Source organism: Streptomyces sp. NPDC015345, assembly GCF_043078805.1.
Taxonomy (GTDB): Bacteria; Actinomycetota; Actinomycetes; order Streptomycetales; family Streptomycetaceae; genus Streptomyces.
The window spans coordinates 57,672-112,248 of record NZ_JBIBTX010000014.1; the positions used below are offsets into that span (position 1 = coordinate 57,672).

Sequence of the window (54,577 nt, forward strand, 5' to 3'; positions counted from 1 at the left end):
TGCAGACATTCCGCAGCCACTTCAAAGAAAAGAAGCAGTACGTTGTCGAGTCCGAAGGTGTTGTTTTCATTTGGGAAGGACTAACTCCCACGCTGGTGGCGGACGGGCCCGCAAGGGCCAAGGTGACAGCCTTCCGGGAATCTGGCGAGAATCTTTGGCAGAAAACTTCCGGCATTGTAGACGAATCTCATTTCAGTGACGCAGCGATCCTGCATGCCATCGAAGCGGCGAGGCTTGATCACGTAGAAACCTATGGCCTGCCTGCCAGCGAAGCAAAACTGATAACCACAGTCAGTGACGATTTGCTGGGAAAGTGCATATACGTTGCGCGTCGACTTAAATAACAGGCAAACTCTCGACGATCGGCCCTGAACTCCCTTGATGGGGGTACGATCCATGGTGTTCGTTCGTCTAGGTGTATGGCACCTGCTGAAACATTGAATCAGGCGAGGTGCGAGTCCATACAAAACGGAGGAATCGTGACGACTGATGCCACGCGAGAGTGTCGAGACTGGACCGTGGGCGAGCTGCGTGCAGCTCTGACCGATGTGGAGGATGACCTTCCCCTGCAAGTCCTTATCACGGACAAGAGTGGTACCGGCGACGGATTCCAGGTTGGCAGAATAGTATCGATAGAACTCGATGCGGCCCAAGAATCATCCGGCAAGATCACCCAGGACGAAGCCCTGCTCATTCTGGCAGATTACAGCGAAATCTCCGAATAAGGCTTGTCACGTAAGCGATCTTGCGCCGCCCCGCCACAGAACACCCCGAAGGCCACATCGTCCTCACCTGCGACCCCGCCCTCTACCAGGGCCTGGGCGTGACCGCTGTCAGCGCTGCTCAACTCGTTCGCGAGCCACCTGCCCGACGACCTGGCCAGCCATCAGCCCGGGGCGGGCACGCCCGCGCACCGCGCGACGGAGATCGCAGTATCCAGTCAGAGGCAGCTTCGCGGGCGGCGGGCGCGTGGAGAAGACCTGTGGCACGTAACCGGTAGAGCTGTAGGCCATCGTGGGCACGGCATCGCGTGCATGCACAACCAATCTTCGCGGATACGCGAGCGGGCCCTGGACCGTCGATGGTCCGGGGCCCGCTGTCTTCGGGGCCGGTGGCTACAGCTCGAACTCGAGGTGCTCCACGTCCGTGAACCGCACCTCCTCCAAACTGCCGGCGCAGCGCCGGGCACACGATCGTGCCCGTACGGATCGACCTGGCCCGCTCGGCCGGCACCGGCCGCCGTCCTGGAAGTAGACCTCCTTGAGCGCTTCGGCGGCGATCTCCTGGAGCTGGGCGTCGCTGGCCCCTGCTCCTGGGCGTCGAAGAGGCGGGCGGCGTAGACGGGCGGCAGGGGACGGTCAGGTGCCGGATGCGGTCCTGGTCCGTCGACCCGATCGGCGCGGTGTAGCCCATGCGGGCGTGGTGTCGATGACGATGCCGCCCGTGGACGCTGCCTTGGCCTTGGCCCTGATCTGCCTGCGCCGGTCGGGCTCGCGCGAGGGTGGTGGGTGACCGGGGCCGGTGCCTTTGTGCCGCATCTTGGGCGGCCGGGTCGGGTCCCGTGAGGGCGGTGGTCGTCATGACCGAGGTGAAGGTCCGGGTCGGGAACGTCACCCGGCAGCGTTACGAGCAGCTCGTGGCACAGGCCAAGGACCTGATCGCGCAGGTCTCCCGCGCTCAGTTCGCCCTGGGTGACATGGCGCTGGAGATCGAGCCGATGCGCCCGGTGGGCGGGTCGATGCCCCACGGCACGGAGGATCTGTTCACCGTCGCGGAGTCGTTGCAGATCTTCGCGGACGACATTGGCGGCAGCGGCACCCTGGCTTTGTTCACGAGAGCCGACAGCACCTGTGCAGGGGTTTGGGCAGCACTCGAAGCTCTGCAGAAATCGAACAGTTCATGACGTTGGGCAGCAGGGACCCGTGCAGTGCGTCGACCAGCCGCAGAACCGTGCTGCGGCTGACTGACTCCCCGAGAAAACCGGTCAGGCGGGCGCCAGCCCGGCCCGCGAGCGCGAGACCGATCGCGGCCAGCACCGACCGCAACCGTTCGGTTCGCTGACCGTGCCGGCGGGTCAGCCCAGGTATCTGCTCCACGAAGGTCCGCCGCCCGCACACGGCCTTCGGGCAGGTGAACCGCCGGACCCGCAGCCGCAGTACGACATTTCGACCGGCGCTGGGCACATCAGCGGGAAACCGCAGGTAGGAGCCGTGAACACGGCTCGACCACGTCCCGCACTCCGGGCGCTCGGCACCCGCCGCAGTGCAGCACAGATCGACGTTCACCATCGTGATATTCACGTCCACCGACCGCACCACGACGTCACCGACGGACGGCAGCAGCAGCTCCTTCACACGGAGCACGAGTTCATCCATGGCCCCGGACTGTCAGCCACACAGCACCGGCCCCTGCTCGTTTTCAGGCAACTTTCCGAGCCGCCCATACGACCTCAGCTGTAACTCAGCGTGCACGCACCAGAAAACCTGAGCCAGGACCCGTTCTCATAGACAAAGCCACCGACAGCGAGTTCGGCGAGCTGTCCTTCGACGTAGATCTCTTCGTTTTGCAGCTTCACTTTTCGTTTGGTCTTTCGTTTTGCGGAGTGACCTTTCGTCGCGGGTTCGGGTTAGCAGGTCATGGCACGTGCGTTAGGGGTGGTGCTCGGCGGTGCCACTGGGCCGCCAGCGGAGGGACTCGAGGTCGCGTACGCCGATCGGGACGGGTCTGAGTTCCGTCGCTCGCTGGTGGATACCCGGGCCGTGAGGTTCGAGGACGTCGCTCCGGTATGCGCGTTCACGAATGGCTGCTGGCCGGGTGGCAGGCGCGGCCACACGATGCTCTGCGAGACCCGTTCCGACCGAGAAGGCTTGACGGGGCCGCTGGGCCGGGCTCATTAACTGGCCATCCACCCGGGTCAACGTCACCGACATCGTGGATGCGGTCGGGACCCAATGCGGAGACACGTACTCTCTCCAAACGGAGACAGCTATTACCAAGTTGGTCGGTGACGATCGAGTGCAAGGGGCAGGAGAGCGGCCATCTCACCACTCTTGGCAGCAACGGGCGTGATTGGATCCGTGGCATGACGGATTGGCCGCAACTCAGCCACGCTTACGGCTCCGCCGAAGACATACCCGCCCTGCTGGCGCGCATCGCGTCCGAGCCCGAGTCAGGGCTCTGGAACGACCTATGGTCTGCGCTCTGCCATCAAGGCAGCGTCTACTCGGCCAGCTTCGCAGCGCTCCCCTGGCTGGCCGACATGGCCGAGAACCAAGACCGGGGACAAGCGGTGAACGCTCTGGGCCTGGCGGGCGCCATCATGGCAGGCACCGAGCAGCCGCATGGAGCAGGCGATGTCCGCACGGAACACTCGGCGGAAATCGCGATCCTGCTGGCATCAGTGAACCGTCATCTCCGGACCGCAACCGACCGCGCCGAGTACGTCGACCTCCTGGAATCCATGCTCGGCTTCGAGGGCGTCGCGGGATGGAGCGAGGATCTGGCTTGGGGACTCGGGAACGAGGAATACGAAGTCTCCTGCCCCGGATGCGAAACCAACCTGTTCATCGTCCTTGGTGAACGCGGGTTCTTCTGCACCAGCGAGGACTACGCCCTGTCGGACGACACCCTCGAGACCCGTCCCCTCCGCGCGACGAACCCCTCAAACCTCGAAGGCATCGGCTCGCGTCTCCACAACCTCGCACTCACCGACGGCCAACACGAAGTCGCCCACGTGCTGACCTACGTCTTCGGGGACGCGACCTGCCCGGACTGCGAAACCGACTTCTCAGTCGCCGACCGAGTCATCGCCGGCTAGGCGAGCACCCGGCATGGGCACTTGGGATGTCGGGCCTTTCGACAACGACACCGCAGCGGACTTCAGCTACACCCTCGACGAGGACGCCGCAGACGCACGCGCGGGCATCATCCACGGCACCCTCACACGCGTGATCGACACCGCCGGCTACCTCGAAGCATCCGAATCCGAGGAAGCCGTCGCCGCAACCGTTCTCATCGCCGCACAGTGCCCTGAGGGTGAGCCGACCGATCCCGTCTACGGCCCTGAACAGCCGCTTCCCGACCTCACCAGCCTGCGCGACCTCGCCCTCCAGGCCCTCGACCGCGTCATGACCGAGCAGTCCGAGCTGTTGGACCTCTGGGATGAATCGGATGGCGGTCCCTGGCGCGCGCACATCCGCAACCTACGGGACGTGCTCACGCCACAGCCTTCCGGCGAACAGCTCAGCCTGATCTGAACCACCGCACCCTCTACGAGTTATCCCCGAAAGGTCACCATGAGCTGGGATGTGCTCCTCCTCCGCCTGCCCGATGACGTCACCTCGGTGCAGCAGATCCCCGACGACTACATCCCCGCCCCGCTCGGCAGCCAGCACGACGTCCTCGCAGCCATCACCCAGGCCATCCCCGACACCGACCTCTCCGACCCCACTTGGGGCGAACTCCTCGGGCCCACCTGGTCCATGGAACTCAACATCGGCACAGAAGACCCGGTCGACTCGATCATGTTCCACATCCGCGGAGGCGGCGACGACGTCCTCACCCCTGTCTTTCGCCTCGCAGGCGCCCTACGTTGCAAGGTTCTGGACTGCGCCGAAGGAGACTCATCACTCCACTGGAAACCTCCGGATGGCACCGCTTCCAGCAGTACCGCGACCGCATGCTCCGCTCCCATCACTAGAGGCTGGGGCGCGAGGAGTCACTCTCCGTGACGGCGGAGACGATCAACGCCACTAGGTTGTCGGTCCAGCAGTCAGACTCCTTGGTCGCGACGTCGACACCGCAGCCGCTGCACACAAGGTTGGGGCCGTCCTGGCCGGCGAGTCCGCAGCAGCCAACGAGACGCCGAGAATCGGGGTGCAGTGCAGTCCCCGGAAGGTCATCCGGGTGAAAGATCAGCAGACTGGCGTCGAAATTGACCTTGAAGGTCCCCGGGGCCATCCGAGGCGAGACGACCTCATGGCCCACCGGCCGCTCCGGCGCCCTCAGTGGTTCTCCCGGAGCCACCTCCCTTGTCAGGAGCTGCTGACAGCTGACGCAGTGAAAGATGGTCATAGCGTCTTCCTCCTTGCCTCACGAGGAGAAGCGTGGGCCTCTATGGCAGTCACGCAGCTGCCGTGGCCTGCCACACGGCGGTGACACACCCTTCTTCCCAGTGCCACCACCCCTTGGCCTCTCCATGTGCCAAGAGCTTCCGAATCCGCGGCAGGTCCGCATCCGGTGGCACATCGAGCGCCACCATCCGGAACTGCTCGATCCCCTCGCCGGTCGTGCCGAGCCGGTGAAAGGTCTCCAGCACGGTCTGCCGAGCGGCAGCTGAGCCGCCGTCCTTCATGACGATCAACCGGATGGTGCAGTTCTCTGAAGCCCGCACCGTCTCTCCAGCCCAGCGGACACCTTCGTGGTCGACCTCCACCCGAATGATGTCGTCGGTGGCGACTCCGCGTACGAACCAGGGAGTGTTGTCCAACCGCACGGTTCCGTCGCCGAGGTCCACCGCCCACAAACTCTCCACGCTCGCCGGCGGCCAGCCGTCCTCGTCTACCTCCAGGCGGAAGTGGAGCTTCACGTGGTTGTCCCTGATGCTCGTCACCGCACCATCATCCACAGCCACCGTCCTCGGGAAACGATGGGGATCCTGGTAGGACTGATTCATTCCTCAGGAACGCTCAGCTGTGAAGTGCCTTCAGAGCTGCGGTGCTCGGGTTTCAGGCGACGGACAATCTGTGCCACCAGTGACTGCAGCCGTCGGAGCAGAAGCGCTCACGGCGTCGGGCATCGGCAATCGTGAGCACCGCGATCAGCAGCCTGAACGCCTTACGGCGTTCGTCGAGGGGGGTGAGACCGGCAATCTTCCCCAGCTGCTCGTCGATCCGGCCTCGCGAGATCAGCACTGCGGGCGTATGGGTCAGGCGCAGCCCGGCACGGCGGATGGCCTCCTGCGTGTCCTCGGCGACAGCGCGCGCCTGGACGCAGTGATGGCGCAGGAACAGCAGCACCTCGGATTGCTCCTCCTGGCCGAGGCTGTCGAACCAATCGATGCCCTGGGACACCGGGCGCAGCCCCTGCGCGAGCTCGTTGAGCAGGACGTCGCGCTCTTTCATGACTGCCTCCCATGGGATGGAAGCGTACGGCTACTTGCAGGGTCTGAGTGCTCCCGCCAGCCGAGCTGCTGCACTGTCCGAGCCGGAACGTAGATTCACCGTATGGGAATCTACGTATGCAGCGTCGATGCGGACGACTGGTCGGACGAGGACATTCTCTGGCCCACTGCTCAGGCCCTCGACGCCGAACTCTCCAAGCGTGGCTATGCGTCCTGCAACCCGCCGGCCGCCGTGGAGTTCGTCCCGCGGTCCGGAATGTCATTCGAAGAGAAGATGTACCGGCCGGTACAGACCTTCGAGGATCTTTGTCGGGCTCATCCAGACGGGCAGGACTCCTACGACGCGCTGCTCGGATGGGACCTGCTGGTACCCGTCGACTTCGAGGGCTCCCTGACCCTTCCTGTGCCGGCTCCCTACAGCGAGAACACGACCGTCCTCAGCGCCCATCGCGCGCTCAGGGCAGCGCAGCGTCTCGCCGTCCAGCTCGCTCTGCCACCGCACGTTCCTCGCCGTTGCGACAACCTCGACCTCGGCAACTGGTTCGACGGTCCGGCCACGGCCGAGGCCGCCGTCAGCCACCCCGGCCCCTGGGCCGAGGACCTGGACGCTGCGTACTACACGGCGCTTTACCTCCGTGCTGCCGAACACTCGCTCCGGCGGCAATGCCCCATCAGTTACGTGTGATCAGCCATTTCAGGCAGGCTGCCCACCTGCCGGGAAGCGATCTACGGCCAGCCGGGAAACGATCTTCAGGAGCTATGGCTCCTCGCTGGCCAGACACACTCGTGAACACCCCAACCCCGTCGTCGCTGAGTCCCTCCTGGACCGGCTCATCAACACCAGCCACCAGGTAATCATGAACGGGCCCAGCTACCGCCCGAACAAGCGGCCCAGGAACCCCACCGACAAGACCAAGTAGGAAAACCGGTGGACGTCGTCGGGATACTGCCGTCATGGCCGTCACTCAGCAACTCGCCCGCATCCCGGCGGAGTATCTCGCCTCCTGCCGCCAGGCAGCCGAGGCATCGAAGGATGGAGATCCTCTCTGGGATCCACCGTCGGCGGATGTCCTGGACCTGGACTGGGCGCCGTTCCTGCTCGAACGGGTCTGCGAGCTGGGAGGTCTCAATGACGTCCATCGGAGTGCTCTCCGACAGGCTCTCGACGGCGACACTGCCATCGACCTCGCCTTCCTCAACACCCATCCCCATGCCATCGGCCCCTTCGGGCAGCCCCCACTGCCCTCTCTGCAGGTCAAGTGGCTCGCGCTGCGGAACTGCTCGGGCAGATCGACTTTCCGGCCCTCCTGGCCGCCCTGCCGACAGACGAAGCAGAGGCCGCCTCCTTGATCGGCAACGGCGCAGACAAGATCGTCGGTGGCCCGAAGAAGTACGTGCTGGGGCACTTCAACGCCCTGCGTGAGTTCTACCGTGCTGCATCCCAACGGCAGCTTCTCGTCGTTCTCTGGTGGGACTGACACGGACCGCCTCATCGTCGGCTCACGTCAGCAGCTGGGGAATTACGTGAGCGTCCACAACAAGGTCAAGCCCGTCGTGGACAAGGTCAACGGCTGACCTCACAGCCACCGGTCCGGCCTCGGGGAACATCGGCACAGCGATCAACGCCAAGGTGATGATCTCGGTCAGGTCGACGCCCCGAGGCCGGTGACGCGGTTCTCGTACTCACGTCGAGCCTTGCGCTGGGCAGGGACGACAGGGGCGCCATGGCCCCCGTCGAGCGGCTGGCAGCGGGCGAGGAGCCCGAGGTGCACGGCCGGGACGGCGGTGACGCGCAGGGTGTAGCCCTGGCCGCGCCGTACGGTGACCCCCTGGGCGAGCGCGGCTCGCCGGGGTCCAGCTCGGCGGAGCGGAGGAAGTCGGCGACCTTGCCCGGCATGTCGAGGGTGATCGGCAGTTCCGGCGCCGGGCCTGTCGACGCGATTACCGACCTCCTCCCCCCAGGAGGAATCCCTCGTGCTGGTCCAGTGCCTGGGCTTCTGCGACTGCGGGACACGCCCCCTCTCAAAGGCATGTCCGAAGCCTTTACAGCACGCCTAACGGAGAACGAGGATCAGCATAGTCAGCGCAACCATCAGCACGATCCCGCCTACCACACGCATCATCACGTAACCAGCAGGAGAAGGCTCGGTGGATTTGTAATCCTTGACGAAGGGCTCCTGAAGGGGCCGATTCATCTTCCACAGCAGCTGTGGCTTTATGGTCTGAACCAGCCCAGCGGCTATGAAAAGACATAAGAATGCGATAGTCAGCAGGCCCTTCATGGATAATCTCCGCTTCTGGCAGCGTCGTACGGTTCTGCCACGCTGCCGGCCTTCGGCAAGGTGATCGAACAGCGAAGGGTGCACTGCCGTGTGGCAGTGCACCCTTTCACTCATTTCCTGCGGTGGCGCACTAGTTTTGTTGCCATGGCGACACAGAGAATCACGAAGACGACGAGGACGATAATTTGACCCCATACGGGGAATTCAGACCCTCCGCCACGCGCTGCATATAGCGTCACCATTTTATCTTTATCCTTTTCTACCAGGTGTATTGGGCTTTCGCAGAGCATCCAGGACTCGAGAATTGAGTGCCGAGGCTGGCCGTCGTATCGCCCTCGTGGCTCACTGACGCCTTGTAAGGCCCTGCCGAGCATTCAGCGTTAGCGGACGCGCCAGGGGCGACGTCACTGCCACTGGCCTCGACACCAAGGCTGGCTCCTGGGGTTCCCACGCCTGCCGAGAGGCTGGGGTGCACGGATCCGTCGTCATTGACGGAGACGCTTCCTCCAAGGCAACCGCCGAAGGCGCATACTTCGCCGCTGATACCTATGGAGGCCAGGCCGCTAGGGTCGATGCGGTTGACGGGGTCGCCCTCGGCGTAGAGGTAGGGGTTCTGTTCCTGGCCGGAAGGGTCGGGATTGTTGAAGCGGCCGATGTTGGGGTCGTAGTAGCGGGCCGAGAAGTGGTACAGGCCGGTGGGGTCCTGGTAGCCGCCGGCGAACCGGTAGGGCTGGCTGATCTTCTCCGAGGTCGTCGACCGCTCCACGCCTCGCGGGCTGTAGCTGTAAGTGTTGACCTTGGTACCGGACTCGTCCGCAACCGCCACGACGGAGCCGATCGCGTCGGTGAGGTAGAAGTACGTCTTCCCGTCCCGGGCCATGGAGTTGAGTGTGCCCCCGGGTTCGCGGTTGAAGCCGGTGTCGATGCCGCCGGTGGAGGTGGCGGAGAGGCCGAGGGGGCCGTTGTGGAAGTAGGTGTCGCCGAGCTTGACGCGCTCGCTCTGGTCGGTCGAGCCGTACTGGCCCGCATACGTCTTGCCCGCGACGGTCAGCGAGGTGAGCTGGCTGTGGTCCGACCACTTCTCGCCGGTCCGGGTGCCCTCCGGGGTGGAGGCGCCTGCCGTCTCGTTGCCTTCGAGGTCGTAGGACCAGTTCGTCGAGGAGCCGTTCTTCGCGGTGATCTGCTGGGCGTCGTTGACGCTGTACGTCGTCCCCCGGGGGCAGCCCTCGGCCGTGCCTTGACTGGTCAGGTTCCCAGCGAGGTCGTAGCAGTACTGCCAGGACGAGTTGAGGGTGGAGCCCTTGTTCTCGGCGGCGTAGGAGAAGCGGCCCGCGCCGTCGTAGGTGTAGCTGGTCTTCATCCCCGCGACGGCGTCGGTCTTGGTGCGGATCTTGCTGCCGTCGGTCTTGGCGTCGGTGCCGTAGCCGTAGGTGTAGGCGAGGTCGACCAGGGTGCCCTTGGCGGACTTGGCCATGATCCTCTCGGGGCGGCTGGAGTTGTCGACGTCGACGGTCTGCACGGTGCCGCCGGGGTAGGCGGTCTCGGTGCGGACGTCGTTGTTGTTGTACTTGTACGTGGTGACCTTGCCCGCCGGGTCCCTCAGCTCCTTGAGCTTGTTGACCTCATTCCAGGTGTAGTCGATCTTCCCGGCCGGGTCCTGGTAGTAGTCGACGTTGCCCGCGGGCGTGTAGGCCAGCAGCGTCTGCGAGCCGTCCTGGAGCGTGCGGATGGTCTCGCGTTGCAGTGGGTCGAACCGGTAGGTGATGGTGCCGGTGGAGTCGTCGCGCTGGCGCAGGTTGCCGTCGCCGTCGTACCAGTAGCGGACTGTGCCGTTGGTGGTGGAGACGGTCTTGATCCGGTCGAGGTTGTCGTAGGTGAAGACCTTCTTGATGCCCCGGCCGTCGGTGAGGGTCTCGGTGCGGCCCAGGCTGTCGTAGGTGAAGGTGGTCTCCCCCAGCGGCTTGGGCGGGGCCGCCTTGGTCAGATTGCCCTTGCCGTCGTAGGTGAAGGACGTCTTGACCGTCTTGGTCGACGACATCTTCGTCTCGGCCGCACACCGCTGGCCCTCGAAGCCGCCGCACGTCGGACTGGCGGGGTTATAGGTATAGGAGACGCTGCCGCCCCCCGTGCCGGTCTGCGCGACCGACTTGGTGTTACCGGCCGTGTCGTAGGTGAAGGAGGTCTTCTCGCCGTCGGCGTTGGTGGAGTCCTTGGGCTTGTCACCGCCGGCGATCGTCTGCCAGCTGGTGACCGACTTCCCGCCGGTCGGTGACTTCACCGACTCCAGGTTGTTGCGGGTGTTGAACCCGTAGTCGGACACGTTGCCGGGTGTGGAGCCCGAACCCATGGCGTCGGTAGCGGTGTCGACGTTGTGGTTCGCGTCGTACTTCGTGGACCGCTTGTGCCCGAGCGCGTCGGTGACCTCGTCGACCTGGCCGTCGCCGTCATGCTTGTAACGCGTCACGTGCTTTTCGGGGTCAGCGACCTTCGTCGTGCCCGCCGCCGTGGGTGAGTTGGCGTCGTACTCGTAGGTCCAGGTGGGTCCGGTGTGACCGGATCCGTTGAGCTCGGTGGCGCGCAGCATGGAGGTGACGCGGTTGGCGTCGTCGTAGGTGAAGACGGTGACCCGGCCCTCCGCCGTGGTGATCTTTGTCAGGCGGTCGGAGGTGTCGTAGCCGAAGGTGGTGGTCTTGCCTTCGGCGTCGGTGGTCTTGTGGAGGTTGCCGTCGGGATCGAGGTCGAAGACGGCGGTGCGGCCGGAGTTGTCCTTGGCCTGCCACTGCGAGGCGTCGGTCTTGAGCAGGTCGATCCAGCGGCCCGAGCGGGTCTCGGTGAGCTTGAAGCCCTTGTGCTCGTCGTGCTGGGTGACGGTGATGGTGCCCTTGTTCTTGTCGGTGACCTTGGTCAGGGTGCCGTGCTCGTCGTAGGTGTCCTTGGTGTGCGACTTCCAGTTGGTGACGGTGTAGGTGCCGTCCGCGTTCTTCTTCAACTCCTTGGAGTAGCCCTTGGGCGTGGTGAAGGAGCCGTCCGCGGCCTTCTTGAAGCGCAGGGTGTCACCGGAGGCGTCGTACAGGACCACTTCACCTTCGAGGACCTGGAGGTAGCGCTCGTACTGCTGCCACCAGCGCTGGGAGACCTTGCCCCACGGCGCGTCCAGCGAGTTGTACGTGCGGGCCAACGTCAGCTCCTGGCCGACGCCCGCGATGGAGAAGTCGGTGGCGGTCAGCATCAGGTTGCCGGTGGAGCAAGCCAGCCCCGCCCGCGGGCCAGACGCGCGCGGTGGCACGGAGGCAACCGTGGTGCGGCCGGGCATGCGTGCGGCGGCGAGCCTTCCTAGGCTGGTCGTCTCGGGGCTGACCATGGAGGTATCGCCATACGAGGTCAACAAGCACACAATCACGGCCGCGAGCGCCTGGGCCTGCTCCGCGTCCGCGACGACGTCATCGTCCTGCACGCCATGAAGTGGGGCGACGAAGTCCGCTCACCCGAGGCCGTGACCCCGAAGCCGGTCGACATCGACGAAGCAGAGATCAAGCGCGCCACCCTCCTCATCGACTCCATGACCGTCGACGACATCACCGGCCAGGACTGGGCCACCGACCGCTACACCGCGGCCCTGGAGGAAGTCATCCACGCCAAGGCCGACGGCAAGAAGCCCCCGCGCGCGCCCAGGAGAGCCGCGACGAGGGCGAGCACGCGACCGTGCACGAGATGAAACCGAAGAGAACCGCTTAGAAGGCGGCCGCCAAGAAGACGACCACGAAGAAGACCCCGGCGAGAAAGACGACGGCCAAGAAGCGCGGCGCCTAGGGGGCGGACCACCAGATGGCCATGCGGATGTCCGCCCCGGCGCCCGGGGCCGAGACGCGTCAGCCGGCGGGTTCGTACTCCACCGTCTCCTGCCCGCACCCGGCGGCCAGCTCCCGCAGGGCCTGCCGTTCGGCCGTGTCGACGGTCAGGCCCCAGCGGAGCTTGGTCGCCACCCAGTGGGTGGTGTGGGTACAGCGGGCATCGGCGAGCGGCGGCTGCCATTCGGCCGGGTCCTGATCCGACTTCGAGCGGTCCAGGCCGACCTCACCGTCATCCTCGATCTGCGCGACCAGCTGAAGCGCGCCCTGCCCGGCGCCACCGTCTGCCTCCAGATCGACCCCCAACTCGCCGGACAGCGCTGGGAACTGCCACCCGCGCTCGTCATCCGCCACGACGACCAGGTCGTCGTCATCGACCGGCCCCGCCGCCCGCTCACCACAGCGGTGGCCGGCCCCCGCCTGCAGCATGTGCGCACCACCTACGGCGAGAAGACCACCCACTGGTGGTTCTTCGACCGCGACGACCCCCAGCAGTACCCCCCCCCGAGAGCACCGTCAAGGTCCGCCCCAACGGCAAGCCCGACACCCATGCCAAGGTGTGCCCCACCTCCGCCCAGCGGCAGCTCATCCAGGCGGGCAGCGCAGCCTGCTGGATCACCAAGGACACCGTCCTCATCCCGTATGGCGGCCACCCCGGCACCTACCCCGCCCTCGAGGGCGAGGACTGGAGCGGCGAGATGGCCTCCTGGGCGAAGGACTGGAAGATCTCCCACCCCTACCCGGCCGACGACGCCGCCTGGTGGGGCCTGATCCCGCTTCCGCTGATCGCCCTTGGACAGCACACCGGATTCCGCCCCGCGCCCGCCTTCGCCCTGATGACCGCCCTGGAGAAAGCCCAGCACGGCCGCGAGGCCCACCGCCGCCGCCTCGCCCGGGAACATGCACACAGCCAAGCCGCCCCACCTGCACCCGCGGTGGCCGACCCGCTTCCCTGCGAGGAACCGGCGCCCGCCGCCCCGGCAACACCGCCGCCCACACCGGCCGCGCCGCCACCCGTCCTGCCGCCACCGCCCGCCCAGGCACCCCTCCCCCGCGTCCCTGCTCCCCGTCGGCGCTTGCTCTGGCGCCGGCTGCTGTCCCGCCGCTGGCGCAGGTGACCTCGCCCCGCCCGACACGAGCGCCAAGGGCGGGCCCGTCCCGGACACCGCCCGAGCGGGCCGGGGCGGACCCGATTTCTGGCACTTGCGTCGCGGGATGATTCGTCCGTGGTGGGGGTGGGCTTGTCTCCGCCTTATGCGGCAGCGAGTTCCCCGAGGCCTGCGGATTCAGCGGAGAGGCCACCGATCGTGAGGCCCAGCATGAGGGCTCCTTCAAGCGCTGACAGGATCACCGTGAGCTGCTCGCGTTCCTCAGGGGTGCCGTTGTCTGCTTGAGTTTCTGCAGCTTGTTCCGCGCTGAGACCAGGGCGAGAGCCAGGATGTCGTGGAGGAAGGCGGGGCCCTCTCCATCGTCGTACGGATTGGCCTCGCGGGCCCTCACCGGACCACCGCTGTAGACGAAGCACAAGGCTTCGGCTCGTTTCGTCGGCTTCCTTTGGCCGCCCTCGTCAAGGTAAATGAGGTCCGGCTCCTCAGGCAGGTTCTCATCCACCCAGAGCAGCACATTCTTCGGAGCGAAGGACTCGCGCATGATTCTGTCGAGCAGCTCAATGAGGGAGTTCGCCGCCTGTGAGACGCCGTCCTCCGAGTACTTGTGAGACGCCGTCCTCCGAGTACTTAAGAGCGTCCCGCGCGCCACGGATCTTCCTCACGAGTGGCGAGTTGGCTCGCTCGACGCGTCGTGCAGATGCTTCTGTGACCAGGTTCCGGCACTGGGCGGCGAGGAAGTCGGGACCGTCCGGAGCCCACGCGGCAAGGTCGGAGCTCGTCGCCGCAGTGGTCTCCATCGGCAAAGCAGCAAGGACCTTGGCACCCAGGAAGTCGTCCAGGCTGATGACCAACTGGATGGCATTGACGGCGAGCAGTTCTGTCATGCTCGCCGCCTTCAACTGGCTCTTCGACGTAAGACTGAGGGCATCGTTCCAGGCCACGGCGAAGGGGGCGAGTGCGCGGACGCCGCGCCGGACGGCCAAGGCCACCACGGCTGCGTCCTTGTTCAAGGCGATCACGAGCAGCCGGTACTGTGCGGCGCCCAGGAGGCGTTCTGCGAAGCCTTTGTAGCTCTCGTTCTTGAACTTGTCGACCCAGTGCTTTGGACCGTCGACTTTGAGCTGTTCCTCGCAGGCCGTGAAGATTTCACGGAACCTGTCTTCGTCGAAGCTGGTGAGGCAGTCCTCCAGCCGTTGGTGCCGCGGCCTGGAGTCATCTGAGTCAGTGAGAGCCTTGCAGACCGTTACAAGGGTCTCTGTGAGGACAACGACAGACTGATCGACGTTGAGCGCTGCCAGAAGGGCAGGGTCGAGACTGCGGGCGTACACAGCGAAGCTCGACTGGTTGCTGCCGATGGATCTCGAGCTCTGCATAGTGCTTCGCCTCGCTTCACCACATACGTGTCCTCGCAGCAAAGATGCTGGGGCAAGTGCGTTTTAGGTCAAGACACCTCACGTTGCTATGCCGTCAAGTTCAGGGGATGAGTCCTCCGTTCACGGCGCGGTCGTAGAGGCGCTGGTGCCACTCGTTGGCGTCGGGCCCAGGGGCAGCCGTCAGGAGGAAGTTGGGACCTGTCTCGATGAGGTGCAGGAGCGTCCAGGCGACGCCGTAGCAGTCGTCCGGGCCGAAGCAGGAGACGAGAGCCTTGGCTTCCTCTCCCGTGACCGGCTTCGCAATCGCTTCTAGTTGCGCGACACGCCTGTCGATCTCTTCTTCGCTCGCGTCCCAGTCGGGAAGCGGGCCGTCGGTAACGAACATCTGCACTTCGGGTCTCATGGCCGAATGATCGGCTGCCTTCACCAATGCGGGCAAGGCGTCTTGGTTGGTCAGGCTGCCGCTGCCTCGGCGAGCGACAGTGAGGGAAAGGCCGACTGCTCGTCGAAGAGTTCTCGCTTCTGGAGGCAGTGGTAGAGCTGGCCGACCATGCGGTTGAAGAGGTTGCGCTGGGCGGCCGCGTGCCAGTCGCCTTGTTCGCGTCGGCGCCGGTAGTGGGTGTTGGCCCCGGCGGAGGCCCGGAGTGAGGCGAAGGCCCAGAGGTAGCCGGCGTGGTTGAGGCGGTCGTTCTTCACCCAGCGTCTGGTGATGGCGGCCTTCTTGCCGGAGGCTCGGGTGATGGGTGAGGAGCCGGCGTAGGCCTTGAGGCCGCGGGCGTCGGCGAAGCGGGTGCGGTCGTCGCCGATCTCGGCCAGGACGCGGGCGGCGAGCTGGATGCCGAGGCCGGGGAAGCTCAGCAGGATCTCGGCGTCCGGGTGCTGGGGGAAGGCCTCTTCGACCGCTTCTGCGAGCTGGTCGGCGGCGGTGCAGGCGGCATCCAGCTGGATGAGGAGGGCGAGCATCTGCTTGCCGAGCGCGTCCTCGACCAGAGGCGGCTGGTGGGCCCACTCCGCGCGGAAGACCTCGCGGAGGCGTTCGGCCTCGGCTTCGATGCCGTGCTGGCGTCCGGCTCGCTTGAGCGCGGCCTGGATCTGCGTGCGGGTCAGCCGTGCGGCCCGGGTCGGGGTCGGAGCGGTCTTGAGGAGCTCGCGGGCCTCGTGGCGGCACAGACCGTTGGTCCAGGCGGCGAAGGCGGCCAACGCGGCGGGGTAGTACTCGCGCAGCAGGGAACGCAGCTGGTTGGCCAGCTGCTGCCGGTTCCACAACGAGTCCTGCTGAGCACGCGCCAGGACGGTGATCGCGCGGCCGAGGTCGGAGTCGTCGGGCAGCGGCCGGTGGGCGTGCATGTCGGTGCGGAGGATGTTGGCGAGGACCAGGGCGTCGCCGGGGTCGGACTTCTTGCGCGAGACGCTGTGCCGGTCGCGGTAGCGGGCGGCGGCCATCGGGTTGATCGCGAACACCTTACGCGTGCCGGTCCGCAGGACGGCGACCAGCAGGCCGCGGGAGGTCTCGATCGCGACCGGGATGGGGTTCTCGGCGGTGTCGCCGTACTCGGCGAGCAGTTCCAGCAGGATCTTGTAGCCGGCCGCGTCGTCGGTGATGTGCCGCTTGGCCAGCAGCTGACCGGTGTCGTCGACCAGGGCGACGTCGTGGGTGCGTTCCGCCCAGTCGATTCCGCAGTAGATCAAGATTCCCCTCCCCAGAGTTCGGCGTTTGCGCTGGTCACGAGCGCATGCGGGCCACGCAGCGACCTAATCCCAGGCCTCGACCGCGTCGCGGTCGAGCCGCCACCTCACTAGCCGTTCGTGGCACCAGCGCACCCCACGGGCCTCGGTCTGCACCGGGAGCTCCTATGGCTCGGGCGTATCGAGAGGTCACCGCAAGGCGGGGTCGTACCACCAACTCCAACGAGCACGCAGGACTACTGGTGGTGGCGGTAGGAAGACGCCGAACGCTGCCGCTCTTGACCGAGGCCTCAGGAGCCGGGTTCAGTGAAGACATCCGCCCGGCGCCCACGTGACCGTCACCACTCGCACCAGACCGCGCACCGATCTACGTTGAGGCCTCCACGGCCCGGCTGCACCTGGATGTCACGGTCTGGTACTCGAACGCTCCGAGAAGCACCCGCTCCTGCGGAACGCTCACAACTACGGATTAGGGTTTTGTGCGCTGCAGCCCCGGCCGGCCCGCCAGCCACTACATGACCTGTAAGACCCCAAGGGAACCTTTGGGCAGACAGGTGCATGACGGCGCCCGCGGCGGCCGACCCGCTTCCCGCGAGGCACCGGCGCCCGCCGCTCCGACAACTCCGCTGCCCCGTCGGCACCGCCGCCACCACGGCGGCCGCCGCGCCGCCACCCGTCCTGCCGCCACTGCGGGTTCTCCTCCCGCGTCTGGTTCGGGGCTGGTCTGCTCATCTGCCGATCTTCTGGGACCAGCCGTTGGCCGGAGGACGAAAAGACGGCCGATCTCGCTGTTGTCGACGTCGCTTGCACACGGTGGCTGCAGCTGCTCGTGGGCGGTGACCACGGAGTGCATCTGTATGCGGGCGAAGCGGGGCTGGCTGCTTGTAGGTTGGCTGAATGTCTGATCAGAGCGAGATAGAGCAGGTCACTGCGGTGTGGGATCGGCTTGCTGGTTGGCTGGCCGAGTGGGCGCCTGCCTCGTACGCCTCGTTGCTTCCTCCGGCGGCTGCGGACGCTGTCACTGCGGCAGAGGCCCGTCTGATGCATGCGCTCGACTTCGGCTTCCCGCCCGAGCTGAAAGCGCTGTGGCGGGTGTGCGGGGGTGTCCAGGATGTCGAGGTGTCGGGCAATAAGGACTCTGCGGTGTGGGCAGGCAGCTTCCTGCCCGGGGGGATCTTCCTCGGCCCCGAGGCCTCGCTCTGGCAGCGTCTGCGCTTCGGCCCGGGTGAGGATGATCCGTGGGAGGGGGCCGACTTCGTGTCGTTCCTCGGTGCCGAGGATCCCAGTGGCTCAGGCGAACGCGGCATGTACGCCTCATGGTCGACGGATCCAACCCTGCGGGGCGTGGGCAAATGGTCAACCATGACGGGCCCCGAGCTGTCGCCCCCGGCCTGGCCGTCCGTGACTGCCTATCTGGAGGCGGTCTATGAGCTGCTTCAGACGGGCGGTGGGCCCTTGCTGGAAACAGCTCCCGAGAAACAACCGGCACTGGCGCTGGGGTGCCTGGCGTGGATCTATCCCGATGATGGGCTGGAGGTTCCCTGGCGGCCTGTCCACCCATGAGGTGAGCTGGTGCGGGCCTACGTTTGCCCGCACCAGCAGTCAGGCGCTGGTGGCTACCTCGCGGTCAGTGTGCACCGGAACGGCTTCCCGGTGCCGTCCGTGGGATCGCACCTCCCGCTCATTCGGGTGTCGAGCCAGTAGGCGTCCTTGTCCATGATCCGCATCTGCTTCTTGAACCTGACGAAGTTGCCGCCCATGGACTCCTGGTTGTGGACACCGGAGATCGCCGAACGTCCGCACACCTCGTTGAAGTGCGGCACCTTGCCCGATCCGCCGCCGAAGTCGACGTTGTACAGGTGGATCTTCGTGCCCTGCTTCTTCGCGAAGGTCTGCACGCAGGCCTTCCCGTTCGGGGTGCCCGTGGTGGAGTCCGCGGGCACGGCCTCATTCAGCCCGCCTTCGCTCTTCTTCATCCCGCCGCTGTTGTAGGAGGACGCGAAGGCGAGCTCGTCACAGTTCAACGTGTCGTTCGCATCGTCTCGAGCGCTCTGGTCACCATTCTCCGCAGCCCACCTGTCTGGGCATATCCGGTCCCGGTTCCTGTCGTTCTGAGCCTTGTTCCCCATGTAGTAGAGGGGCTTGTCGTACCGTCCCGGTTGGTTTTTCAGCTTCTCCTGGATCAGCCAGGCGTGCGCTGCGGCCTGAGGGTAACTCTTGGCGTTGAAGACGTAGCTGGGGGCCGAGTTGACGAAGACACAGCCCGTGCCGTCGTACTGCATGGTGAAGGTGTCACAGCGGATCTCGTCCAGGTCGGGGTTCTCCTCCCAGTAGCCCTTGGACCACTGGTAGTCGACCCGCTGCCCGACGCCGGGAGAGTGCACCGTGCCCTCGATCTTCACGTCGGGCTTGAACCGGTACTGCTTGTCCGCCACGGAGTCATCCCACGTGTACTTCGTCGTCAGGGTCGCACTGTGCTTGTCGCCAAGGAACCAGTGCGGTGTAGCCGTTCAGGGCAGCTGGCTTGTCCGGCACCGGGTTGGTCTTGACGCACGCCTGGACGCCGTTCTTGTCGGCCGGCCGCACTGCCGCTTGTCGGCCTTGTAGGTGCTGCGGGCGGTGGCAGACTTCAGCGGCTTGGTCTGCTGGCTGTTGGGTGGAGTGGTGAAGCTGGGGTGCGGCGCATTGTGGTCCGGGTTGGGAAGGGTCAGGTCAACCGGCAGTTCGATGCGCATCCGGGCCCACGGGGACCACTCCGTCTCGTACAGGCCGCCGTCATAGGCGCTGGTGCGAAAGAGGTAGTCAACGTTCGGCTTCAGCAGCAACGGTCCACGGTCACGGTCGCCAGTGAACCGCTGGGGACGAACTTCGAAACCAGGACGCCGTAGGGATTTTCATCGGTGAGCTTGACCTGTGTCTTGGGTTTGCCGTCCGTGCCGATGGTCCAGACCTCGAAGGTGAGGTTGGCCGTGTCGTTGTCCTTGTCGGTGACCTTGTTGCGCAGTTGGACCTTGGTGGTCTTTACGCTCCAGGTCTCAAGCCCTCCGTCGACCTGCTTCCAGGCCGGGCCGGCAGAGGGGTCCTTGCCCGATTCCGGGCGGTGCGAGTTGGCCCTGAGGGCCCTCTCCACCCCCGCGGCGGGCCGGGAGGACGGGGCGTAATCGGGGCCTGGGTTCGACGTATGGTCGGGTACGGGGGCGGCGGTAGCCATCCCGGTTCCCAGGAGCAGGGCAGCGGTGACGCCCATGGCTAAGCGGGCGAGGGTACCTCTTCGTCTGGTGGAACTGGACACGTAGTCGTCGTCCTCACTCATGTGGTTGCGGTTAGTCGCGCCGCCGACCTTCCTAGGCCCCGCGCCACACATGCAGCAACATCAACTAAGCGGACATCACGGCCCGTTCGTCCGATGCCGGATGTGACGCTGCACATGGTTGCGCCACCCCCGGTCACAGTCTGATTGCACTGCACACGTAACTCGCGTGAGTTTCGGCCACAAGGGAAAGACCGTACGGACCGCGCCGAAACCGCCTACGCCCAGACCTCTGCAGTCACTCGTCACCGCCGCGGTCGGCTGCCACGCCTCGGCGCCGTACGCGCCGGAACTGGTGGCCGTTCGGCCGCCGCCGCTGACCGTGCACGGCCCACGGACGGTGGCGTGGAATTGCGGCGTCTGGCCTTGTGACGCGACCACCTACGGTCTCAGGCAATCCGCCGTCACCGCGCGCGCCAAAGCCACCTACCAGCCGCGCCACGAGGTCGAGCAGGGAAGAAGGCGGTGCGGCACGGCGACGAGGATCCGGCGGAGTAGCGCCCCAAGCCGCGCTCCGTGCCATGTATTAACAGGTGCGGGCCCGGGCCCGAGTGGGGCCGGAGCACGCAAGGGGTCGGCTTAGCGTGTGCGGTGTGGGGTCATGCGGGCGTGGAGCAGGGCGGCGCGGGTGAGTTCGGCGCCCTCCTTGTGTTTCTCGTTGAATAGGGCGGTCAGCCCCTTGGGGGCGTCCCAGTGCTTGTGCAGGTCGACGGTGGCGCCGAGGTCGTTCAGGAGCTGGTCGACGACGGCTGCGGCCTCGCTGGCCCGGTCGCCCCAGCCGTCGCCCCACCACAGGTGCTCGGTCGGCGTGCAGGGCGCGGGGTGGACGTGGCCGTCCCTGGTGAGCACCCACAGGGTGTGGTGCAGGACGACCGAGGCGAGTTCCGTGCCGCTGGCCGGGAGGGACAGCGGGGCGTAGAACCGCCACACCTGCTTGCCGTCGTCGCCGGGCGTGCGCAGGACCGGCATGTCGGTGAGCGGGTCGATGAAGAATGCCTCCGCCTTGGCGTCCTGGGCGAGGATGGCGTGGGCGGCGGTCGGATCGCACATCGTCAGCCGGTGGGTCCACCGGTCGCTGATGATGCCCGGCTGGACAGGGATCTCGGTGACGGCCCCGAAGGGCAGCAGGTCCGGTTCGCGGCCGACAGCGACCTCGAGCGCGGCGACGGCGTCCGGATGGGTGTGCAGAGCGAGCTTGTGCCACCCGGCCTTGAGGACCTCGCGGTCCCCGTCGCAGGGCAGCGGGTGGTGGCTGGTGTCGGGGACGGCGCCGGTGACGACTTGGTTGGGTGTCTTGCCGTACCCCTCCATGCAGAAGATCTTGATGTCGTGGAGCGTGTGGTCGATACGGTTGTTGCGGATGTCGTTGGCCATGTCGGACGAGTACGTCTTCGACGCGCTGCACGCTGGTGCCGCCGGGTTCCTCGTCAAGGACATCGTGCCGGAGGACTTCCTGCACGCCGTGCGCGTCGCCGCCCGCAGCGACGCCCTGCTCGCGCCCGCGATCACCCGTAAGCTCATCGACCGGTACGTCACCCAGCCGCCACCCACCCGCGCCGGCCGCGGCCTGGAGGAACTGACCAGCCGCGCCCGCTCCAGCAGCAGGTGCACCGGCTCCAGCACGGCGTAGCAGCGAGCTCATCGTCAACTGCGGTGGTCGTACGACGACCGCGCCTCACAGATCGAGAACCGCGCGCAGCGCCTGGTCCACCCGCGGCATCGTTTCGGCGGGCACCACCCCGGCGCGGGTGACGTCCGTAAAGCGTGTCGCGTGCAGTTGCTGGAGGTTCACGGCGACCGCGGTGCACGGCATCGGGTCGACGATCACCAACCCGCCAGACCTGGTCCCGGCAGGCCGCTCGGCTCGAAGAACCGGCACTCCGCCACCCGCTACGACGTCGGCAAAACGGTCAGACGACCCGAGACTATCGTCGAGCGGAACCGGCATCAGTGCTGAATACAAGCTCAGTGCTCGCGTTGGGGACCGCGGCCGAATCAGCCGAGTGCTCAACTGCGTCCAACAGCCTGCCCAGTTCCCGCGCCGCAGCCGCAAGCCGAGGATGGTCGCCCCAGGAGCTCGCTCGGCCAATGGCGCGCTCGTCCAACCCGGAAAGGTGGGCGGCGTAGAACTCGCAGCCTGCTGCGGTGGCCTCGTAGAACTGGCAGTCATCGTGTCGCTGCGCGCCTGCCGGCATCGGGACGATCAGTCCAGCCTGAAGCACCGAGTGCGCATGCCAGTCGAGTGCCAGCAACGAGCCGAAGTAACGGGTGTCGTGCCCCTCCACTGCCCCGCGCAACAGCCCCAGCTCGTGAAGCGGCAGGTTCTCCACGGTGTCCTCCTCGATCGCCTACCAGTGTCCCATGTGCGGACGGAATGAAGGGGCTACCAGAGTCGAGGCATCACCAACCCGGGGTTTAAGGACAAGCTGAGAACGCGCCTCACAGATCGAGAACCGCGCGCAGCGCATGGTCCACCCGCGCCATCGTTTCGGCGGGCACCACCCCGACGCGGGTCGCGTCCGTAAAGCGTGTCATGCGCAGCTGCTGGAGGTTCACGGCGACCGCTGTGCACGGCATCGGGTCACCGATCACCACGCTCATCGCCGTGTCGGGGTAGCGCCCGCTCGGATGCAGCACGATCACGAGTACCGCCTTGAATGATGTCTCCAGACCGTCCAGGGAGACGATCAGGACGCTGCGTCCATCGGCCAGAGTCCAGACCTCACCGCGCCTCACAGAGCGTCGCCCTCGCCCGCCAGGTCCTCACCCAGACCCAGCGAGGCGAGCTGCCGCGCGGCATCCAAGGTGGCCTGGCGGCGAGCCGCCCGGACGATGTACGCGTTCAGGGACAGGCCCGCAGCCTCGGCACCGGCGCGGATCGAGGGATCCAGATCGTCAGGGATACGCAGCGTCATCACAGTCATGCCACCACTTTAGCCACCAGAACTGGTGCCTATCATGGTGTCGGGCCATGTTTCGCTGCAGCGCAGCTTCGTGCCGTGTGCGGGAGAATCGGGGGTGATGTCCAGGCGGCCGGTATCCGCGTCGAAGCGCACGGCCTGGACGTGTCCGGCGAACTCGGGCTCGGCCGCAGCGAGGATGTCGTCGAACCGGGCGAGGACGCTGCCGTCGGCGGCCGGGGCGACCACGCCGCGCTCGGTCATCATCATGCCGATCGCCGCACCGAGCCCGATCGGATTACGCCCGTCACGCCGACGACGGTGCCAGTGCGCCGCTTCACCCTCTTCGTCTGGGCGCCGCCGTTCGTCTTCGCCGCCTCCCGGGCCGCGACCAGGGTCTGGCGCGCGAGGTCGACCCCGCTCAGCTCGGTGCTCACGCGAGCACCGCCCCGGCCGCCTCGCCGTCCAGGGGACGCGCGGCGAGCTCCGGCAGCCGGTCCGTCCACGGTGTGACCGCAGCGTGCTCGGTCCGTGCCGCCACCTGCTCGCGCAGCTGCTTCAGCCGCACTATGACCAGGTGCCCAACCAGAGCAGCGGCTCCTTGGATCGAAGTAGCGTCAGGGCGCATGGAACTCTTCGCACTCTTCGGCCCACCCGCAATCACGCTCTTACTCTTCGTCATCGCAGTGTTCCCATACGCGCTGTGGGTGACCCGGAAGAAGCCCACACGGACAGCTCGCCTGGCTGCGGTCGGAAGTGCAGCAGCTCTCGCCGCTTACGGTGCTGGCACCTTCTATGGTCTCGCCTACACGCATCCCCTCGACCTCTGCGCAACGAAGACCGCCAGTGGCGACTACGTGGACGTCGGGCGGGACTACAACCTGACATCAGCGAGCATCCACCACTTACCCCCATCCGTTACCTGCCATTGGAGCAGCGGACACAGCACCAACAGTGTGTCGTTCTGGACCACGCCCCTGCTTTACGCAGGACTGGCCTGCGCCACCGTCTGCTTCATCCTGATACTCATCAACCGCCCTCAGCGCAGAAGCGCCCCCCATCACGACGAGCTGGACGCGTAGACGTGTTCTCAGCCCCGGGGGTGGAACAGCGATAGCCGTCGCGACCGTCGGCCCAGCACAGGCCGCTCCTACCGCCAACGAGCGCGCGTGAACCAAGCACGAATCTGAAGACGGCTGGCGCATCCTCGACCACGCCAGGAAACTCAGGGTCGAGGCCACCAACACGAGATGTTCTCCCCAGTCGGACATGGTCCTTGATGAGGCCGTTGGCCGTGACGGAGATGGGGGCGAGCCATTCCCAGGCATTGTCCGGTGGTACCAAACTGGCTGGCGAGGATGCCGGCCGCGCGACATCGCGTGTAAACGAGGTCGCAGGGCAGTCCCATGGCCACAACCCGCAGGCCGCGCCGAAGCCACGGGCTGGGGGACATCGAGGAGTAGCGTCGGCATAGGATGCAGAGGTCGATTTCGCCCCAGAGATAACTGTTGCCCGGCTCGGTAACGTCACCGGCTGTCGGCGTACTCGCGAAAGCGCTCAGGTAAGTACGGATAAATGTGCTCAGTCGAATGTTCGCCTGTGGGCTCGTCAGAAGTTGGCGTGCGAGGATCGTGCGATGGAGAGTCCCGATCCTTCGTTCCGTCGGTGCCTGCTGATGGAGTCGCTCGCAGTGTTGGCGGCTGATGCCCAGACCCAGGTGGCCTGGTTGGCCAGGCATGCGGTAATGACAGACGAGATCGCCCTGGACTTCGATCACGCCTTCCGCATGGCCGAGGCCCTGGTGGCCGATGGACAGCTCGCCCGCGGAGTCATGGCTGACCTGCAGGAGATCGACGGGATCCTCAGCAGGATGAGCGGTGGGGCCGTTGATCGAGATCACGTCGCAGTGGTGGAGGAGCCGGTCGAGGATCGCGGTGGCCAGTAGCTACCGACTCAAGAACCGGCTCGCCGCCATCGAGCAGGACACCCAGGTGGCCTAACCAGCCAGAACAGCGGAGCCCGTCACCGGATGACAGAGATCTCCAGAAGAGGCTGCTGCCATTCACCCAGTTCCGGCGACGAGAACCCGGCGGGCCAGCCGCCGGGCCACAGCCCAGCCCCCGTCGGTGCACAGTGCATCCCTTGTCCATAGACTTCGTCGCCGAAGACCTGGCCCCATTCACTGAAGGTCTTGTTCGAGGTCAGGATGATCAAGCCCTTTTCGTAACGCTTGGAGATCACCTGGAAGACGAGGTTGGCCTCCGCTCGTTCCAGAGGCTGGTAGCCGACCTCGTCCACCACCAGAACACTCGGGCGAAGGTAGGTGCCGAGTTTACTCGTCAGGCGGCCTGCGGCTTCGGCGGCGGTGAGGTTGCGGACCATGTCGTCGAGGCTGGTGAAGTAGATCGAGTAGTCGGCCCGGCAGGCTGCGACGGCGAGGGCGACGGCGATGTGGGTCTTGCCGACTCCGGGCGGGCCGAGCAGGGCCGCGTTCGCCTTGGCCTCGACGAACGACAAGGTGGCCAGGTCCTTCACCTTGCGCGGGTCGAGGTCGGGCTGAAAGGAAAAGTCGTAGTCATCCAGCGTCTTGTGGTGCGGGAGCTTCGACAGTCTCAGGCCCTGGCGGAAGCGGCGGTCGTCGCGGACGGCCAGCTCCTCGGACAGCACCAGATCGAGGAAGTCGAGATAGCCCATCTTGGCCTCGTCGCGCTGAGCGTACTGGTTCAGGGCCTCGGCCAGGTGGGGCAGGCCGAGCTTGCCGGCCGTGGTGCGGATGCGGGTGGAGACCAGCTCGCTCAAGACGATTCCTTCTTCGTGGGGGCGGTGGTGAACGGTCGCGTGCCGGTCAGCTCGTCATAGACCGACAGCGGACGGCGGCCGACTGGGATGCTGGCGGCCGCGGCACGGGTCAGCAGGGCCTGCAGCGGCCCGGCTTCCTCGTCCAGAGGTGCCTCGTGGCGGGGCAGCGGCATGATGTCGCCTGTGGTGACACGGCGGTTCCTGCCGTCGGGCAGACCGTCCCAGTGCTCTTCGTCGACGACCCGGACGCCTTTGCCGACCGCTCGCGGGTGGGCGGCCAGCAATGTGGAGCCGTCGGCATCGGCGATGGTGGAGTGCAGCATGACCTGGGACTTCGTGGCCCGGACCTCGATCACCTGCCGGGGACGGACCTTGCGGGCCGGCACCGAGTAAAGGTTTCCGGCGAAGGCGACGAGGCAGTCCTTGCCGACCGGCCGCAGGTGCCGCTGGGTGACGACATAGGGCGTCTCGGGCAGCGGCCGCAAGGCCATGTGGTCCCTGACTGCCCGCAGGCCGTGTCGGCAGGCTCACGAGGCGCTACCCGGTGGCGTTGCAGATTCCCCCGGTTCGCAGGAGTACGCACCAACTCCAACTTTTTCTCGTCAAATACTCCTCGGCGCCGGCTAATTGGTGATCGACCTGAGGAACGCAACGCGATCGTGAGCTTTTCTTGTACAACCGTGATTACGCTCACAACCGGCATGGCCGTTAAGGCCATTGGTGCCCCTTCATGACTGGTTGCGCGCCGATCTCAGAGCCACGTAGGCATGACTTCGGCGCGACAACCATCTTGTTGTTGAAGGGACGAATGTGTCTACCGGCAAACGACATAAGCGAAGATTTCGGCACATAGCCATGCCCACCTTGTTACTCACCGTGGCACCTCTGGCGGTCGCCGCCACGTCCACGGCCCTACCGTCCGACGACGGCACGGACAAGGTGACATCCTCGACTACCCGCTCGTTACAGCCCTCGGATGCCGAGACCGAGGACTCGGACCTGAGGTGGGCCGCCAAGCATTCCAGGGGCGGCATCCCCTGGGCGCTGGCTCAGGCGAAGAAGACCGGGAAGAAGACCCTGGTCCCGGACGAGACGACCGCCACCAGCCTCACCTACGCCAACGCCGACGGCAGCCTCACCTCCGAACTGACCGCCGGCCCGGAACGGATCGCCAGGGACGGCAAGTGGGTCGATGTCGATGCCTCCTTCCACAAGGCCGCCGACGGCAGCATCAGGGCCAAGGCGCACCCGAGCGGTTTGACGTTGGGCAAGGGCGGCGGCACACCGGCGACGTCCCTCAAAGCCACCCGGGATGCCACCCCGCGCGATCTGGTCACCCTCGGCGGTGAGGATGGCGAGCAGGTCACGCTGCAGTGGAAGGGCGGCTTGCCTGACCCGCAGCTGGAGGGCACCACCGCCACCTACAAGGACGCCGTGCCCGGCGCGGACGTGATCGTCGAGGCGACTCGCACCGGCTTCGAGCAGTACACCAAGCTCAACCAGCGGCCCCACGGCCCGTACTCCTACACTCTGCCGCTCAAAACCGACGGCCTGAAGGCCAAGGCGCATGATGACGGCTCGGTGACCTTCACCGACGCCAAGACTGGCGCACGGAAGGCCACCATGCCCGCGCCGGTCATGTGGGACGCCTCCGTGGACAAGGTGTCCGGCAAACACGAGAACCGCCATCGTGTGCAGATGAAGATCGTCGATCACGGCAGCGGGAACATCGACCTCATAGTCACCCCGGACATCGCCTGGCTGGCCGATGAGGACACCCGGTATCCGGTGACCATCGATCCCTCCACCTCGGCCCTGGGCAACACCTTCGATACCTACGTGCAGCGCGGCGAGACCACTGACCTCGGATCGCAGACGGAGCTCGACTGGGGCAACCCTGGAACCAAGAACGCCGACGGCACCACCCGTCTGGCTCGATCGCTGATGACGTGGAACACCGAGCCCTTTGCCGACGCCCTGATCTCGTCGGCCAAGGTGGAGTTCTACAACACCCACTCCGGCAACACCGACTGCAAACCGCACGGCTGGGACGTGTGGAACACCACTGCCGGCTCCTCCGCATCGCGGTGGACAGCACAGCCGGACTGGATGCAGAAGTACGCCACCTCCACCGAGACCAAGGCTAACGCCCAGGGCTGCCCCTCCACCGCCGACGGCTGGATCAAGGCAGATGTGAAGGACCTGGTGCAGACGTGGGCGTCGGCGAAACAGACCCGCGGCCACATGGGCATCCGTGCCGCGGAGGACGACACCAAGGCGTGGAAGATCGTCAACTCCCGTAATGCCACCGCCAACCAGCCGAAGCTGACGGTCAACTACAACTACCGTCCCGGTGACGGCACCGCGCAGCAGGCCGGCGCCCCCTTCAAGTCCTACGCCGGCGTCTGGGCGGTCAACTCCACCACACCGACGCTGCGGGACAAGTTTACCGACGCCGACGGTGACAGCGTCAATGGCACCTTCCAGGTCTACGACGCGGCGACGAACAAGCCCATCACCACCCCGGCCGGCGACGGCGTCATCGTCTCCGACTTCGTCAGTCCCGGTGCATGGGCGAGCGTGAAGGTCCCAGCGGGCCAGCTGGTCGACGGCAAGACGTATAAGTTCCGCACTAACGCCTACGACGGCACCCACTACAACCTGAACTTCTCCCCGTGGCGTGAGTTCGTCGTCGACACCACCGCCCCCGGCGAGCCGAAGTCCATCGCCTCGGCCACCTATCCGGAGAACTACGGCGGCGGCGGTGAGGGCATCGAGGGCACGTTCAACGTCGACACCGGCGTGTCCGACGCTCGCGACGTCCAGTACCGGCTCGACCCCTACGAGGACGATGCCGCGGACGCGAACTGGTCGACCGTAGCCACGAGCATGCCCAGGGCCGTCACGTCGGCAGCCACCGCGTCGTTCGCCGCGACCCCGGCCGAGGACGGCAATCACGCCCTGGAGGCACGCTCGGTGGACCGGGCCGACAACGTGGGCCCGATCAAGGATTACGGCTTCACCGCCGGAAACCGTGACTACAACCGCAAGCAGAAGATCGACATCGCGCTGCCGAAGCTCGATCCGTCGGCGGCCGCTCCCACCCAAATCGACGAGCCGCAGGCCCCGGCCGGTGAAGGAGCGTCGGGGTGGAAGGGCTGGGAGCCCCGCACCTTCACCAAGGGCGGCGCCACGGTCACCGTCACCCCGCTGAAACAGCGCTCGGTCGAGGGAACCCACAAGGCCGCCAGGGCACTGGCCATCCGCGCCCCGTCCTATCCGGACCCGATCATCAAGGGCAACTGGTGCCAGCCGACTCTGGCCGGCGAGGCACAGAAGTCGCTGATCACCCGGAATGAGGCCTGCCTGTTCTACAACGTGGGCTTCACGGCGATCTACACCTACCAGGGCGTAGAGGTCGCCAAGTACCGGGCCGACTTCGAGTTCGCGTTCCAGGTGAAAACCGACCCGAAGACCGGCGACATCAAGACGTGGATCCAGATCGTTCCGATCTACAACGATTTCCCGGGGGATGAGCGTGCCGTGCTGCTCGGTGATGGCGGCGAGAACGCCTTCATCGACTCCATGTGCTACAGCGACGGCTGCGAGGGCGGCTCGGGCGTGAAGAACTTCGACTTCTACAACGACCTGAGCTGGAAGGGCGGCGGTCAGTATGATCCGACCGACAGCCACATCGCCACCGGCACCGCCGACCACAAGTGGAATGGCAGCGTCAACAAGGCTTCCGGCAGCCGGGACACCGATCTATCGAAGACCCTGCCGGTCTGGTTCGTCGGGCATTTCGTCACCGAATCCGGCCCGCCGGACGGCAAGGGCGACAAGGAGCAGGACTCCGGCCCCTGGCGCTCCCCCGGCCTGGAAGTACGCTGCGACAAGGTCGCCGCGAACGGCGCCGACGCGGGCTGCGTCCTTCCCCAGTACTTCCCGACCTACAAGTTCAACACCGCGAAGTACCCGGCGGCAGCAGCACACGCGTGGCTGATCCAGAACAAGTCGAAGGTCAAGGGCGGCGGCGCATCGCTGACCGATCCGTTGCAGTACCTGCCGCGCAAGGAACGCAACGAGAAAGCCCACGAGCGCGACGACAACCGAGACAAGGTGATGTGCCCGAAGTACACGGGCCCGCGCGCTGACGGCTGGGTGCCCAAGAAGCGTTTCGTTAAGCACTCATGGACCGCGCTGCACCCGGAGATCGCTGAAGGCGCTCCGGAGACGATCTCCTGTGACGAGTTCCCGTTCTCTTCCACCTACCAGTCCCCCGGGGTTCCGGCGGCCATCGGCGGCCAGAACACCGCCGGGGCCAACGGCGGCGGCGAGTGCATCCAGACCGTAGCGGCCAAGACCGACGACGGCAGCGAGCATCTCCTGGACGACACCCGCTACGACCCGCCCGCGTTCAACGAGAAGTGCGGCCGGTCGTCGATGTCAGGAAAGGTCAACTCCGGCTCGATGAGCCTGGACAACTTCTACACCCCGTTCCTGAAGAAGTTCCGCATCATCGACAAGGACAAGTACCTGCTGGATCCGGGCAACGCCTGGTTCAAGGGCTGTGACCCGTCCAAGGCGGACCTGGTCTGCACGATGGCCAAGCCCTAACAGCACCGTCGCATCACGGGCCCCGCCGCCGCACCAGGCGGCGGGGCCCCGGCTGTGCGGTCAGTGCACCGGCCGCCAATGGGCGGACGCCTCGTCCAAAGCCCGGAACGGCTGCTCCCGGGCCGGGTCGTCCCAGATCAGGCAGCCCCACACCAGACCGGGCACATCGGATCCCATCCGGTCGGCCGGACCCTCGGTAAGGGTGCAGAACACTTCGTCGAAGTAGGCAGCCATCGACGCAAATTGAGGGCCGTCCGGCGGCTCACTCAGGTACCAGTGGCCCACCCCGTCATCAGACACCCAGTGACCAGATTCAGGCCCGGCCTCGTCGCGGGTCAGCCACGGCACCGCGGCCAGACTGCCCCAGCCATCCTGCTTGCCGACGCCAGGCAGCCGGGGCCCCAGCGCCTGCCCCGGGGACATGATGACCCCGCCGGGCAAAAACGCCCCGGAGCCGACCTCGCCTTGTTCGTCTTCCTCAATGACCTGGTGGTCCACTCCCCCGCACAGCCGCCACAGCGCGACCAACTCCTCGGGAAGCCCGAAGCCCAGCTGCCGGCGAAGCGCCGCATCCGCCGCGCCGATCTCCTCCCCGGCCGCCGGCGGGAGCAGACTGCGATGCGACAGCGGCGCGTGCTCGGCCAACCACTGTTCCAGCCGGGCCCACGCCGCCTGCACCCGCTCTATCTTTTCGCTCATGCAGGGCACCGTACCGACAACGGGCGCCGGACGAGCCCCTGTTGCGCCCACCACCGGACCTGCCAATTGCCGCGGGCCACGCCGAGGTAGAGGGGACTTCGCGACCACCGTGATAAGCACACCCCCCTTGTTACCGGTCAGTTCGCGCGATGCCTCGCCAACCTCGTAGCTCGGGCGCCAGTTACTGATGGTTTCAGAATGAGGTCGCGAGCAGTATGGGGCGCCGCGGCACGCACCCCGGACACCCTGCTGGCCAAGATCATGGAGCACAAGACCCACAGCTGAACTCATTCTGAAACGATCAGTTACGCAAGCAGTGCGCCGAGCGCGCCGAGAAGGCCAAAAGCGCCAAGGGCTGGATCAAGTCGCGCTTCGAGAGCTGCCAGAAGCGCCCCTACGACCTGGTCCTGCGCGACAAGCGGGGCAGCCAGTCCATCGGCCGGCTCTGGTTCGACCAGTGGATCATCGGCTTCGCCTACGACGGCAGCCGCCGCGTCGACTACGTCTCCAGCATCGAGAACATCCGCGTACAGGCCATCCCTCCCGAAGACGCCACCAAATGGCAGGTCGGCCAGCACTTCTCACACACCATCAACGCCGGTGGGCCGACAAAACCGGGGGTTCAAACCGTGTCACACCGGCCGTCGGACTGGCATGTCCTCGATCTCGACAAGGACCCGACGCCGGGCGACCCGCATCGGGTCCGCGGCCTGGCCAAGAACCTCCACGACTTCGCGGACGAGGCCTCCTCGATCCGCCGGTTGGTCTCCAGACGGGCGGCACGGCCCGACGGCACTTGTCGGCCTCCTTGCCCGCCCGCTCCACCCAGGAATCGGCTGAAGACAGGCGGGACTTGGCGCTGGACAGATCTGCCTGCGCCTCGCGCGGTACTCGCGGTGATGGCGACCGCAACGGACAGGAAACGGCGAGGGGGCGTCAAACCGCTACCGGCAGCGCCGCCGCAGAACACGCACACGGCGGACGGCTCGGCCTGGCCGCCTGCTAGAGCGTGTCTCTTTGATGGGTTGATCAGTTGATCGGATATGCCTGTCCGGTTAGTGATCACTGATGCGATGTGGGACCGGATCGAGCCGTTGGTGCCGGCCGATCCGGTCCGTGGACGACGGTGGGCCGACCACCGCCGGACCCTTGAGGCCATCGCCTGGAAGTACCGCACCTGCTCGCCCTGGCGCGACCTGCCAGAAGAGCTCGGTCCCTTTCAAACCGCACACAAACGCCTGATCAGGTGGGCCGTGGACGGTACATGGGCACGGATCCTTGCAGCCGTCCTTGCTGTGGCGGACGCCGATGACGACGTGGGCTGGACAGTCTCGGTGGACTCCACCGTCTGCCGGGCTCACCAGCATTCGGCCGGAGCCAGGAAAAGGGGGTGCCTGGCCGCTCCGAGCCCGATGACCACGCGCTCGGACGTTCCCGCGGTGGCTTGAGTACGAAGGTCCACCTGGCCAGTGATAGCCGGGCACGGCCTCTGTCTATCCACGTCACCGCGGGCCAGGCCGGTGACGCCCCGGCCTTTGAGGCGGTCATGGCCAGAATCCGGATCCCGCGAAGAGGACTCGGCAGGCCAAGAACCCGCCCCGCGATCGTCCTTGCGGATCGCGCCTACTCTTCCCGCGCGATCCGTGGGCACCTCCGTCGACGCGGCATCCGTGCGGTCATCCCGCAGCCCGCCGACCAGATCGGCCACCGTCTGCGACGAGGCCGCGCCGGAGGCCGCCCGCCCGGCTTCGACGCTGAGACATACAAGGAGCGCAATGCTGTCGAGCGGTGCATCGCCCGACTCAAGCAGTGGCGCGGCCTCGCAATGCGCACGGACACTCGCCATCGCTTACCAGGCCGCACTCCATCTCGCTGCCATCCTCATCTGGACCCAGCGCTGAGCAAGGCGTCCGAAGAGTTCGTCAGGCCAGCCCATGGACGACGAGACGGTTCTGCTCTCCGTCAAAGATGCTGGCCAAGGCGTTGGCCTCCTGCCGGTGCCCATCGAAGAGACCCTGCTGGTCGACGTGCACGATCAGGATGTCGTGGCTGTCGATCACCTCAGAGATGCCCCGGGTCTCGATCGTGTCCGACCACGCGTCCAGGTTCCGGCCGAACCACTCTGGCAGCCCGCACGGCTCGCTCACCGCGTCCCAGAAGTCGTTGAGTGTCTCGATCAGCCGACCACGCAGGTCAACGATCAGCTGGCTGTCCGTCATCGCAGCAGACTAACCAGCCCCACCACGGGTCACCGACCGTTCAAAGGGACAGTCCCTAGGTCGTGTTTTAGAAGTCGGTGATCCGTCTGGCTGGCCGCCCTGGAATGTTGCGTGCGGCCAGCCAGACGATGAGGTCGAGGGCGATGCGGCTGATGTCCGTTTCCTTGTGCACCCTGTGCTCGTGATGGGCTGAGTCGCGGCGGACGATCTCGTATCCACCTTCGTCCAGGATGGCCACAGACGCGAACCAGGTTGGATCGTCCGTATCGGGCTCGACGACAATGAACGTGTTGTCCGTGTCGTCGAGTGCGCTGATCATTTCGAACAAGGCGTCCTCGGAGGCGCCCTCAATGCGGTCACCGTTCTCGCTGACCACGCCATAGCCTCTGGCCCCCATCGGAACGGTCCTCTCCCTGTGCCCGACATCCGATCAAGTCAGCATCGCATGGGGCGGACTACAGCCACTCGTCGATCGCTGCGACTTGGACGACCGCCAGGTAACGCACAGCCAGTTTGTCGAACCTGGTGGCCACAGCCCGGTTGCGCTTGAGGCGATTGATCCCGCACTCGACCGCATGACGAGCCTTGTAGTCCTCGCGGTCAAAGGCAGGAGGCCGTCCGCCTGTTGATCCCCGGCGCCTTCGATGTCCTGCCTGATCAGTCGGTTCCGGGATGGTGCACCGGATGCCCCGGCGTCGCAGATAGGCACGATTGGCTTGGGACGAGTAGGCCCGGTCACCCCGCACCCGCAGCGGACGGACGCGAGAACGACCCGCCCCGAGCCGGGGCACGCGAATGGCTTCCAGTACGGCGATGAACTGCGGACTGTCACCGCGTTGTCCAGCCGTGATCAGCACCGATAACGGCCGTAGTCCCTGCTCGCAGGCGAGATGGATCTTCGTGGTCCCCCCCGCCACGTGAGCGTCCCAGGCCATGGTCGTCGGGCTCGGGACTGCTGCCGCCCGGCGGTTCCTTCTGCCTCTGCCCGTCGCGCCGGGCACCGGCAGCATGCTGATGAGCACGACAGATCGTGGAGTCGACGTTCACCTCCCAAGTGATCAGCCCGGCCGCGTCAGCCCGGGTCTGCAGACCTGTGAGCACCTGTGCCCACACACCACCGCGCTGCCAGCGCCGGAAAAGCCCATAGACGGTCTGCCACGGCCCGTATTCCGCTGGAACGTCCCACCACGGTGCCCCAGTCCGCACCCGCCAGCGAATCCCATCGATCTGCTTTCGTCGATGCCACGACGGCCGGCCCAGCACCGCAACCGCCAACAACGGCTCCAGCACCGCCCACTGGCCATCCGAAAGATCCCCTCGCCCCACACCGAGATCATCACGGCCCAAGGCATGGCACAGCAGCCACTTCTAAAACACGACCTAGCGGTACTGGGTGGGTATCCCCCTGTGGCAGTACTCGGATGACACGGGGGCGACGTGCCGGGCGAGTACCGGGTGTGGCTCTCGGCGTCCGAGGCGGTGCCCGTCGAGGGCGAGTCGTACGCGGACGTGCCCACGCACCCGCTCCCCTCGCGGGCGGAGCCGGACACCCGGTGGGCCCGGGCCGGTACAGCGAGTTCCGGGGCCGGGTGGCCGGAACAGTGGTGCACCTGTATGACTGGACCGACACCCCGGAGGTGCCGCGGAGCTGAATCTGGACCAGGCGCTCGACGCGCTGGAACGGCCCGGGGCCCGGGCGTGTAAGGAGTGCGAGGCTGCGGCTGCCCTGCTTCCGCTGCTCGGCACGCGCACGGACGAGTAGCCCCCGCCCCGGTAACAGTCGCTCGGTTCCGGGACACCCTGCGACCGGCGGACTGCCGGGACGGCACGGGTGTCCGGGAACCGCGTCCAACAATGCCCTACGGGCGGTTGCGGGCGGTGACCTGCAGACCGGCGACGGCGGTGCCGATGGCCGCCACGGCGGTGGCGGCTTCCGGATGAGCGGTCAGTGCCAGTACGACCACAGCGACGATCGACAGGCACGCGGTCACGATGATGGCCCATGCCAGCCGGTCCGGGCGCGATTCCGGGGGCGGGCTTGGGGTACGGTCGATGGACGTCACTCGGTCAGTTCTCCTCACAGCAGGACGGACCACCTCGACGTGACGAGAGGGAGACCTCCCTGCGGCCGGGGCGACCAACCAGGGCCAGCGAAGAGGTCTCCCTTCGTCGTACCGAAGGGTTTTCGGTGAGAGACCACGTTACTCAGTGGCGTTGACAGCCGGTCGCTCTGTCGCCCCTGCACGGACGGCGGGACACGGGACAAACCGGACGGAGGAAAGGGGCGGCTTGCGTGTTCGTGTATGGTCTGCGCCATCCTCTTGCCTGCCCTGACGGGCACTCAAAAAGCCCAGGTCAGAGCGTGGTTATGGGCAGACATAACCACGTTCACCCATGTGACGTAACCCACAGCGCAATGTGGGTCAGGCACGTACCTGGAGGATGGGCGGCGACCTGCGCCTAGCACTTCTCGTGTTGGTGAACTCGTCGTCGGCCTTCATCCTTGGCGAGCAGGGAGTGCTACCGCGCGTTGCCGAACTTGCCGCTGGCGTGCAGGTTAGCGGCGCTTGTTGCGCCTATCAGGTTGGCTCCGTCTGGGCGGAGTTGGCGATCTCATCTCCTCCGACGGAGAACTGCGACTTTGAGTGCCGTACAGGTATTCCCCTGAAGGCCTGTGGGAACAGCAAAGGGGTTCTTTCCCGAGGAAAGAACCCCTTCTGTGTCATGCGCCCGGTTGGACGCCGCTCCGCATGAGGGCCGCTCCCGGGGACGGACCCACGAGGCGACTCCGCCGGGGACACATGACACCACCCGCGCAGCGGGCACCGAACGTTTGCGGAGAACGTCATCGCGCCCAACGACCGGCGCCCGCGCGGGACACAGTTATGGACCCGCTGGGCTGACTGCTGATGGTGCCCGGCGGTGGCAGCATCGGCCGGACACGGGGCGCACCGCCGGGCGCTCCAGTCTCCCTCACGTCCTCCCCCCCGTTCGGCGGGGTGTCCGCTTCGGGTGTGACGGTCCGGCCCATGAACTGGACGAAGGACCACCGCCCTGCCGCTCTATCGTCTCCTGTCTCACCGCCCGTCCCTGGGTGGAGCCGTACGCCTGGATGCTGGCCGGGCTGCTCCTGGACCTCCTCGTCGGCTGCGGCGGGACCGACCTCGCCGGCGCCTTGGCGTCCAAGGGGGACTGATCTGGGCAGCGGTGGCTACGGCCCAGCGATCAACCAGAGGATCAGGACGGCGTCCAGGTCCTGGCTTATCTCGCTTCTTTTGCCTGCCTCAGGATGAAGACCTGCAGACCAGACGCCCACTGTGGTGACTCTGGGAGGCAACACGCTCAAGTCTCTGCTGTTGCCCTGGCCTATCGGTCACTCAACGAACTCAGCAAGGTCCGCGGCCTCATAGGTGAAGTCTGTGATGAAGAGGTGGTAGCGGAGTGTGCCGTGGTAGGCAGCGATCCGCTCGGCCGCAAGCGAGGCGACTTGCTGAGCGTGGCCGAATCGGATGACTGGCCCATCCGGCGTCAGATGGACAAGTGCATAGAGCGCGATCGCGTCAAGGTGCTCAGCGAGACTGTCCAAGCCCTGCGCGCGTTCGGGCAAGGCCCCGAACTTTCCCTCGCTAGTCGTTGTGCCCTTGACCTGGACAAAGAGCCGTGTGGAACCCTGCTTCGCGAGAAGGTCAGCAAATCGGAAGTTCTTCGCCAACTCATTAAGGTTGATCACTTCCCAGCCTGCGACAGCGAGGGCTGCCTCCACTGCCGCTTCAGCCGCCGCGCCCACCCGAACCTTCTCCGCTGCCGACTGCATCAGCCGTGACCTGCCCCTTTCACCGGGACGGCCGTTTGCCGCCCTGGGCCCGTCAGTGTGCCCCGGGGCACTGACAGACGCAGGTCGTTTTATGTTCGGGGCAGGGGGATCAGGCATCGGCGCTGCGTCGCCGCGGCGGTCGCGGTCCTCGTCCCGGTGGGGGTGTCCGCTTGCCCCCAGCGGGATTCCGGCGACGGCAGGGCTGGGGATGCGGCACGATCACCCGCATGCAGCCCGAAGTGTTATCCGCGTGTATCGGCGGCGGTGGCGCCCTGCTCGGCGTCGCGCTCGGCATAGCCGGAACCCTGAGAGCAGCCCGGACCCACGGCGAGGCCGCGCGCGATGCCGCCGCGACCCAGGCCACCGCCACCCTCCGGCAGCAGGCCCGTGAAGCCCGACGCCCTGTCTACGCCGGCGCGCTGGCGGCCGGACGCGCCTACAAGACCCGCGCGGAACTCCTCATCGACGGGAGTGCCACCCCCGACGCGCTCGACGACGTCGCCGCCGAAGTTGAAGCCGCGGTTGCCCTGGTCGAGCTGGAGGGCCCCCGCGTCCTCGAATCCGCGGCCATACACCTGCTGCAGTGCGCCACACAGCTCGGCCGGTACGTCATCGACCACCGTGATCTCCTGCGGGCGCAGCACGTCATCGCCACCGCCAATCGGACGCCCGACGGCCTCACCCCCGAGCAGGTCCGCGCCGCGAACACCCTGGAGATCGCCTTTGGCCTTCTCGCGGTCACCGCGCAAAAGGTCGATCCGCAGTGGCGCCCGTTCCTGGCCACGCACCACAGCACGGCAGAACCCGAGCGGCAGCAGGCTCTCGGGCGGTGGGCGGCCCGTCCGAACATGCCCCCTCCGCCGTCCTCCGCCGACCAGGCCGCGCTCCTCGAGGCACTCAGCCATGCGCGGGACTCCATCGCCGAGGCGCTGCGAGCCGAGCTGCTGACTGTCGACCAGGCCCGTGAACTGCTGCGCTACTGCGTGCACGAGGGACGTGTCATCGGCCCCCGCGACCCGCAGTTCGAGGCCGCCACATGGGGCCTGCACCGCGCCCTGATCGATTTCCGTACCAAGGCCCGCGCCGTCCTCCACGACGGCGAGGACCCGCTTTGGGGCGGAGCCCAGCCACCGGGCGCCTGACGTCCCGGCCTGGATACCACCCACAGGGGGCCTGTCCGCTTTGGGTGCGAGGTTCCGTGCCCGCAGAGGTGTCACGCCGCCTGTCACGCTGACGCAGATCGACGGCGACAGGCATTTCGGTTTGAGACGCCCACCGAGATCCTGCACCTGATCGAGTACATCGACCAGGATGTCGCCGTCTGGCTGGGCCCGACCAGCCGTGTACCTGACCTGCTGCGTACCCGGCTGTGACCCGCGTTCGGTTCAGCGCACGAGCGGAGCCGGCCGCGCGGCGAGGTCGCGTCCGCAGTTGCCGACTGCTCGTTGACCGGCGAGGGCCGGCCGATGAGCAAGAGAGACCGCCGATGGGGCAGATCAAGAAGAAGCGCGCGGCAGGTCCTGGGGAGATATCGGGCCCGGGTGTCTATGCCTTGTCGGCAAGCGGGGCGAGGGTGAGCAGCCCGCATCCGTAGGCCTTGGCGGGACCGATGCCGGAGATCAGGGTTCGCGCAAGATCGATCGGTTCGATGACACGGAGAGTGCCGTTGTATGTGGCGGTTTGGATGGTGACCTGACGTTTGACCGGCTTCCCGTTCTTGTAGAGAGGCTGCCCGTTGCTGGTGTCCGTCTTGGTGAAGACCCGCCGCTCCGCCCTAGTGACGCTGACATCCAGGACGGGCTGGAGGTCGTCATCCGGCGTGTCGAGAAGGGGCAGAATGCTGGGCGTCGCAGGGCTTTGTGCCGGGAGCTCTCGCAGCTCGAAGCCGTGGGATTTGACCCTGGCGGTCAGCCATGCGAGCTGGTGCTTCGCCGTGCGATGCCCGAGGCGGAAGCCGCGTCTGCGTTCGCCCTTTGCTTCGGCTTCCGCAGCCTTCTTCATTTGGTTCGGGCTCATCTGTTTCGGTGTCTGGGTGTTCTGGACGGGGGCGGCGGTGAGACGGAACGCGTACTCCTGACCGGTTTTCAGCTTGCCCAGGAGGGACGCGTAGTCGGCGGTGGCAGGTTTCACGCTCGGATCATCGATGAGCCATCCGGCCTGCTCAGTGACGTGTGACCAGTCGGGCTGGACCTGAGTGACGGCGTACAGGCACGGGCGGTGGGGGGTGTCGGTGTCGACACGCCACAGAGTCCGGCCGGGTTCCGTGTGCCAGGCGACGGCGCCCGCGACGGCGGCGTGCATGGCCTGGGGGGATCTGAGGAGGCGGCGTGCGCCTTCGCGGAGGGGGGCCAGGGGGATGCGGGAGAGGTAGGCCATGGGGTGGGTCACCATCCGAGGAGGGCGAGCGGGTCGTGGTCGCTCTGTTGGTCGGTGTCGGGGTCGGGGTCCCATCCGGTGGCGATGGGGATCTGAAGGGCACGCACACGCCGGGTGGTGTGGCGGGTGTGGCTGATCTGATAGGTGAGGGGCTGGTCGGTGCGGTCGGTGTCACCGGCCTCGTCTTCGACCTCGGTGTGCAGGTGAATGATGGGGGGCTTTGCGGGTTCTTCTCCGCCGTGCTGGTGTGCCCAGACCTGGCGGGCGTAGGCCGAAGCGAGCCAGGGCTGGCGGGCCAAAGCCTCGTCCAGGGACAGGTCGGCCACGCAGAGGAACAAGGGGTAGGTGGGGGGACAGGACCGACGGCCGAGGCTGAGCGGGTAGACAGGGTTAGCGATGGCCGCAGCAGCCTCTTCGATGCGTTGGGCGGGACCTTCGAGGGCGACGAGGAAGGCGGCGTCCTGGAGGTAGAAGCGCTCGGAGGTGAGGGTGTACTTGGGCGGTGAGGTGGCGGTCTGGATGCCTTTGGCGTTGACCTTTGCCGAGGGCAGGGGTTTACCGCAGTAGTCGGAGGCAGTGTGAAAGTCGCGCAGGAGGGTGCCGGGGAGGTCGGCTCGGACACCCATCCGAAGGTGGGCGATGTCTCCGAGGGGGGTGTCCCGGTCGTGGCCGAGTGCGGCGGCCAGCAGTCCGATCACGCCGGATTTGGTGGGCAGGGGCTGCGTGTGGCGGCGTTCGATTTGGCCGCGGTGGTCTCCCCAAGCCTGCAGAGGAGCGGCCAGGCGCAGCAGGAGGGTGCGAGTGCTCACTTGCTCTCCTGGTCCTGGCCGAGGGTGCGCAGGCGGTCGGTGAGCTGGTCAAGGAGCGCGGGGAAGGGCTGGGGTTCACCGAATGCCGCATCGAGCGCGGTGGTGGTGTCGGGGTCGTCGGTAAAGTTGTGGGTGATGCCGGTCCACAGGGCGGGGGCGCCCCACTGTGTGGCGATGGTCTGATACTCGCGGGCGAGAGCGCGTGCGGAGGGTGCGGCGAATCCGCCGGTGCGGGTCGTGATGGGCTTCTCGAAGGCGGTGACCAGGTTGATGGGCTGGTCGGTGCGCAGGTTGAGGGCGACGAGCTGGGGCATGGTGCGATGTCCGAAGGCGTTGCCGTAGCCGGCGGGCATGGAGCGGGTGAACGCCTGGACGAAGGCGGCCACGGTCTCGATGGCCTTGGCGGGATCGGTGAGGTTCGCCTCGAGTTGGTGGAGGCCGACGGTGGCGTAGCGGTAGAAGGTGGCGGAGTTAAAGCCGATGCGGCCCATCATTCCGGCGCCCGTCTCGGATTTCTTGTTGCGGTCGTCAACAGCGGTGTACCAGTCGAATTCCAGTTCAGCTGCATGGGTGGCCAGAGCATGGGCGACCTGGCAGGCGGCATCGACGTTGATACCGGGGACGTCGGCGACCATACGGCCGAACAGAGCAACGTCGATGGGATGCCCGGTGGTGATGGCCTTGTGGACGTCGAGGCCCTTCAGTTCTTCCTTGAGTTGCTTGTCCTCCAGCTCGGCGAGGGTATGGGCACGGTCGGCGACGAGGCCGACGAGCTGCTCCAGTTGCCGCTGTCCGTAGAAGAGCAAGTAGGCGGTTTCGGCGGCCTTCTTGGTCGAGGCGGTCACCCCGAGCGGGATGAGCATGGCAGCGGCAACGCGGGCGGCGGCTTCCTCCTTGAGGCCGGTGCGCGCGGCGAGCCGGTCGGCGAGGTCCGCGGCGATGCGCTTGGTGCGGGTGCCGAGGTCGTCGGCGTTGATGCCGAGCGTGGTGAAGGCCATGCGGCTGGCGCGCTTCCATGCCTGGGAGGAAGCGCGGGGGCGGCGGACACCGCCGTAGGTGGCTTCCTTGGGGCTTCCGGCGTCATCACGGTTGAGGTTGGCGGGCGGGGTGGTCTGCAGGATGTGGATGTCGATGAAGGCACGGCGGGTCGGCGTGACGGACATGTGTGTTCCTTGCGAAGTGGGCAGTTGATGGACGTTGACGGGCTGCGGAGCGGTCAGGTGGAAGGTGAGTCCTCTTTGACATAGGCGTGATAGGCACTTCCCCAGCGACGGATGGCGCGGGAGCGGCCGTCGGGCCAGGGCCACGCCTTGAGGTCAGTGAGGAGGAGGGTGTAGTCGATCGGCTGGGAGATGACGGAGAGCTGGCTGATCAGTCCGCGGAGGTGGAAGAAGACCGCGTTTTGGCTGCGGGCCTGAGCGGCGGCGGACATGCGGCTGGCGACCGCCTCCTCGGGGAAGCGCTCGTGCAGGGCGCGTACGGCGGTGCCGAAGCGGATGCCCTGGTGGTGCATGAGTGTGGTCTTGGACTGCTGATGTGTGGCGAACAGGGCGAGCGCCATATGTTCGGCTTTCTGGTCATCGCTCGCCTCGCCGCGACCGGCGTGCTGGTCGTCTACGGGGGTGCGGTAGAAGCGCCACATCTGTGGCGCTGTACCGGCGGCCAGGGTGAGCCCAAGGAAGAGGGCGGCCAGATCGCCGCCGGGCGGCAGCTCGCCCGCTTTGGCGCCGTCTGGGGCGAAGTCCTCCCAATACCAGGGACGACGTTTCACGCCGCGTGCTGAACTGGCGGGAGTGGTGGTGTCGGTCATGCGGCGTCCTCCGCCTTGGGGCCGGTGCTGTCGGAATAGAGGTAGGTCAGCGTTTTGCGCAGGTTGGCGTAGAAGAACCGCTCCGCTTCGGCCTGCCGGAAGATGACGGTCTTGCCTGCCGGGTTCACGCGGGTGCGGCCGGTGAATGCCTGGCTGGGCAGGGACCGCAGGATGGTGCGCTTTTCCCCGCGGGCGATCCGGTCAAGGGTCTTTTCGTAGGCGTGATGGGCGCGGGTGAGCAGGTCACTGTCCGGCGCGCGTTGGCATCCGGCCAAGAAGCGCCGCACGTGAGGGTCGATGGCATGCAGGACACGGTCCCCCGCCCGGGAACCCTTGCCGGTGGACGGTGTTTCCCCGCCGACGGCCTGCAGCAGATGCTGGTGCAGGCTGGTGACGGCCCGGGCGATCAATTCGGCCTGGAGGACTGCTTTGAGGACGTGTTCACGCACGTTGCTGTCGGCGGTGAGGGCCGCGACCGGCAGGGGGATGCCGTCCCCCAGGATGTCCTTCACGATGGAGGATTGGGTGCCATATTCGATGCCCGACAGGGCGAGCCGCAGAGGGTAGTCGTCCGGCAGGTCCTCGTCTGCGAGGGCATCGGCGACCTGGGTCAGGAGCAGAGAGGTTTCAAAGTGTTTGCTGCCGTCCCGGTGGAGAGTGACCAGGGCTTCCAGCCCGCGCCATGCGGCGACGGAGGGCCGGTGCCGCCGCGGATAGACAATCTCCTTCTTCTTTTCGGTCTTCTTGCCCCAGCAGGTGCGCGGTTCGGTGTCGGGCGTGGGGGCGGTGGTGCAGCGGTCTCCCGCGGCAAGGATGATCTGCCGGACGACGAGGGCGCCTGACTCCGTATGCTCGGGCAGGAGGCGGATGCGCCGGGACGGCCATGTCCAGCGGTCGAGGATCCCTGTACACGGGCGGGAAGCCCAGATCTGTGTCTGCGGCTCACGGTCCCACTGGGGCAGATCCCCCGCGGCTAGAGGACCACAGGGAAGATTGAGGAGGAGGGTCTCCAGTTCGGTTCGCCCGATCACTTCGACCACGCCCAACGCACCCAGCGGGCCCGTCTGATTGCCCGCCGTCTTGCCGGCCTTCGCCTGCGGATCGCCCACCGCGGCGGCCTTGAGGCCGGCAGTGTCCCAGCACTGTGCGTGCAGCATCCACCGCACCGCCTCAGCAGGCGTGAGCGGAAGCGGATCGCCGTCGGTCCGACCGCTCCACAAGGGTACGTTGTTGCCTGACTCGATGACCGGCACCAGCAGCGATGAGGGCTTCGCCTCGCCCTTGGCGTGGCTCAGGCCTGCGGCCTGTCCGAAGGGCCGCACCTCGTCGAACAGCCGGAACCGATCGAGACGCTCATCGAGATAGCAGTCGATCGCCTTGAGCTGCTCTGCGGAGAAGCGCCCTCTGTTCAGCGTGGCGATCCAGGTGTCGCGGGTGAGCGTGTCGGCCAGGGCGTGCCGCACGACGGGAAGCAGTACCTGCGAGCGGACAGCTGGCGCGACTGTCGGCACGTCACCAAGCAGGCCAGTGAGTTCGTGACTGCGATGCAGGTACTCGCGCAGCGGCAGCTCCTGTGACGCGGTGAACTGGAGCCATCCGAGATCGTCGATCAGGCAGGATGAGAACACAAGTGCCCCTCCAGATAAGGCAGTTGAAGCGAAGTCTGACAATCCGACTGGTCGAGCACGCAACGTAGAAGAGAGATGACTCATCGTGCAAGTCGGGAGCGAGACCACGCCTTTGCGCGCATCATGACGGAAGGGTCTGACAACGCCCCCCCACCTGCGGTGACTTGCCCCGCCCCGCTCGCCGGAGCTCGCACGATGCGCACCAGACGCCCCCCCCCGCATGACGTCACCGGCCATGCAAGAAGCACCCAGCCGACGGCCCCCCCCCCATAAGTCACCTCTCGTAGGTGAGCCCGATGTCACGGTCGCAGGAGACCCGATACGGCCCGGCCCGCCCCACCAGGGCCGCATCGAGCACAAGAGCCCGCGCCTGACGAAGCCACGGATGCGACGACCATCCCGGCAGGGGAACAAGACCCAAGGACTCAGGCGCGTGATTTCCGGTCAGGGCCACCGGCAGCCGCAAAATGTCGCCGGCAAGTTCATCGACATGCCCGCCAGACAGCTCGCCCGCCGCTCCCAAGGAGGTGCCTTCCAGCGTCCGGTAACTGCCTGCCGTGTGCACGACCAGCACGACCTCGACAGAATCCTCCCCATCCCGCACCACAGCCCGAAGACGCTGCTCATCCTGAGCATCGGCAGCGGCGTAGTGCAGGCCGGCCAAAGTGACAGCATCCCGGTCCGCAGGACGGGCCAGCAGATAACGCTCGGCGTTCACAGCACGCTGCTCCTGCTCACGCCGCCAAGCCTCGCAGGCCTGCTGCTCGGCGGCCCGCCATGCCGCCGGTACCAGCGGGTCACCGTTGTAGACCTCGGCGACGAGCCAGGGCACGTCGCCGGGGATGCTCCACCCGCCACCGGCCGATGCACTGCTGACCAGGGCGGCGGTGCGCAGGAGAAGCCAGGTGCCGTAAATGTATTCGGCACCGCGCTCGAAACGGGGCACCCCGTTATCAGGCTGCGGGTGCCAGGCGGTGACGTAGACGACGGGCTCGGTGATGGCAGCTGGGCGAAGGGTGCCGTCATGGCGCCACATACGGCCGATGCGCTGCAGCAGGAGGTCGATGGGAGTGATGTCGGTGATGAGCACGTCAGCGTCGACGTCGAAACTCTGCTCAGCGACCTGCGTGGCGACCACGATCATCCGGGCGGGCCGGGGCTGATCATCGCCAGGGCCCAGACGGGCGATGATGTCCTCGCTCCGTTCAGCCCGTTCCCTGACGGTGAGCTGACCATGCAGGATGACGGTGTCGTCACCGAACTCGGCCTGCAGCCGCCGGAACGTTCGCTGCGCACGCTTGACGGTGTTACGGATGACCAACGCACATCCGCCCGCGGCGAGCTGAGCGCGCAGCGTGTCGACGACCGGCTGGTCAGGATCCTCTGCCTCCGGAAGGGAACACACTCTGACCGGCATATCCCGGCGCCAGGGCGCACACGCATCGACGGTGACGACTGGAGCAACGGCTGCGGGGTCCTGCCACGCACAGGTCACGGCGGGATATCCCGCGGCGTCGGGAAGTGGGGCCGTGAAGTGGGGTTCGTTGCGGGCACCGGAGAGATAGGCGTCGGTGAGCACCTGACGCTGCGCCGGCGGGAGCGTGGCAGACAAAAGAACGACCGGGATCCGTGCTTGTCCCAGCCAGCGCAAGGATTCCTTGAGGAACTGGCTCATGTACACGTCCGCGGCATGCACTTCGTCCAGGCCGACAACCTTCCCTGCCAGTCCGGCGTGACGCAGCATGACATGACGGGTGCGCGTAGCGGCATGCAGCAGCTGATCGATCGTACCGACCACGAGATGCCCCAGCAGGCCCCGCTTGGCCCCCAAGAACCAGTCCGCCGGCGCATGATGCTCACGCTCGCAGCAGTCGACGTCGCCGTCTTCCTGAACGCTCTCGTAGGAAGCCCGGCGCTCGGCATCCATCATCGCCTTCCACACGGGGTTGAAGGCCCGCTTGCCATGCAGCAGAACAGCGTCGGAACCGGCACCGGGAGAGACAGCGTCTGCCCACCGGCAGACCTGTTCCAGCATGGGATCCGCAGTGGCCTGCGTCGGCATACCGAGAAAGAGACCGCTGAAGCCGAACCGCTCAGCAATCACCTCGGTAACGGCAAGAAGGGTTTTGGTCTTCCCCTCCCCCATCGGCCCCTCAACGATGGTGAGACCGGGAGCATCCATACGGCGCACCGCATCGACCACGAGATTCTGGGATGGACGCGGACCGTGACCAAAGCGCGAAGTGAACACATCCCCAGCCCCCTCAAGGCCGCGCAAACCGCCCTCAAGACGCAGCGCCGCCCAAGCTGCCCGACTGCGGGCTCGCGCCCCATCGAAAGAGATCGCCTCGAGCCGATCGAGACCGGTGAAGTGAGTCTCGTCGGAGGCGATCCAGTCCGCCATGACCACATACCCAAGGAGACCGAGCTGCACGGCCCTGGCCGGCACTGCGGCGGGCTGCACGGCACAGAGGGCGTCATAGCCCAGAGCACGCGTGAAAACCTCCACCAGCTGTCTTTGGACAGTCTTCCACTCCGGGCTCTTGCCCTGAGCATGACCTTGCGCGTAGGTACGATCCGACGGCTGCTGAGCAGCGACCGTACCGTGATGACCAGCAACGAGAGGCCACACCCACGCAATCTGCTCCCGACCCCACCCCGCAGACTTCAGGACACTGCGCAGCAGCGCGCCGCCAGCCTTGTCATGACGCCACGCCCGTGACGTGCTGCGGTTGACCATCCCTGTATCCCAGCAGAGACCAGCCTCAGCGAGCAGCGCGGCCTCTGTGCCATCCACCCGCTGGAAGCTCGGAGTCGCCTTACCGCAGTCATGGATGCCGCATAACCAGGCAAAAAACCGCCGCCCGTCGCCGTCAGGGGCAACGGTGTCAATCTGACGACGGGTATGGGGCGCCAGGTAACCATCCCAGATGAGCTCAGCGACAGCCGCCGTATCCAGCATATGAGCAATCAGGAGATTCGTGACCCCGCCAGCCCTCGCCCGGGACTTCCCCCACACCACGCCCAGGCACCGCACCTCCCGCTCAGCCAGGCCAAGAGCCACACAAATGTCGGTGATCAGCATGAGAGAAGACGATAGAGACCGGCACTGACAGCCAACGAGTTGCGGCAAACCCTGCATAGCAGGGACGAGTTGAGGGCTCTCTCGTCTACCGAGCCATCCCCGCAAAGGCGGGGATATGATCGTGCATCAACGTAATAGGCAGGGCAACCGACCTCACCGATGGCCCCAAACTGTTAGTGCTGGGGTAGACGTACTGACATGGTCCTTACCGGCGGGAGGGACCTGCTTAAGGCAACCGCAGCGCCCAACCGGCTGCGTTCTCCTCCTGTCAGGCCAGGGGTGGCCCCTTCAAGTCGGCCACCGCGTTGCCGTGCTCCTCCCGCTCCCCGCGTCCGCGGGGATGCTCCCAGGCCGACGAAGTCGCCCATGGGTCCGAAGTCCTGCACCCCGCGCCTGCGGGGATGGCTCCTCGCTCATGCTCGTCTACATCGCCGCGCGTTCCTGCTCCTCGCGCGTGACGACTCCACACCCGGTCCGCGTGCTCTGCTTCCCGCGCCTGCGAGGATGGTCCCGCCGCGTAGAGCGCCTGAGTGCCGCCAGGGCGTCTTGGGCCACAGGGCTATGGTTCGCAGCCCCGGGCTACCACCCTGCTACCTTACTGTTATGGCGTCATCGAAGAAGCAGACCCAGCTCCGTCTCGAACCTGATGTCCTCGCTGCGGGCAAGGAAGCCGCAGCCGCACGCGGCCTGGACTTCAACCGGTACATCGCAACCCTGATCGTGGAGGACACCACCGGCGCACGCGCGGCCGGCATGACAGCCGCGCAGCGCCTCATCGATGAACACGGCACCTTCCTCGACGACCTGGAGCGCCAGCTCGACCAGCCGTATGCAGGCCGGCAGCCGGGTGCTGCGGCGTGATCCTGCACATCGACGAGTCCTGGATTTTGGAAGCCGCCCAACGCGCCGCACGCAGCGACCCGGCTGTGGATGATTACGGGGTGCCGATCGCGGCCGTCGCCCGTCACCGCGGCGAGCTGATGGAACGGCCTGTCTACGACGGTCCCTACGCGCGGGCTGCGGCTCTCGTGCACACGCTGGGCCGTTGCCGCTGGCTGGAGAACTCCAACCTGACCGTGGCCTGCGCGGTCGCCGTGATGTACCTCGAGGCCAGTAACATCCCAGTCAATCCCACCCGCGAACAACTCACCGCACTCGCGCACGAACTGCACAGCCCCCACAGCACGGTCAGCCGGGTCGCCGAATACCTCCGCACCTGGAAACCGTAGGAAGAAGCAACTTCCTTCCGGTGTTCCCGACTCGGCCACTGCAGGTCGAGGAGTCTGCTCCCCGCGCGTGCGGGGATGGTCCCCTGCGGACCGCTCGCTCTCTGGGGGCGGCCGGCTGCTCCCCGCGCCTGCGGGGATGGTCCCACGGGCTGGCCGGTGGCGATGCGCTTGCCGTCCTGCTCCCCGTGCCCGCGGGGATGGTCCCAACGGCCGGGACGAGGCGGTAGCGAACTTGGTCTGCTCCCCGCGCCTACGGGGGTGGTCCCGCGCCCGCTGCGGCGGCGGCCTCCTCGCTGGTCTGCTCCCCGCGCGTGCGGGGATGGCCCCGCATGGACAGCAGAAGACGCCTGGGACGACGCCTGCTCCCCGTACGCGCGGGGATGGCCCCGGCCAGCTCTACGTGGACGGCGTCGCCTACAGCTGCTCCCCGTACGCGCGGGGATGGCCCCATGACCATCTACCTCGTCGTTCTATGCGAGGTCTGCTCCCCTCGCCTGCGGGGATGGCCCCTCCGCCCACGTCTCCTTCGAGGCGGACTTCGAGTGCTCCCCGCGCCCGCGGGGAATGGTCCACATCTACGAGGTGCAGGCGATCCTCACGCAGTCTGCTCCCCGCGCCCGGGGGGATGGTCCCGAGCGCACCAGCGAGCGCAGGGATCGTGTTTCCTGCTCCCCGCGCCCGCGGGGATGGTCCCTGCTGGCCGGGCAGGATTGGGACGGTGGCGAGCTGCTCCCCGCGCCTGCGGGGATGGTGCCGGCATCACCATGGGCGGCTGGCTGAAGGACTGCTCCCTGCGCCTGAACTCGCCGCCCGGCTCGTCTCGGGCTCTTCGCGTGGCGGGGGCCTCGATGTCCTTCGTCAAGCGGGTGGGTAGCTTCCGCCCGAGGTTCGGGCTTCTTCGTGGGGCATGAGACTGTCTCGTCGTGCCAGAGATGATGAGTGGGTTGGAGGCGGCCTTGGCTGAGGCGTCGTCTCCTTTGTGGACGCAACGTGTTCGTGCTGGGCGTGACCTCGCTTCCTTCGCCGATGTTCCTGAGGCTGCGGAAGTGCTGGTGAGGCTGCTGCTGGATGCCGAGGACACGGCGGTGACGCGACAGACGGCAGAGGCCCTGGCCCGAATCGGGACGGTGGCCGCCGTGAGACTCATCGCTCTCGCGGTTGTCGAAGCTGACGGCTACCAGGTTGACTGGCTGCAGACCGGGGTGCACGACGCGCTCGTGGGACCGGACGGTGTGCCGGACGTTGCAGCGGCCTGCAGGAATCTCGCCCAGGACCAGGAAGAAGCTGTCCGGCGGGGCGCCGCGGAAATCTCGGTGTGGACAGGCGACACAAGGTGTTGACCTGAATCGACCTGCCTGGGCTGGTTCATGCAGCCGTTGCTTGTGGGAGGCGGGGTTCGTAGAAGGTGCCGTCGCGGAGCATCGCGAACAGCACGCTGATCCGCTGTCGGGCAAGGCTGAGAAGGGCCTGCGTTGGGTCTTCCCTCGAGCTCGACAGCCGTCGTAGTAGGTGCGGGAGGCGGGGTCGAACGCGGGAGGAACATCGTCCGTTTGAGCTGCCGGTTTCCGCGTCGGGGTGCGTGTTCGCCGTGGATCGAAGTTCCCGAGGGCTTCGTGGCCGGGGCGAGGCCGGCGTAGGAGGTGAGGTGGGCGGCGGTGGGGAAGCCAGTGCCGTCGCCGACGGTGACCAGCAGCACGGCGGCGGTCCTGACCGCGGCCCCCGGCATCGAGGTAAGGACCTTGTAAAGAGGGTGGTCCTCCAGCAGGGCCTTGATCTGGGCTTCCAGGGCCCGACGTTGTTCGTGGAGGGCCGTGAGCGAGCGGGCCAGAGATGGGATCACGACGTCGAGGGTGCCGGTCCCCGGGACCACGACGGTCTGCTCGTCCAGGGCGTCGAAGACGTCGTCGATCAGCCGCTGGGCCATGCGTGGGGCCTTGGGCCGGATGACTTCGACGAGTCTGCGGCGGCCGGCCTTCCGCAACGCGGCTGGGGAGCCGTAGCGTTCCAGCAGCCAGGTCACGGCCGGGGGGGCCTGGCGCGGCCCTGGGCCCTCCTGCCGGCCTGACGATGGCATGCCATCACGCCTGCATGGATAGGGTGTTCAGTCACCGCATGCATACTCGCTACACGAACTTCTAGCTGTCACTTTTGTCCTTTACAGGTGCTATGCCCGAATCGGTGAAACTGCTCGAAACCAACTCCCGGCAGTAACAAACCTGCAGGTCGAGGAGTCTGCTCCCCGTACGCGCGGGGATGGCCCCCGGAAGCTGAGTACCCCCCTGCGGTGGCTCCTCTGCTCCCCGTACGCGCGGGGATGGCCCCGCGAAGAACATCACTCTGATTGACGAAGTGACCTGCTCCCCGTACGCGCGGGGATGGCCCCTGTTTGATCGGCGGGGCGGGAGCATGAAAAGGCTGCTCCCCGTACGCGCGGGGAGGGCCCCGTGGCGGTGCCGGCGTAGGCGGTTGCGGTGAGCTGCTCCCCGTACGCGCGGGGATGGCCCCAACGGGCCGTTGGGGCAGGGTGACCACCTGGTCTGCTCCCCGTACGCGCGGGGATGGCCCCGGTGATCTTGGCGGCTTCGTTGTCCGTGGTGTCTGCTCCCCGTACGCGCGGGGATGGCCCCTTCCTGCGTCTCACCGATGATGGACGCCGAAGCTGCTCCCCGTACGCGCGGGGATGGCCCCGAGCGCACCAGCGAGCGCAGGGATCGTGTTTCCTGCTCCCCGCGCGTGCGGGGGTGGTCCCACGGTGCTGAGGTTTACGCGGCTGCCGGTTCGCTGCTCCCCGCGCGTGCGGGGATGGTCCCAGTCCCTCGTAGGAGGGTTCGGGTGCCGGGTCCTGCTCCCCGCGCGTGCAGGGATGGTCTCGCGATGATCGACGCCGATCTGTCGGCCCGGGCCTGCTCCCCGCGCGTGCGGGGATGGTCCCTCGGGCCCGAGGGCCTTCGTCGGTGCCGTTTGCTGCTCCCCGCGCCCGCAGGGATGGCCCCTTGAACTCGTCGGAGTCCTCGCCGATCTTCAGCTGTTCCCCGCCCCCGCGGGGATGGCCCGGGCGTGACGTGGCCGGCACTGAAGCACGCCGCCTGCTCCCCGCGCCTGCGGGGATGGTCCCATCTGGTTGACCAGGCCCAGGTCAGGGCGATCTGCTCTCTGCGCCCGAATGCGTCGACCGGCTCGTCTCGTGCTCTTCGTGTCGCGGGGGAGGCGACGCCTTGCGCGGGCTTGGCCCAGGGTTCCCCTGCCGACCTGACGAGGCATGCCAGTACGCCCGCATGGATAGGGTGTTCAGGCACCACGCGTACCCGCTGCACGAACTCCCAGCCTTCCCTTTTTTCCTTACAGGCGTTATGGCCGAATCGATGAAACTGCTCGAAACCAGCTCCCGGCAGTAACAAACCTGCAGGTCGAGGAGTCTGCTCCCCGCATGCGCGGGGATGGTCCCCAGAGCAGGCGCTGGGTCCACGCCCGCATGTCCTGCTCCCCGCATGCGCGGGGATGGTCCCGCGCCCTGCACGGCGCGATCAGCAGCCTGTATCTGCTCCCCGCATGCGCGGGGATGGTCCCGTCCAGGCGATCCGCTCGCCGTCCGACAGGGCCTGCTCCCCGCGCGTGCGGGGATGGCCCCACCGGCCAGTCGGCGTAGCCCGCGGTGCTGCTCCCCGCGCCCGCAGGGACGGCCCCATCACTGAGTTGAGCTGCGCCTGCGCGTCGTGCTGCTCCCCGCGCGAGAATTCGTCGCCCGGCTCGTCTCGTGCTCTTCGTGTCGCGGGGGGGGGGATGCCTGGCGCGGGCTTGGCTCGGGCCCTCCTGCTGGCCTGACGATGGCATGCCATTACGCCTGCCTGGATAGGGTGTTCAGGCGACGCAGGCGTACTCGCCGTACAAACCCACAGCTCTCTATGGCCCTTATGGGCGTTATGGCCGGATCGATGAAGTTGCTCGGAATCAGGTGCAGCCAGTAACAGACCTGCAGGTCGAGGAGCGCTGCTCCCCGCGCCTGCGGGGATGGTCCCGAGCTATACGTGGACGTGCCGCGCAAGAACGGCTGCTCCCCGCGCCTGCGGGGATGGTCCCGTGATCTCCCACGTGCGCACCCCGAGTACTTCCTGCTCCCCGCGCCTGCGGGGATGGTCCCTGTTCCTCACACCTTCCCCACGTCCAGCCGTTCTGCTCCCCGCGCCCGCGGGGATGGCCCCACCGACCGGGCCCGCACTTCGCGCGCCGCCCACTGCTCCCCGCGCCCGCGGGGATGGCCCCCGCGTCGGTAGCACACCTGATCGGATACAAGGCTGCTCCCCGCGCCTGCGGGGATGGCCCCCCACTGATTGGGGTTCGGCGCGTCGTATTCCTCTGCTCTCCGCGCCCGCGGGGATGGTCCCCAGTGGCGGGAGAAGATCGGCGGCCGGGTGATCTGCTCCCCGCGCTCGCGGGGATGGTCCCCCTCCGTCGTCCTCGGGCTCATGAGGGGCGGCACGGAGGCCTACCGCTGGGTGCGCCGTACGAAGGCGGGAAGCCGTGGGCACGTTGTGTGCCGCCAGATGACGTCACCCCCAACCGCGATGGACTCCTTCACAGCGGACGTGGGTGCTGCTTAGTGATCGGCTCGTCGCGGTGGGCGCAGTACCGCACGCCCTCACTCATCGCCGCACCGGCCGGGCGGCCCGCATGGCCGCGCCGAACAACGCCTGGCCTGTGCGGCACCACGGAAGGCTGGTGGAACACGCCTTGCAGGTTTTCCGGTGCTCCTGGGATGCCTCGGAGAGGTGCATGTACGCGCAGGGGCGGCAACCGCGGGGGAACCAGCGGGCGCCACTGCCGTGCGCGTCCACCTGGCGCGCGCCCAGGTCGACGGCCTCGCTGTTGTTCAGGGAAGCCGCGCACCAGACGCAGCGCCGACCGCACACCTGATCCTCGGCGAGGCCGCCCGGATCGGGCAGCTTGAGGGGCGGCGCCTGGACAGTTACCGCTCCACTTCCTGCGCCGGAGGCTGGGCACGTAATGTCGTCCACGTCGACTCCTTGACAGTCGGCCACGCCCCGGGGCCGTTCACGCGGCCGCCGGGGTTTCGCTGTACCTGCCGACGCTAGGAGCGCGGTGTGCGCCACAGCCAGCGATGTGCAGGTGTGTGCAAGGAGGGCTTTCTCGCTCGGGCAATTCGACCGCTACCTCTTGACCGGGCGGAACTGCTGCACGACGGTGGCGCACAGAACTGCACACCGATAGAAGGAGGTTGACGTGCCGTTGACGTTCATCGGTATCGACCCTGAGACGAAGACTGCGGACTCTCCGACCGTTTGGGTCGATCACCATGCGCAGGAACTCGTCTTCCAAGGGTGGGAGCCAGGCCTCGAGATGGCCGCAGAAGCAGCCGCATTCGAAGTGCCCGGTCACGCCGTCGGCATTCCGAAGGGTGAGGCCGTCGTCCGCATTCCCGCCCGCATGGTGAGCATGATCAGGGAGGCGTGTGATGCCCTCGAACGCTCCGACCATCGCTGACCTCTTCGCTGGCGCCACACGGTCCGCCGTGCACCTGGAGATGCGGGACCACTACGGAGTAGCCGCAGAAGCCGACGACTTCCGGGAGTGGCTCGACACCGGCCATCTCGACACGGACCCCTCCTCCCCGGACTGGGCCCCGTGGGTCGACCTCGTCTCTCAAGCCGTGGCTCGCGGCGTCTCGGTTAGGCGGGCCCGCATCGTCTCTGAGCCGGTGACCGACTACATCCGCTACGAGCACGCCTCCACGAGCGTCAACCTGCACGCGGGTGAGGACGTGCGATGGCTGCCCCGGCGTAACGCCTCCGCTATTGCGCTCCCGGGCAACGACTTCTGGCTGTTCGACGGCCAGGTTGTGCGGTGGGGGTTTTTCTCCGGTAACGGCGCCTCCGTCGGCCACGAGGTATCCACCGACGAAGCGAGCGCACGGCTGTGCGCCGAGGCGTTCGATGCCGTATGGGCCCTTGCCACTCCGCACGACCGCTACAAGATCCGCTGAAGAGAGGGCACCGGCAGACCTCCCATGCCCGCCTCACCGTCGACCTCTGCCCAGGCCGCGCGCGAAGCGGTCGCCCACCGGCTGCGCGACCTCCGGAAGGAAGCCGGGCTCACGGTTGTGCAGCTGGCTGCGGCATGCGGCTGGCACCACTCCAAGACGTCCCGCATCGAGAACGCCCGCACCGGGCCCACCGCTACCGACATTCGCCGGTGGTGCTCTGCAGTCGGTGCGGGCGATCACGCGAACGATCTCGTAGTGCAGTCCATCAGTGCAGAGTCGATGTACCGGCAGTGGCGCGAGCAAGTCCGTGCAGGGCTCCGTCATCTGCAAGAGAGCCGGGTGCAGGCGTTCCGTAAGACGGAGTCCTTCCGGCTGTACTCATCGAGCATCGTCCCGGGGTTACTGCAGACTGAGGGATACGCGCAGGCCGTCCTGGGGATCGCGGCGAATGTGCACGATCTGCCGGTTGACGACAGTGCTGACGCTGCCCGCGCCCGGGTCGAGCGGTCCCGAATCATTCAAGAGCAGGGCCACTACTTCGTGGTGGTCATCGAGGAGCCGGTGCTGCGCTACCAAATCGCCGGCCGCGAGGCGATGGCCGCCCAACTTGGTTTTCTTCTCGCCGTCGGGGCGCTGCCTGCGGTATCCCTGGGAATCATCCCCATGGCGGCCCGACGGACATGCTGGCCTGAGGAGACCTTCCACATCTACGACGACGTCCACGTCTCCGTCGAGCTGGTAAGCGCCGAGGTAAACGTCACGCAGCCATCCGAGATCGCCCTCTACGCTTCTGCCTTCGGGCGGCTGCGTGGCATGGCCGTGTACGGCGACGAAGCACGTGAGCTGATCGTGCGCGCGATCGAAG

At 66.7% G+C, this 54,577-nt stretch carries 59 protein-coding genes, 5 pseudogenes and 2 CRISPR repeat arrays (2 of these 66 only partly in view); of the genes and pseudogenes, 26 read left to right on the forward strand and 38 right to left on the reverse strand.

Going from position 1 to position 54,577, the window contains the following annotated elements:
• Together ACF062_RS37325 and ACF062_RS37330 are read left to right on the forward strand one after the other, a co-directional pair.
• Positions 1–344: the end of a class I SAM-dependent methyltransferase gene (locus ACF062_RS37325; RefSeq protein ID WP_392144399.1), read on the forward strand. Its footprint begins 448 nt before the window's first position; the window shows 344 of its 792 coding nt (coding positions 449–792); its start codon lies beyond the left edge, outside the window; its stop codon occupies positions 342–344.
• Positions 345–479: 135 nt separating this feature from the next.
• Positions 480–725, forward strand: coding sequence for a DUF6225 family protein (locus ACF062_RS37330; protein WP_392144401.1), 246 nt, complete (start codon positions 480–482; stop codon positions 723–725).
• A gap of 390 nt (positions 726–1,115) precedes the next feature.
• Here ACF062_RS37330 and tpg read toward each other — a convergent pair.
• Positions 1,116–1,475 (reverse strand): annotated as a pseudogene (gene tpg, locus ACF062_RS37335) (telomere-protecting terminal protein Tpg); the annotation flags it as partial.
• A 104-nt stretch (positions 1,476–1,579) separates the two neighbouring features.
• On the opposite strand from tpg, the gene ACF062_RS37340 reads away from it, so the two are divergent.
• A complete protein-coding gene (locus ACF062_RS37340) occupies positions 1,580–1,903 on the forward strand; it encodes a hypothetical protein (protein ID WP_392144403.1) in 324 nt (107 codons plus the stop codon).
• Here ACF062_RS37340 and ACF062_RS37345 read toward each other — a convergent pair.
• Positions 1,830–2,375, reverse strand: coding sequence for a transposase family protein (locus ACF062_RS37345; RefSeq protein ID WP_392144404.1), 546 nt, complete (start codon positions 2,373–2,375; stop codon positions 1,830–1,832). The genes ACF062_RS37340 and ACF062_RS37345 overlap by 74 nt on opposite strands.
• A gap of 629 nt (positions 2,376–3,004) precedes the next feature.
• Here ACF062_RS37345 and ACF062_RS37350 point away from each other — a divergent pair.
• The 3 genes from ACF062_RS37350 to ACF062_RS37360 are packed head-to-tail and all read left to right on the forward strand — an operon-like array spanning position 3,005 to position 4,730.
• A complete protein-coding gene (locus tag ACF062_RS37350; RefSeq protein WP_392144406.1) occupies positions 3,005–3,817 on the forward strand; it encodes a hypothetical protein in 813 nt (270 codons plus the stop codon).
• A gap of 13 nt (positions 3,818–3,830) precedes the next feature.
• A complete protein-coding gene (locus ACF062_RS37355) occupies positions 3,831–4,256 on the forward strand; it encodes a DUF4259 domain-containing protein (RefSeq protein ID WP_392144408.1) in 426 nt (141 codons plus the stop codon).
• Positions 4,257–4,295: 39 nt separating this feature from the next.
• Positions 4,296–4,730 carry a hypothetical protein gene (locus tag ACF062_RS37360; RefSeq protein ID WP_392144410.1) on the forward strand — a complete coding sequence of 145 codons (435 nt, stop codon included), beginning with the start codon at positions 4,296–4,298 and terminating at the stop codon, positions 4,728–4,730.
• 392 nt (positions 4,731–5,122) lie between these two features.
• Here ACF062_RS37360 and ACF062_RS37365 read toward each other — a convergent pair whose 3' ends face one another.
• Both ACF062_RS37365 and ACF062_RS37370 read right to left on the reverse strand, forming a co-directional pair.
• The gene (locus tag ACF062_RS37365) at positions 5,123–5,611 is read right to left on the reverse strand and encodes a DUF4265 domain-containing protein (protein ID WP_392144412.1); all 489 of its coding nucleotides are present in this window, start codon (positions 5,609–5,611) and stop codon (positions 5,123–5,125) included.
• Between the two features lie 115 nt (positions 5,612–5,726).
• The gene (locus ACF062_RS37370; RefSeq protein WP_392144414.1) at positions 5,727–6,122 is read right to left on the reverse strand and encodes a DUF5958 family protein; all 396 of its coding nucleotides are present in this window, start codon (positions 6,120–6,122) and stop codon (positions 5,727–5,729) included.
• Positions 6,123–6,224: 102 nt separating this feature from the next.
• Between ACF062_RS37370 and ACF062_RS37375 the strand changes: the two genes are divergently transcribed.
• The 4 genes from ACF062_RS37375 (at position 6,225) to ACF062_RS37390 (ending at position 7,696) form a co-directional block, all read left to right on the forward strand.
• Entirely contained in the window at positions 6,225–6,806 is a 582-nt protein-coding gene (locus tag ACF062_RS37375; protein WP_392144416.1) for a hypothetical protein, read from the forward strand.
• A gap of 269 nt (positions 6,807–7,075) precedes the next feature.
• Positions 7,076–7,471, forward strand: a complete 396-nt coding sequence (locus tag ACF062_RS37380; protein WP_392144647.1) for a hypothetical protein — start codon at positions 7,076–7,078, stop codon at positions 7,469–7,471.
• On the forward strand, positions 7,381–7,599 hold the full coding sequence (locus ACF062_RS37385; protein ID WP_392144418.1) for a hypothetical protein: 219 nt from the start codon (positions 7,381–7,383) through the stop codon (positions 7,597–7,599). Before ACF062_RS37380 ends, ACF062_RS37385 begins: the two co-directional genes overlap by 91 nt.
• Positions 7,541–7,696, forward strand: a complete 156-nt coding sequence (locus ACF062_RS37390; RefSeq protein WP_392144649.1) for a hypothetical protein — start codon at positions 7,541–7,543, stop codon at positions 7,694–7,696. The genes ACF062_RS37385 and ACF062_RS37390 overlap by 59 nt, the downstream gene beginning before the upstream one ends.
• 479 nt (positions 7,697–8,175) lie before the next feature.
• Here ACF062_RS37390 and ACF062_RS37395 read toward each other — a convergent pair whose 3' ends face one another.
• Together ACF062_RS37395 and ACF062_RS37400 are read right to left on the reverse strand one after the other, a co-directional pair.
• Complete coding sequence (locus tag ACF062_RS37395; RefSeq protein WP_392144420.1) at positions 8,176–8,403, reverse strand: DUF6199 family natural product biosynthesis protein; 228 nt, start codon at positions 8,401–8,403, stop codon at positions 8,176–8,178.
• 259 nt (positions 8,404–8,662) lie between these two features.
• The gene (locus tag ACF062_RS37400; protein ID WP_392144629.1) at positions 8,663–11,716 is read right to left on the reverse strand and encodes an RHS repeat-associated core domain-containing protein; all 3,054 of its coding nucleotides are present in this window, start codon (positions 11,714–11,716) and stop codon (positions 8,663–8,665) included.
• Between the two features lie 144 nt (positions 11,717–11,860).
• Here ACF062_RS37400 and ACF062_RS37405 point away from each other — a divergent pair, with 144 nt between their 5' ends.
• Complete coding sequence (locus tag ACF062_RS37405; protein ID WP_392144422.1) at positions 11,861–12,118, forward strand: hypothetical protein; 258 nt, start codon at positions 11,861–11,863, stop codon at positions 12,116–12,118.
• 154 nt (positions 12,119–12,272) lie between these two features.
• Here the strand turns inward: ACF062_RS37405 and ACF062_RS37410 are convergent, their stop codons facing one another.
• Positions 12,273–12,680, reverse strand: coding sequence for a hypothetical protein (locus tag ACF062_RS37410; protein WP_392144424.1), 408 nt, complete (start codon positions 12,678–12,680; stop codon positions 12,273–12,275).
• Between the two features lie 128 nt (positions 12,681–12,808).
• Here ACF062_RS37410 and ACF062_RS37415 point away from each other — a divergent pair, with 128 nt between their 5' ends.
• Positions 12,809–13,369, forward strand: a complete 561-nt coding sequence (locus tag ACF062_RS37415) for a hypothetical protein (protein ID WP_392144426.1) — start codon at positions 12,809–12,811, stop codon at positions 13,367–13,369.
• A 229-nt stretch (positions 13,370–13,598) separates the two neighbouring features.
• On the opposite strand, the gene ACF062_RS37420 is transcribed toward ACF062_RS37415, so the two are convergent.
• The 4 genes from ACF062_RS37420 to ACF062_RS37435 form a co-directional block, all read right to left on the reverse strand.
• Complete coding sequence (locus ACF062_RS37420) at positions 13,599–13,862, reverse strand: hypothetical protein (protein WP_392144428.1); 264 nt, start codon at positions 13,860–13,862, stop codon at positions 13,599–13,601.
• Positions 13,863–13,917: 55 nt separating this feature from the next.
• A complete protein-coding gene (locus tag ACF062_RS37425) occupies positions 13,918–14,733 on the reverse strand; it encodes a hypothetical protein (protein WP_392144430.1) in 816 nt (271 codons plus the stop codon).
• Between the two features lie 100 nt (positions 14,734–14,833).
• Complete coding sequence (locus ACF062_RS37430; protein WP_392144431.1) at positions 14,834–15,136, reverse strand: hypothetical protein; 303 nt, start codon at positions 15,134–15,136, stop codon at positions 14,834–14,836.
• A 50-nt stretch (positions 15,137–15,186) separates the two neighbouring features.
• Positions 15,187–16,425: an IS110 family transposase gene (locus ACF062_RS37435; protein ID WP_392144631.1), complete on the reverse strand. Its 1,239-nt coding sequence runs from the start codon at positions 16,423–16,425 to the stop codon at positions 15,187–15,189.
• An 891-nt stretch (positions 16,426–17,316) separates the two neighbouring features.
• Here ACF062_RS37435 and ACF062_RS37440 point away from each other — a divergent pair.
• Entirely contained in the window at positions 17,317–17,982 is a 666-nt protein-coding gene (locus ACF062_RS37440) for a hypothetical protein (protein WP_392144433.1), read from the forward strand.
• A gap of 53 nt (positions 17,983–18,035) precedes the next feature.
• On the opposite strand, the gene ACF062_RS37445 is transcribed toward ACF062_RS37440, so the two are convergent.
• From ACF062_RS37445 to ACF062_RS37460, 4 genes are all read right to left on the reverse strand, one after another.
• Complete coding sequence (locus tag ACF062_RS37445; protein WP_392144435.1) at positions 18,036–18,854, reverse strand: hypothetical protein; 819 nt, start codon at positions 18,852–18,854, stop codon at positions 18,036–18,038.
• Between the two features lie 75 nt (positions 18,855–18,929).
• Positions 18,930–19,244, reverse strand: coding sequence for a hypothetical protein (locus tag ACF062_RS37450; protein ID WP_392144437.1), 315 nt, complete (start codon positions 19,242–19,244; stop codon positions 18,930–18,932).
• Positions 19,235–19,666: a hypothetical protein gene (locus ACF062_RS37455; protein ID WP_392144439.1), complete on the reverse strand. Its 432-nt coding sequence runs from the start codon at positions 19,664–19,666 to the stop codon at positions 19,235–19,237. Before ACF062_RS37455 ends, ACF062_RS37450 begins: the two co-directional genes overlap by 10 nt.
• Before the next feature lie 642 nt (positions 19,667–20,308).
• Positions 20,309–21,103, reverse strand: coding sequence for a hypothetical protein (locus ACF062_RS37460; RefSeq protein WP_392144441.1), 795 nt, complete (start codon positions 21,101–21,103; stop codon positions 20,309–20,311).
• Positions 21,104–21,107: 4 nt separating this feature from the next.
• On the opposite strand from ACF062_RS37460, the pseudogene ACF062_RS37465 reads away from it, so the two are divergent.
• Positions 21,108–21,329 (forward strand): annotated as a pseudogene (locus ACF062_RS37465) (DNA-binding response regulator); the annotation flags it as partial.
• A gap of 75 nt (positions 21,330–21,404) precedes the next feature.
• Here the strand turns inward: ACF062_RS37465 and ACF062_RS37470 are convergent.
• The 7 genes from ACF062_RS37470 to ACF062_RS37500 form a co-directional block, all read right to left on the reverse strand.
• The gene (locus tag ACF062_RS37470) at positions 21,405–21,560 is read right to left on the reverse strand and encodes a hypothetical protein (protein WP_392144651.1); all 156 of its coding nucleotides are present in this window, start codon (positions 21,558–21,560) and stop codon (positions 21,405–21,407) included.
• Positions 21,561–21,654: 94 nt separating this feature from the next.
• Positions 21,655–22,059, reverse strand: coding sequence for a hypothetical protein (locus tag ACF062_RS37475; protein ID WP_392144442.1), 405 nt, complete (start codon positions 22,057–22,059; stop codon positions 21,655–21,657).
• A 109-nt stretch (positions 22,060–22,168) separates the two neighbouring features.
• Positions 22,169–22,465 (reverse strand): hypothetical protein, encoded by a 297-nt coding sequence (locus tag ACF062_RS37480; protein WP_392144444.1) that lies wholly within the window; start codon positions 22,463–22,465, stop codon positions 22,169–22,171.
• Complete coding sequence (locus tag ACF062_RS37485; protein ID WP_240660128.1) at positions 22,462–22,653, reverse strand: toxin-antitoxin system HicB family antitoxin; 192 nt, start codon at positions 22,651–22,653, stop codon at positions 22,462–22,464. The genes ACF062_RS37480 and ACF062_RS37485 overlap by 4 nt, the downstream gene beginning before the upstream one ends.
• A gap of 9 nt (positions 22,654–22,662) precedes the next feature.
• On the reverse strand, positions 22,663–22,899 hold the full coding sequence (locus ACF062_RS37490; RefSeq protein ID WP_392144447.1) for a hypothetical protein: 237 nt from the start codon (positions 22,897–22,899) through the stop codon (positions 22,663–22,665).
• A complete protein-coding gene (locus ACF062_RS37495) occupies positions 22,896–23,066 on the reverse strand; it encodes a hypothetical protein (protein ID WP_392144448.1) in 171 nt (56 codons plus the stop codon). Before ACF062_RS37495 ends, ACF062_RS37490 begins: the two co-directional genes overlap by 4 nt.
• Entirely contained in the window at positions 23,063–23,197 is a 135-nt protein-coding gene (locus ACF062_RS37500; protein ID WP_392144450.1) for a hypothetical protein, read from the reverse strand. Before ACF062_RS37500 ends, ACF062_RS37495 begins: the two co-directional genes overlap by 4 nt.
• A gap of 58 nt (positions 23,198–23,255) precedes the next feature.
• Between ACF062_RS37500 and ACF062_RS37505 the strand changes: the two genes are divergently transcribed.
• Together ACF062_RS37505 and ACF062_RS37510 are read left to right on the forward strand one after the other, a co-directional pair.
• Positions 23,256–23,711, forward strand: a complete 456-nt coding sequence (locus tag ACF062_RS37505) for a hypothetical protein (protein ID WP_392144452.1) — start codon at positions 23,256–23,258, stop codon at positions 23,709–23,711.
• 554 nt (positions 23,712–24,265) lie between these two features.
• Positions 24,266–24,574 (forward strand): hypothetical protein, encoded by a 309-nt coding sequence (locus ACF062_RS37510; RefSeq protein ID WP_392144454.1) that lies wholly within the window; start codon positions 24,266–24,268, stop codon positions 24,572–24,574.
• 77 nt (positions 24,575–24,651) lie between these two features.
• Here ACF062_RS37510 and istB read toward each other — a convergent pair whose 3' ends face one another.
• A complete protein-coding gene (gene istB, locus ACF062_RS37515; RefSeq protein WP_392144456.1) occupies positions 24,652–25,428 on the reverse strand; it encodes an IS21-like element helper ATPase IstB in 777 nt (258 codons plus the stop codon).
• A pseudogene (locus tag ACF062_RS37520) lies at positions 25,425–25,943 on the reverse strand (integrase core domain protein); the annotation flags it as partial. The pseudogene ACF062_RS37520 and the gene istB, both read right to left, overlap by 4 nt.
• A 340-nt stretch (positions 25,944–26,283) precedes the next feature.
• Here ACF062_RS37520 and ACF062_RS37525 point away from each other — a divergent pair.
• Entirely contained in the window at positions 26,284–30,045 is a 3,762-nt protein-coding gene (locus ACF062_RS37525) for a DNRLRE domain-containing protein (RefSeq protein ID WP_392144458.1), read from the forward strand.
• Positions 30,046–30,105: 60 nt separating this feature from the next.
• Here the strand turns inward: ACF062_RS37525 and ACF062_RS37530 are convergent, their stop codons facing one another.
• Together ACF062_RS37530 and ACF062_RS37535 are read right to left on the reverse strand one after the other, a co-directional pair.
• Positions 30,106–30,744 carry a hypothetical protein gene (locus tag ACF062_RS37530; protein WP_392144460.1) on the reverse strand — a complete coding sequence of 213 codons (639 nt, stop codon included), beginning with the start codon at positions 30,742–30,744 and terminating at the stop codon, positions 30,106–30,108.
• A 305-nt stretch (positions 30,745–31,049) separates the two neighbouring features.
• Positions 31,050–31,322 (reverse strand): hypothetical protein, encoded by a 273-nt coding sequence (locus ACF062_RS37535; protein ID WP_392144462.1) that lies wholly within the window; start codon positions 31,320–31,322, stop codon positions 31,050–31,052.
• A 465-nt stretch (positions 31,323–31,787) separates the two neighbouring features.
• On the opposite strand from ACF062_RS37535, the pseudogene ACF062_RS37540 reads away from it, so the two are divergent.
• Positions 31,788–32,645, forward strand: a pseudogene (locus ACF062_RS37540) (IS5 family transposase).
• A 21-nt stretch (positions 32,646–32,666) separates the two neighbouring features.
• Here the strand turns inward: ACF062_RS37540 and ACF062_RS37545 are convergent.
• From ACF062_RS37545 to ACF062_RS37555, 3 genes are all read right to left on the reverse strand, one after another.
• Complete coding sequence (locus ACF062_RS37545) at positions 32,667–32,963, reverse strand: barstar family protein (RefSeq protein WP_392144464.1); 297 nt, start codon at positions 32,961–32,963, stop codon at positions 32,667–32,669.
• Positions 32,964–33,030: 67 nt separating this feature from the next.
• Positions 33,031–33,360: a hypothetical protein gene (locus tag ACF062_RS37550; protein ID WP_392144466.1), complete on the reverse strand. Its 330-nt coding sequence runs from the start codon at positions 33,358–33,360 to the stop codon at positions 33,031–33,033.
• 58 nt (positions 33,361–33,418) lie between these two features.
• Positions 33,419–34,289 (reverse strand): IS5 family transposase gene (locus ACF062_RS37555; protein WP_392144467.1). Its coding sequence is split into 2 segments (ribosomal slippage): positions 33,419–33,874 and positions 33,876–34,289, totalling 870 coding nucleotides; the frame shifts between segments, so codons are not numbered across the junction.
• A gap of 292 nt (positions 34,290–34,581) precedes the next feature.
• On the opposite strand from ACF062_RS37555, the gene ACF062_RS37560 reads away from it, so the two are divergent.
• On the forward strand, positions 34,582–34,725 hold the full coding sequence (locus ACF062_RS37560) for a DUF6233 domain-containing protein (protein WP_392144635.1): 144 nt from the start codon (positions 34,582–34,584) through the stop codon (positions 34,723–34,725).
• A gap of 97 nt (positions 34,726–34,822) precedes the next feature.
• On the opposite strand, the gene ACF062_RS37565 is transcribed toward ACF062_RS37560, so the two are convergent.
• On the reverse strand, positions 34,823–35,026 hold the full coding sequence (locus ACF062_RS37565; RefSeq protein WP_392144469.1) for a hypothetical protein: 204 nt from the start codon (positions 35,024–35,026) through the stop codon (positions 34,823–34,825).
• A gap of 1,310 nt (positions 35,027–36,336) precedes the next feature.
• Positions 36,337–36,777, reverse strand: coding sequence for a hypothetical protein (locus tag ACF062_RS37570; protein WP_392144471.1), 441 nt, complete (start codon positions 36,775–36,777; stop codon positions 36,337–36,339).
• Positions 36,778–37,004: 227 nt separating this feature from the next.
• Between ACF062_RS37570 and ACF062_RS37575 the strand changes: the two genes are divergently transcribed.
• A complete protein-coding gene (locus ACF062_RS37575; protein ID WP_392144473.1) occupies positions 37,005–37,919 on the forward strand; it encodes a hypothetical protein in 915 nt (304 codons plus the stop codon).
• 403 nt (positions 37,920–38,322) lie between these two features.
• Here ACF062_RS37575 and cas6e read toward each other — a convergent pair whose 3' ends face one another.
• The 6 genes from cas6e to cas3 all read right to left on the reverse strand — a co-directional run bounded on the left by cas6e (position 38,323) and on the right by cas3 (position 46,485).
• A complete protein-coding gene (cas6e, locus tag ACF062_RS37580) occupies positions 38,323–39,153 on the reverse strand; it encodes a type I-E CRISPR-associated protein Cas6/Cse3/CasE (protein WP_392144475.1) in 831 nt (276 codons plus the stop codon).
• A gap of 8 nt (positions 39,154–39,161) precedes the next feature.
• Complete coding sequence (gene cas5e, locus ACF062_RS37585; protein WP_392144477.1) at positions 39,162–39,962, reverse strand: type I-E CRISPR-associated protein Cas5/CasD; 801 nt, start codon at positions 39,960–39,962, stop codon at positions 39,162–39,164.
• Entirely contained in the window at positions 39,959–41,125 is a 1,167-nt protein-coding gene (gene cas7e, locus ACF062_RS37590; protein ID WP_392144479.1) for a type I-E CRISPR-associated protein Cas7/Cse4/CasC, read from the reverse strand. Before cas7e ends, cas5e begins: the two co-directional genes overlap by 4 nt.
• Before the next feature lie 53 nt (positions 41,126–41,178).
• A complete protein-coding gene (casB, locus tag ACF062_RS37595; protein ID WP_392144481.1) occupies positions 41,179–41,772 on the reverse strand; it encodes a type I-E CRISPR-associated protein Cse2/CasB in 594 nt (197 codons plus the stop codon).
• Positions 41,769–43,400, reverse strand: coding sequence for a type I-E CRISPR-associated protein Cse1/CasA (casA, locus tag ACF062_RS37600; RefSeq protein WP_392144483.1), 1,632 nt, complete (start codon positions 43,398–43,400; stop codon positions 41,769–41,771). The genes casB and casA overlap by 4 nt, the downstream gene beginning before the upstream one ends.
• A 274-nt stretch (positions 43,401–43,674) precedes the next feature.
• Complete coding sequence (gene cas3 / locus ACF062_RS37605; protein ID WP_392144485.1) at positions 43,675–46,485, reverse strand: CRISPR-associated helicase Cas3'; 2,811 nt, start codon at positions 46,483–46,485, stop codon at positions 43,675–43,677.
• A gap of 603 nt (positions 46,486–47,088) precedes the next feature.
• Here cas3 and ACF062_RS37610 point away from each other — a divergent pair.
• The 3 genes from ACF062_RS37610 (at position 47,089) to ACF062_RS37620 (ending at position 49,054) form a co-directional block, all read left to right on the forward strand.
• Complete coding sequence (locus ACF062_RS37610; protein WP_392144487.1) at positions 47,089–47,346, forward strand: hypothetical protein; 258 nt, start codon at positions 47,089–47,091, stop codon at positions 47,344–47,346.
• On the forward strand, positions 47,343–47,714 hold the full coding sequence (locus ACF062_RS37615) for a fic family toxin-antitoxin system, toxin component (protein ID WP_392144489.1): 372 nt from the start codon (positions 47,343–47,345) through the stop codon (positions 47,712–47,714). The genes ACF062_RS37610 and ACF062_RS37615 overlap by 4 nt, the downstream gene beginning before the upstream one ends.
• 932 nt (positions 47,715–48,646) lie before the next feature.
• Positions 48,647–49,054 (forward strand): hypothetical protein, encoded by a 408-nt coding sequence (locus ACF062_RS37620; protein WP_392144637.1) that lies wholly within the window; start codon positions 48,647–48,649, stop codon positions 49,052–49,054.
• A gap of 25 nt (positions 49,055–49,079) precedes the next feature.
• On the opposite strand, the pseudogene ACF062_RS37625 reads toward ACF062_RS37620, so the two are convergent.
• A pseudogene (locus ACF062_RS37625) lies at positions 49,080–49,758 on the reverse strand (transposase); the annotation flags it as partial.
• A 188-nt stretch (positions 49,759–49,946) separates the two neighbouring features.
• Positions 49,947–50,829: a CRISPR direct-repeat array (repeat unit 29 nt; unit sequence CTGCTCCCCGTACGCGCGGGGATGGCCCC).
• An 872-nt stretch (positions 50,830–51,701) separates the two neighbouring features.
• Positions 51,702–52,157: direct repeats of the CRISPR family, unit length 29 nt; unit sequence CTGCTCCCCGCGCCTGCGGGGATGGTCCC.
• Positions 52,158–52,952: 795 nt separating this feature from the next.
• On the opposite strand from ACF062_RS37625, the gene ACF062_RS37630 reads away from it, so the two are divergent.
• The 3 genes in view from ACF062_RS37630 to ACF062_RS37640 are tightly spaced (at most 24 nt apart) and all read left to right on the forward strand, a layout consistent with a single transcriptional unit that may run on beyond the window.
• Entirely contained in the window at positions 52,953–53,213 is a 261-nt protein-coding gene (locus ACF062_RS37630; protein ID WP_392144490.1) for a hypothetical protein, read from the forward strand.
• Positions 53,185–53,712: a DUF6879 family protein gene (locus ACF062_RS37635; RefSeq protein ID WP_392144492.1), complete on the forward strand. Its 528-nt coding sequence runs from the start codon at positions 53,185–53,187 to the stop codon at positions 53,710–53,712. The genes ACF062_RS37630 and ACF062_RS37635 overlap by 29 nt, the downstream gene beginning before the upstream one ends.
• Positions 53,713–53,736: 24 nt before the next feature.
• Positions 53,737–54,577, forward strand: the 5' portion of a protein-coding gene (locus tag ACF062_RS37640; protein ID WP_392144494.1) for a helix-turn-helix domain-containing protein. It continues 11 nt past the right edge of the window; 841 of the gene's 852 nt are visible here — the first part of the coding sequence; its start codon is at positions 53,737–53,739; its stop codon lies beyond the right edge, outside the window.

Coding starts and splice junctions, on each gene's coding strand:
- ACF062_RS37510 (WP_392144454.1), top strand. CDS start 24,266: ATGGAGAGTCCCGATCCTTCGTTCCGTCGGTGCCTGCTGATGGAGTCG.
- ACF062_RS37440 (WP_392144433.1), top strand. CDS start 17,317: ATGTCTGATCAGAGCGAGATAGAGCAGGTCACTGCGGTGTGGGATCGG.
- cas6e (WP_392144475.1), bottom strand. CDS start 39,153: ATGGCCTACCTCTCCCGCATCCCCCTGGCCCCCCTCCGCGAAGGCGCA.
- ACF062_RS37525 (WP_392144458.1), top strand. CDS start 26,284: ATGCCCACCTTGTTACTCACCGTGGCACCTCTGGCGGTCGCCGCCACG.
- ACF062_RS37490 (WP_392144447.1), bottom strand. CDS start 22,899: ATGATGATGACCGAGCGCGGCGTGGTCGCCCCGGCCGCCGACGGCAGC.
- ACF062_RS37545 (WP_392144464.1), bottom strand. CDS start 32,963: ATGACGGACAGCCAGCTGATCGTTGACCTGCGTGGTCGGCTGATCGAG.
- ACF062_RS37635 (WP_392144492.1), top strand. CDS start 53,185: ATGCCCTCGAACGCTCCGACCATCGCTGACCTCTTCGCTGGCGCCACA.
- ACF062_RS37530 (WP_392144460.1), bottom strand. CDS start 30,744: ATGAGCGAAAAGATAGAGCGGGTGCAGGCGGCGTGGGCCCGGCTGGAA.
- ACF062_RS37345 (WP_392144404.1), bottom strand. CDS start 2,375: ATGGATGAACTCGTGCTCCGTGTGAAGGAGCTGCTGCTGCCGTCCGTC.
- ACF062_RS37380 (WP_392144647.1), top strand. CDS start 7,076: ATGGCCGTCACTCAGCAACTCGCCCGCATCCCGGCGGAGTATCTCGCC.
- ACF062_RS37460 (WP_392144441.1), bottom strand. CDS start 21,103: ATGGCCAACGACATCCGCAACAACCGTATCGACCACACGCTCCACGAC.
- ACF062_RS37340 (WP_392144403.1), top strand. CDS start 1,580: ATGACCGAGGTGAAGGTCCGGGTCGGGAACGTCACCCGGCAGCGTTAC.
- cas3 (WP_392144485.1), bottom strand. CDS start 46,485: ATGCTGATCACCGACATTTGTGTGGCTCTTGGCCTGGCTGAGCGGGAG.
- ACF062_RS37400 (WP_392144629.1), bottom strand. CDS start 11,716: ATGCCCGGCCGCACCACGGTTGCCTCCGTGCCACCGCGCGCGTCTGGC.
- ACF062_RS37355 (WP_392144408.1), top strand. CDS start 3,831: ATGGGCACTTGGGATGTCGGGCCTTTCGACAACGACACCGCAGCGGAC.
- ACF062_RS37505 (WP_392144452.1), top strand. CDS start 23,256: ATGGAACTCTTCGCACTCTTCGGCCCACCCGCAATCACGCTCTTACTC.
- ACF062_RS37405 (WP_392144422.1), top strand. CDS start 11,861: ATGAAGTGGGGCGACGAAGTCCGCTCACCCGAGGCCGTGACCCCGAAG.
- ACF062_RS37360 (WP_392144410.1), top strand. CDS start 4,296: ATGAGCTGGGATGTGCTCCTCCTCCGCCTGCCCGATGACGTCACCTCG.
- casB (WP_392144481.1), bottom strand. CDS start 41,772: ATGACCGACACCACCACTCCCGCCAGTTCAGCACGCGGCGTGAAACGT.
- ACF062_RS37620 (WP_392144637.1), top strand. CDS start 48,647: ATGATGAGTGGGTTGGAGGCGGCCTTGGCTGAGGCGTCGTCTCCTTTG.
- ACF062_RS37370 (WP_392144414.1), bottom strand. CDS start 6,122: ATGAAAGAGCGCGACGTCCTGCTCAACGAGCTCGCGCAGGGGCTGCGC.
- ACF062_RS37575 (WP_392144473.1), top strand. CDS start 37,005: ATGCAGCCCGAAGTGTTATCCGCGTGTATCGGCGGCGGTGGCGCCCTG.
- ACF062_RS37455 (WP_392144439.1), bottom strand. CDS start 19,666: ATGGGCGTCACCGCTGCCCTGCTCCTGGGAACCGGGATGGCTACCGCC.
- ACF062_RS37570 (WP_392144471.1), bottom strand. CDS start 36,777: ATGCAGTCGGCAGCGGAGAAGGTTCGGGTGGGCGCGGCGGCTGAAGCG.
- ACF062_RS37425 (WP_392144430.1), bottom strand. CDS start 14,733: ATGCAGAGCTCGAGATCCATCGGCAGCAACCAGTCGAGCTTCGCTGTG.
- ACF062_RS37430 (WP_392144431.1), bottom strand. CDS start 15,136: ATGAGACCCGAAGTGCAGATGTTCGTTACCGACGGCCCGCTTCCCGAC.
- ACF062_RS37375 (WP_392144416.1), top strand. CDS start 6,225: ATGGGAATCTACGTATGCAGCGTCGATGCGGACGACTGGTCGGACGAG.
- ACF062_RS37485 (WP_240660128.1), bottom strand. CDS start 22,653: ATGACTGTGATGACGCTGCGTATCCCTGACGATCTGGATCCCTCGATC.
- cas7e (WP_392144479.1), bottom strand. CDS start 41,125: ATGTCCGTCACGCCGACCCGCCGTGCCTTCATCGACATCCACATCCTG.
- ACF062_RS37550 (WP_392144466.1), bottom strand. CDS start 33,360: ATGGGGGCCAGAGGCTATGGCGTGGTCAGCGAGAACGGTGACCGCATT.
- ACF062_RS37395 (WP_392144420.1), bottom strand. CDS start 8,403: ATGAAGGGCCTGCTGACTATCGCATTCTTATGTCTTTTCATAGCCGCT.
- ACF062_RS37610 (WP_392144487.1), top strand. CDS start 47,089: ATGGCGTCATCGAAGAAGCAGACCCAGCTCCGTCTCGAACCTGATGTC.
- ACF062_RS37410 (WP_392144424.1), bottom strand. CDS start 12,680: ATGCTGCAGGCGGGGGCCGGCCACCGCTGTGGTGAGCGGGCGGCGGGG.